Consider the following 56254-nt stretch of genomic DNA (forward strand, 5'->3'; position numbering starts at 1 on the left):
CCGCACCTGGAACTGGACGTACAACGACGCCGGCCAGGTCCTCAGCGAAGCCGACCCTGCCGGCAGCGTGACGCGCTACGCCTACCATGCTGCGACGACGGGGGACGCCACCGAGGGCGACCTCATGAGCGTCACTGGCCCCAGTGGGCAGGTGACCCGCTATACGCGCTATGACCGCCATGGCAATGTCGTTGAACAGATCGATCCAACGGGGAGTGTCACCGTCTATGCGCGCGATGTGCGGCAGCGGGTGACCCGCATCACACAGGATGGCTTGGCCGTTGCCATGACCTACCAGCCCACGGGTTTGCTGCAGAGCGTCGCCCAGCCCTCGGGCTACGCGGTGTCCTATCAATACGACGACGCCCAGCGACTGACCGGCTGGTCTGACAACCGGGGCCATGCCGGCAGCTACACGCTGGACGGCATGGGCAACCGCATCAATGAGCAGGTTCAGGACAGCGCCGGCAACATCGTCCATACCCTCTCTCGCACCATCAACGCCGTCAACCGCGTGGCCTCTGAAACCGTGGGCGGCAACCAGAGCACCACCTACGGATACAACCCCTTTGGCGATCTCGTCAGCCACACCAATGGCCTGAACCAGGCGACCCGCTACACCTTCGACAACCTGCGGCGCCTGTCCACGCAAAGCAATCCATCGAACGCGCAGGCGAGCCTCACCTACAACGCCCAGGACGCCATCACCCAGGCCACGGACTTCAAGAGCGTGGCCACCAGCTACACGCGGGATGCCCTGGGCAATGCCAGCCAGGAAGCCAGCGCCGACAGCGGCACGCTCACCCGCACCTACGACAGCCTGGGGCTGCCGCAAAGCCTCACCGACGCGCTGGGGCGGGCCACCGCCATCACGCGCGATGCGCTGGGCCGGCCCACGCAGATCGTGAGCAGCCTGGGCGGCGCGAGCCGCACCACCGTGCTGCGCTACGACCTGCCCGGGCCCGAGTACAACGCCAGCGGCAGCCCGAGCGCCAGCGTGGGGTCGTTGAGCGAGATCCAGGACGCGGGCGTCACCACGCGCTACCAGCGCGACGCGCAAGGGCGCATCACCGCGCGCACGCAGGTCCTGGCCAACGGCAGCAGCAGCACCGTGGGCTACCAGTACGTGCCAGGCGGGACGGGCAGCGCAGGCAGCACGGGCAGCGCAGGCGCGGGGCAGATCGCCCGCATCACCTACCCCAGTGGGCGCCAACTGGTGCACCAGTACGACGCCACCGGCCAGCTCACCGGGCTGCAGTGGAACGGCCAGCCGCTGGTCAGCGGCATCACCTGGAGCCCGCTGGGCCAGGCCACCGGCTGGCAATGGCCCGGGTTCGTGCAGACCCCCGGCAACCCCGCGCCGCTGGCCGAGCAGCGCAGCTACACCAGCGCGGGCCAGCTGGCCGCCAGTGCCCTGCTGCAACTGACCTGGGACAGCGCCGGGCGCATCGCACAGATCACCCAGCAGCACATGCTGCCCACGCAAAGCAGCACAGTGGCGCAGCAGGTGGCGCTCACCAGCGCATACAGCTACGACACGGTGGGCCGGCTCACCGCCAGCGCGCACAGCGCGCCCAATACCCTCACGCTGCCCAGCGGAACGGCCTTGAGCGACACCATCGGGGCCAACGCCAGCGGCTACGCGTGGGATGCCAACGGCAACCGCAGCCAGAGCTACTACAGCAGCAGCACGGCAGGGGGCACCGCCACGCTGCAGCGCGACTACCAAATCGCCAGCAACAGCAACCGCCTGGGCGGCTACACACAGACCTTCACGCCCGCGGGCGGCAGCGCGCAGACGACCAACGTCAGCTACCAGCACGACGCCACCGGCTCGATCACCAGGAAGGGCGACAGCTACCTGCACTACGGCGTGGACGGCCGCATCGCCAAGGCGGGGCCGAACGCCGACCCGGCCAGCGCATTGGCGGTGAGCTACACCTACAACGCCCTGGGGCAGCGCGTGTTCAAGAGCGATGCGCGGCTGTCCGGGGCCAACAACCCGGCGATCACCCAGCAGACCGTCTATGCCGAAGACGGCATCGGCAGCACCGTGCTGGGGCAGTACGGCAGCAGAAGGAGCAGCGACAGCGCGGCAGCTGCGGGCGAGATGGACAGCACCGAGGTCATCTACCTGCCCACCGCGAACGGGCCGATGCCCATCGCCGCGCAGATCAACGGCAGGTTGTACGCCATCGATGCGGACCACCTGAACACGCCCCGGCGCCTCACCAACACGCAGGGCCAGGTGGCGTGGCAGTGGCTGATCACGGGGTTTGGGGAGGCGAACCCGACGACCGGGGCGACCAATTACTCACAAAGCGGGCAGGGCAGTGCAGCCTATGCGGAAGCCATCAAGTTCGACCTGCGGTATCCGGGGCAGGTGTTCGATGAGGAGACAGGGCTGAACTACAACCTGAACCGGTCCTATGACCTGGTTTCGGGGCGGTACTTCCAGGCCGACCCGATCGGGCTGGATGGCGGGTGGAATCGCTTTGGGTATGTTAGTGGGGATCCGCTGAACAATACTGATCCATTGGGTTTGTACGAAAGCTCTTCTTTACTGCGCGCTCTAGTGCCGGGGCAGGTGGCTTTTTACAAAGGAATGACTGCACTAGAAAACGGTAGTTATGGAGCTGCTGCGATTAGCTTCGGCACTATGCTGGGTGAACAGGTTGTCACCGCAGCTAGCTTTGGCTTAAACCGAGCCGTCAGACCGATAGGGCAATTTTGTGAGGCCTCAGCGCTTGCTGCGAATGAAACCACAGTTTTGACAGAAATTTCAATAGGAGCTAGAGCTACTCGAAACAGTGCTAATCAATTAAATGTTGGGCTGACACAGGCGCAAGCGATACAAAATTTGCTCGCAAGTGGCTATATTAAAACCGTCTCTAAAGACGGTGCCGTAATAATAATGACAAATGGCGCTAAAATTTATAGGTTTTATGCAAAATCCACTGGTGGAGGCATACTTGGGGCTGCAAGTGGAGTCCCTTCTGCATCTGTGTCGATAGGCGACAAGTTGATAACTAAGCTACGTTTTTTAGGGGAATAAAATGAGTGATGATATCAATTCGACGATAGATAATTTGTTGATTAATGGTGCTTCGCTTCCTGATAATATTTTTGTATCGAATTTTGAAAAATATCTTTTTTTTGATGCGGATATTGGATCTTCGGATTTTATCGATTCACTTCGGCAAGTGGTAGTTGCTTGCTTCGATGAAGTGGATAGTATGGATGTTTTCTCTAGTTCTACCTTGGGTTTTATTGATCGAATCAAATGCGATGATGAACTTAAGGATGAAATTTTTCGGATTAATAGAATAAATATTAACAATGATGATGGCGGATTGATTGTTAAAGATGCTAATGGTAGATGGATTGCTTATCAGAGATATCCTGCAGACATCGGAGTTTTTGCAATTAATTCTTCAAAAAATTTAAGTGACATTTCAGGATTGAGTGACAGTTTTTTCGACTGCTCAAAAATTTCCAACTGGCTTCAAGGTAAAAGTTCGCATGACGTAGATATCGTTAAGAATTTTGGTGCCAATTTCCTATCCATGCTTATAAAAAATTATCAATAATGGATTGTGTAATATTATCTATTGCAAAAATCATGTGCGTGTAGTGGAGGTTTAATCGATTTCTCAGCCCCTGAATGATTAATAATCATTGAGATGATCGAACTTTGGGTTCTATTGAGGGCCTCTCCAAAAACCCAGCAGTGCAGCAAATGCAGAGCGGTGAAAGCGCTGACGAGATGGGCGCACGGAAGTGAACTAACTAACCCAGCAGGGACAACGCCAGCGGCTACGCGTGGGATGCCAACGGCAACCGCAGCCAAAGCTACTACAGCAGCAGCACCGCAGGGGGCACCGCCACGCTGCAGAGAGCGCGACTATCAACTCGCCAGCACCAGCAACCGCCTGGGCGGCTACACGCAGACCTTCACGCCCGCGGCCGGCAGCGCGCAGACGACCAACGTCAGCTACAACTACGACGCCACCGGATCGATCACCAGGAAAGGAGACAGCTACCTGCACTACGGCGTGGACGGCCGCATCGCCAAGGCGGGGCCGAGGGCTTTCCCGAAATGCTATTAATGCATGCGGATGTAATAAATGAGAGGTTTGATGTGGAAACTGGTCTTTTGCGGTTGTTGTTTGGCTTTTTAATTGCTCCTGCTGTACCTGCGGTGCTTATGTTTGCAGTGCAAGCGTTCGTTATTGGATACAGCGATGCTGCAATGGGAGTGATTATATTTCTCATAATCGGCTATGCATCTGCTGTAATTTTGGGAATTCCAGCTTACCTCTTTCTTCGAAATAGGGGCTTGGTCGGATTGGAGTACTATTTATTACTGGGTGCTGTCATCGGTGTGGCATACTATGTCGTAGTATTTATTCCCACTTATTTGAAAGCTGATTCGAAATACGTTTTGGAATTGATAAGTAATACTGTGGGATTTGGGGTGATAGGGTTGGCGGGCGGCTTGATTGCCAGTTTGGTTTTTTGGTTTATTGTAATTCGCTCTCGCAGAAGGCCCATAATTGGTTGACCTAATGAGAGATTGTCAAAGTCCCGGCATTAATGCAACTGCGGAAGCGACGGCAACACTAGTAAGATGATGATCACCTGTGCCTAAAAATAAACCACTGATATTTATCAGTGTAGTCTCCCGGCTAAGTTAGAAGGCATGGCTAAATCTGAGGATTCAGCTTAGGCACGAGAGCAATAGGGGACAAGTGGTTTACTGAGTCTGCAACTGATGTTGCTGCTTGGGATAAAACGTTCTATGTATTTGATAAATAATCAGTTTTCACATTGCGTGTGGAGATGCCAAATGCTCTTGCGAATCAGAGATGAGCGCGCCAAAACTCGATAGGATTGGGTCTGCCCGATCAACTGATGGGCAGTTATTTCAGCAGATCAATTCTCAGATGAATATTAATGCGTTCACTGAAAATCTCTTGCCATGAAAAATCTTGAAAACACCCGTTGCTGTGTCGTCGCGGAATTGCATTGGTTAATTGATGAGCCGACAAATGGTCCTGCTGCTAGATTAAATTGCTACAGAGAGAAAAGAGGGCTTGATGACATATTTAGTGTTTTCATTAAATTCGAATCTCCTAAAAGATCAAATGGAGTGTGGCAAATGGCAAAAATATTTGCGCTAGTAACAGAGATGGAGCCAAGGCTTTTTTCTGGTGATGAGCAACTCATTCTTACCGCTGGAAATATTCAAGTGGCAGTTGCCAAAGTGATGTCGGAATGCAGCGAGCCAATTTAATGCAGAAAATAGTTGTGAATGAGCGGGACGGAGTTGCAATTTTTCGATCCATTAGGATTAAAGATGTATCTCGATGAATTGTAGGTCCTCTTCCTCGTGATTGCTATCGGAAAAGTCAGATGATTCAAACGCGCTGCGGACTGATTCCTCCCGCCCCACCAAGTATAGATATCATTCGTAATATGTCTTTGGCGAAGGATAGAGTAAATCCGATGTGGTTTAGAGATATGGTTAAAAATAAGTGGCCATGGGATTATAAGCAGCAGGGTGCAATCTATCAGGATTTCGGTAATTTCAATTACGGTGCAACTGGGGCAGCTTTTGGTTTTTATCGCTCTGTGCTTTTGCAAGAGGCTGGGCGGGCACAGCAGGCGGCAGGCACTTCTAGAGCAGAGTGGGTAACCCTGCAAAAAATAGGTGGGATATTTATGGCGGAACTCCACCGTACGGTGATGACCCCGATGATCAGGGCTTTATCGATGGTGGGATTGATTTTTGCAGATGCATGGGGCAGTGATGAAAAAATCGTCTATTTCATTTTTATTGTGCTTTTGAGCGGATGCTTTCAAATTTTTTCAGATGAAAATTGTAGAGATGAAAAAATGGGTGAAAAAATTTCGCCCGATGGTGCAATTGTTGCTCAGATATTAAAAAGAGATTGTGGCGCGACAGCCTCTTCTGCGGTTGGTGTTTATTTGAAGCACGCGGGTCGAATCAATAAGTCTGGAGAGAAAATTTATATTTTGAGAGGTGTTGATAATATTTCTATTGGATGGGAGGGGCCTGTGTTAAGAATAAATGCCCCTGGCTTTGGAGACAATGTTTTTCTGAAAAAAGAAGAATGGAATGGTACTAGAATAATTTATCAATGAAGATTTTTATTTAATTTTTGATCACAGTTCTGCTGTGAGTGGTCTGCAGATGAAATGTCTCTAAGCCAAATGAATGGACTAGAGTGAAGAAAATCCACCACTGGTCACTGGCATCGGCTGAATACTCGGTTTTTGATGCGTGCTTTGAAAAATAAATCTTTAGAAAATCAAAATCATCTCAACGGAAGGCTGTACGCCATCGATGCGAACTACCTGAGCACGCCGAGAAGGCTGACGAACATGCAGGACCAAGTAGCCTAGCAATGGTGATCACGGGGTTTGGGGAAGCGAGCCCGACGACCGGGGCGACTGGCTATGTGCAGAGCGGGCAGGGCAGTTCAACCTATGCGGAAGCCATCAAGGTCGACCTGCGGTATCCGGGGCAGGTGTTCGATGAGGAGACCCAACTAAACTACAACCTGAACCGGTCCTATGACCCGCCCTCGGGGCGGTACTTCCAGGCTGATCCCATTGGACTGGATGAGGGGGATCGATTTGGGTATGTGGCAGGAAATCCGATTTCGTCGCTTGATCCGGATGGCTTGCAGTTTCTAGACTTGACCACTCTTGCTGGAGTCAGGCGAGAAACGACCTTGGACGATGCGGTGAGAGCCGGAGCTTGGACCCGGACGGTCACCATGCCTGCATCGGTAGCGGGATTTAGTCCTTCGGCAATAGGTCTGGCGGGATCTGCTGCTTCGCCATTGTTTTGTTCAACTACAACTACGGTGACTTCATGAGCAGAGGCAGGCGTTGTACCTGATCTGGCTGCCGGCAGGTGGGTAATGCAAGGTAGACCCAGTACTTGGAATTACATCAGAACTGGGGTGTGAGGACCTCGATTCACATTTGATAAAGGCCTTTCTTGGCCAATTTATCCAATCTCAAAATCTGTAACTGGTACCGCCACAGTCAGTTGGCCTGTTGGCATTGCCAACTTTTGGCGAGGAGTATTTGGTCAAAGGCAAATAATTCCATGAATATAGATAATTTTGAAAATATTCTACTCGTGGGCTTTTTTCAAAGCTTTTGTGGAATGTTATTTTCCCCTCAATGATGCAATGGATGCATAGATTGTGGATCTTGGGGAGGATAAATGAAAAGCCGCGAGAATTTCAAATGTTTACAGGCTTGGAGGTTTTGTTTTTGTTGATTTTTTCGACATTGAAGGGCTATAAGGAGGCTTCTCTGTTTTATGGCTTTATGGTTTTTTTCTTGGGCGTGTTGTTCATTGGCTTATCTTATCTTTTGTGTAGCGCTATTGCTAAATTAATCAGAGGAAAGTAGCGGGATGCGTGTGCGGACGCATCGCCAGAATAGGACCAGCGCAGACTCGGCCAACGCCAGATGGACAATTTCAAGTTGAGGATATCCTTACCCATCCCAGCGCAGTATTTAATCCACTGGGCCGAGGTGGGTTGGTGCGTGAACACCAGACGGAAGGGAAATTCGCTTCGATTCGAATGGAAGATTTGCTGGATTTATTGATTAAGGTGTATGCAATGACTGAAAAAATTTCGCCAGATTTTGAAGCCTTCTCATTCAGCGATCTCGATTATGAGGGCATGTCTGTTGAGATCAGATATCAGGGGGTTCCTGTTGCTCAAATTAATAAGGATAAAGGCCCTGAAAATTGTGAAATACAAATTCCTTCTAGGTTTTCACCTGGTGATGCAAATTTTGTTTTCCCCTTAGAGGATTTTGTTAATGCATTGAATTCGGCAAGGCATTTAATTGCTGACCTTGGATAATGGCCACACGTCTATGCGGAGGACGGAATCGGCAGCACCGTGCTGGGGTAGTACGGCAGCTTCGCGTGTCAGTTGGTGGATTTGCATGTGCGGGTCGCGCTGCTCAATCGTTCCACTCAACTGAGCACGCCTATCTCATCACCGTCGCGGTGGCCTGGGCGCGTCCGGGTTCAGGGGGTTGCTTCTGACGGGAGAGTTGCGCAAAAAAGTCCCGGCCATGCCGCGGCATGCGCAGTTCTGCGTTATTCCGTCAACGCCTTCGCAAGGCGCGCCATGGTGCACGCTGCTTGCCATAACGTGCGGACTGGAGTTGCGCGATCGTCGCTCCCTGCTCCACAAGCCTGATATGCCAAACCGAATTTCACCTTCTGGCTCGCCGATCCGCAGCGTTTTGCTGGATTCGAACACTCGCGTGGCACCCGATGCTGTTTCCGAGTTAGCCAGGCCGCTCACTGGCGAGCATGCATTGCAAGGGCTGGCACCTAGGTTGGAGCCGGCGTTCGGCAGGGCGGTTGGTGCCATACCCCCGCGTCAGGCCATTCTGCATTGGCCGAACGGGGACGTGTCTCTGGGTAGAGTGGATGGAAATCTCGACACAGGGTTGAGCTTTATGGCCTCGTCAACCGCAGGTCCGTTGGCCGAGCGGTGCCGCAAGCCCTCCATGACCCACCTGCGGCATTCTGGAGCCTCGGTGCGGCCCCTTGAGGTGACGCCGATTCTCGGCAGTGCGATGAGCGAACTGTTGGCAGTCCAGGCTCGGCTGAAAAAAATCGACGTACCCTTTGACGGCCAAACGCTGCCTCACTTGGCCCAAGTGGCGTCCGGCACCAGAACTGGGGCAACCGGGGTGGCAGATCGTTGTCATCGGTGACATGCTGATGTCCGTGCTTGACCAACTGGGGAAGGATCTCGACGACCCGTTCGCGGCCCGTTCCGCCATGGAGGCCATGGCCAAGGGGCGGCGATTTTTCTTTGAAGTGGAACTCGAAAGAAATGGCTCGTATTACACCAACCTTGTCGATGTGGATGAGGCTTCGATGGTCGGTGGGCGCGATGAGAGCGCATCCTCGGCTTCTGCAGATCAGGACCCTCTTTTCGATGTGCTTCGCCCGATGGCGGAAGGCGAGCATCTGTGCATTCCAGTGGGGCAGTGCGGTTCCAATGGAAACCACGCACTGTTGATTTCAGTCAGTCGCCTCGATGCCGATCAAGCGCGCGTCAGTGTTTTCAATTCAGAGGGTTGGCAGTGCCAAGGCGGCACCGACCGGTTGGACGATGCGCCCGCCGTTTCCAGATCCATGCCGATGGATCGGGTGTATGGACTTCTCAAAGCACTGGACGGAAGTGTTTTGAAGCCGCCGCCGGACGATTCGCTGATCCGCGCAGATTGGGAGGTGGCAGACGCCGGTGCACCTTTGCTCAGCTGGCTTCAAGACGGCGGGTCGGCCGCATCGGAGGTGAAGGTCGCGAGCCTGCGGCAGCCACGCCAAAAAGCGGTGGATTGTGCACTGGAATCCCGGTTTGCATGGCTTGCCACCGTGCTCCCCGAGGCCGACTACAAGCTCGTGAAGGCGCATGCGCTCAATGTCTTGGCCGAAAACGCATCCATTGAAGAGGATCGCGCCGAGGTCCTCGGAGTGCTCGGCCACCGAGTCACGGTCAGCCTGAGCGGTTACGCAATGTCCGCGAAGCCTTGATTTGGCATGACGATCACCTGAGCAACCAGCGCGACCGCCAACCCAACTACCCCCGCACCCGCCGCAGCACCATCGGCGCTCCATCCACCCCATCCCCCCGCCGCAACACCAGCACCTCGCCCGACGCCGGGTAGATCCCCGTCAACGCCGTGATGTTGACCTGGTGCGTCACCCACACCTCGACCTGACCCGCAGGCACTGCCGCCAGCGCTTTTCGCAGCGCCGCGGTCTGCGCGCCTTGCGTGTCGCCCCCTTCGAAGAACGAATTCAACGCCTCCCAAGGCTCCATCTGGCCGAAGGCCAGCATGGCGGTGTCCTGGCAGCGGCACCAGGCGCTGGAGCGCACCCGCTGGGGCGCCAGGCCTTGCTGCTTCAGCAGTGCCCCGATGCGCTGGGCCTGCGCGCGCCCTTCGGCGCTGAGGTTGCGTTGCGTGCTGCATTGGCCCAGGGCGAAGCCGGGTGGATCGCCCGTGCCGGGGTCGGTCTGCGCATGCCGCATCAGCAGCACGGTGCCGGGCTCGGTGGCGGCGTAGGAGGAGGAAGCGGCGGTGGAGAACAGGGCGCCAGCCAGGCTGGCGGCCGATCCCAGGCGCAGGAGTTGACGGCGTTGCATGCGGTCCATTGTGGCCCCCGAAGCGGGGAGCGCTCGCTTTTTTCCTCCGCCGGGTTTTGCTACCGCGCCGCGTTCACCTCGCGCCCCAGCTCGATCACGGCCATGGCGTAGTAGCTCGACCAGTTGTAGCGCGTGACGGCATAGAAGTTCTCGGTGCCCGCGTAGAAGACGGGCGATCCAACGCCGTTCTGCAGTTCCACCAGGGCCAGTGGGCCGCGGTGGGTGGCGCCGTCGCCTTGCACCAGGGCGCCCAGTTCGGCCATGCGGGCCACGGTGAAGGTGGGCAGGATGTCGGGGGCCAGCAGGTCTTCGAGGCGCAGCCGCGCGGGATCGAACTCGACCGCGTAGTGCGTGGGCATGCCGGTGGTCCAGCCGTGGCCCTTGAAGTAGTTGGCGACCGAGCCGATGGCGTCGGCGGGGCTGTTGAAGAGGTCGATGCGGCCGTCGCCGTCGAAGTCCACCGCATAGCGCGCCCAGCTGGAGGGCATGAACTGGCCCAGGCCCATGGCGCCGGCGTAGCTGCCGCGCGGCTCCAACGGGTCGGCGTTGGTGCGCTGCATGAGGCTCAGGAACTGCTCCAGCTCGCCCCGGAAGAACGCGACGCGCTCGGTCGCGCGCGGGTGGGCCATGGGAAAGTCGAACGACAGGGTGGCGAGCGCGTCGATGACGCGGAAGTTGCCCATCTGCTGGCCGTAGATGGTCTCCACGCCGATGATGCCGACGATCATTTCCGCCGGTACGCCGTATTCGCGCTCGGCGCGGGCCAGGGTGTCGGCGTTGTCGTGCCAGAAGCGCACGCCCGCGCGGATGCGCACGGGCTCGACGAAGCGGCTGCGGTACACGCGCCAGTTCTTGGGCGTGCCGGCCGGCGGCGGCAGCATGAGGCGCGGCACCTGGCTCAAAAAGCGCGCCTGGCCGATGGCCTGGCGCACCCATTCGCGGTCCAGGTCGCGGCGCGCGGCGATGTCGTCGGCGAACTGCATGGCGTCCGCGCGCTGGTCGTAGAAGATCGCCGGCTGCGGGGCCGCGGCCGGGGCCCGGGGCGGGTTTTTCTTGACGGGCTTTTGGGCGATGGCGCCCGGGGACAGGAGGGCGGCGGCGATCAGCAGCAGGGCGTGGCGAAGGAGGGCGAAGGAGGGCATGGGGCGGTCAAGGGGTCGGCGGCTGGCGCGCCGGCCAGGGCAGGCGGCGCAGGTCGCGCCGTAGGTCGGCCAGGGCGGTGGCCGGTTCGGGGGCGTAGCGGGTGTGTTCCAGGCGCAGCAGCCAGTCGGCGATGGGCGCGCTGGCGGCGTCGCCGAACCGCGCCCGGGCCCGCTCGGCCATGGCGCGCGGCGGCAGGGTGGCGGGCAGGGGCAGGCCGGCGCGGGCGAGCCGGTCGCGGGCATGGGCCAGCAGGCGCAGCCAGGGGTCGTGCTGGCTGCGTTCCCACAGCGTCCAGCCGGCGCCCACGAGCGCGGCCAGCGCGGCCAGCCCGCCCAGGGCCCGGGCCAGGTCTTCCCAGCTGGGCGATTCGATGCCCAGGGCTTTCAGCATGTCGAGCTGGCGGCCTTGGGTGTAGTTGAGCACCCACTGGTTCCAGCCGTTGTTGACGGCCTCCCACACGGTGCGCATCTGCTGCACCATGCCGGGGCTGATCATGGTGTCCATGGCGTTGCCGAACATGCCGCGCGGGGCCTGCAGGCGCTGGAATGCGCCGATGCGGCCGGGCGAGACGGCGCCGGTCGGGTCCACGCGCACCCAGCCGCGGCCTTCGAGCCAGACCTCGGCCCAGGCGTGTGCATCGCTCTGGCGCACGGTCCAGTAGCCATCGACCCCGTTGCGCTCGCCGCCCTGGTAGCCGGTGACGATGCGCGCGGGGATGTCCATCGCCCGCATCAGCACGACGAACGCCGAGGCGATGTGTTCGCAAAAGCCTTCCTTGATGTCGAACCAGAACGCGTCGGCGGTGTGCTGGCCGTACACGCCGGGCTCCAGCGTGTAGTTGTAGCCGCCGGTGCGCAGCCGGGCGAGGGCGGCGTCGATCAGGGCGGGCGGCCCGCCGGCGGCCAGGCGCGGGTCGGCGAGCATCTCCTGCGCCAGGGCGCGGGTGCGTGGGTCGAATCCGTCGGGCAGCTCCACGTAGGAGCGCATCTGCCCGGTGCGCTGCGCCGGGCCGTGGGTGAAGCGGGGATAGCTTTCGGCGCGGTAGCGCATGACCTCGTTGACCGGCCGGTTGACCACCCATTGCAGCTCCTGCGTCATGAAGGCCGACAGGCCCTCGGGCAGCTCGGGCCGGTCGCGGGCCACGTCCAGGGTAAGCAGCCAGGGGCGCCGCAGCGGCTCCAGCGTGACGGCGTAGCGCAGGGGCTCGCCCTCGGTCTGCAGCCGCGCGGGCGCGGGCGGCCGAAAGGCCGAGGACGGCGCGCCGGACTGCCCGAGGGCGAACCACTGCCGGCCGTTGAAGGCGGTGAGCACCGGGCCGCGAAAGTAAAGCTGGCTCTGCGGCGGCGCCTCGCCGCCCGGCGTGTCGAACTGCACGCGCATCGCCACGCTGTCGTCCAGCGCCAGCGAGGCGACGTTGCCGATCTCCATCTCGCCCGACAGCCCGCTGCGCCCCGAGGGGTTGTCGTTGGGCATGCCCCAAAGGGGCGCCATGCGCGGGAACAGCAGGAACAGCGCCAGCATGATGGGCGCGCCCAGCAGCGCCATCTTGCCGGCCGTGCGCATGGATTGCGCCAGCGGCGGGCGGCCGACGGGCATGTGGGCGTTGACCAGCGCGGTGAGCAGCCCCAGCAGCGCGACCAGCATGGCGGTGGCCGTGAGCAGCGACTGCGAGAAGAAGAAGTTGCTGAGCATCGTGAAGAAGCCCAGGAAGAAGATGACCATGGCGTCGCGCCGCGCGCGCAGCTCCAGCGTCTTGAGCGCCAGCAGCATCACGACGAGCGTGACGCCCGCATCGCGCCCCACGATCGTGCGGTGCGACGCCAGCGTGAGCGCCACCGACACCACCAGCAGCCCGCCGGTGGCCCAGCGGCCCGGCAGGGGCCGGCCTTCCAGCGCCAGCCAGCCGCGCCAGGCCAGCACCAGGGCGGCGAGCGCCGTGGTCCACACGGGCAGGTTGGCGGCCTGCGGCGCGATCACCCAGGCGATGACGACGATGAGGAACAGGGTGTCGCGGGTGTCGCGCGGCAGGGTGGCGAGCGTCTGGCGCAGGCTCATGGGCGGACGCTCCGCGCCACCGGCAGGCGGGCGGCCGGCTCCGACAATGCATTGCTACTATTTTTGTAGCATAATGCCCTAGTGTTGATTGCGCTGGATGGCATTTTGATCATGAAAGGTGGGGGTGCTCAGCACAGGGCCAGCGCCTCCAGGCAGCGGCGGCGGTGGGCGGCGCCGCTGTCCTGGGCGATCTCGCCGCCGGGCAGGCGCAGCCCGTATTCCACGCCCAGCCGGTCGGCCTGCAGCACCCAGGCGGCCAGGCGCGACAGGCGGGCTTCGGGGTCGCTCAGGCCGGTGACGGCGGGGTCCAGCCACAGCTCCTGCCGCTGGGCCTGCTGGGCGTCGCGGCTCACCAGGTCGTCGGTGCCGGTGGCCAGCGACTTGGCGGCCTTTTTCCAGACCACCAGCTTGAGCGGGTCGCCCCGGCGGTAGGCCCGCACGCCGTCGAACTCGCCGATGCCCTGCGTGGGCGTGTTGCCCGCGCCGCCCGAGCGCGGCTCGCCCGCGGGCAGCGGCGGGGGCGGCACCTCGGGTTGGGGATACACCAGCACCTGCGCCGCGGGCCGCCAGAGGGTCCAGACGCGGAAGGTGCCCAGCGGAAAACGCGTCTCGGCCGTGAGCGTGGGCGCGTCGTGCAGCCCGCGCCGCAGCGGCTGGTAGGCCACCTGCACGCTGGCCGAGCCTTCGGCGGGCACGTCGGTCCAGACCCATTTGGTGTCCGTGCCCGCGCCGTGCACTGCCACCGCGATACCGTGGCGCGCGGTGCGCCGCGTGTGGCTCAGCTGCACCTCCAGCGCGGTGCTGGTGCCCAGGAACTGCGGCTCCGGCGCCACCAGGTGCAGGGTGAGGCCGCGCAGCGTGCCGTGGCAGATGTGGATGCCCACCACCGCACTGCCGGCCAGCAGGAAGGTGAGCAGGTAGCCCAGGTTGAGCTGGAAGTTGATGGACGCCACCAGCAGCACCAGCAGCGTGAGCGCCAGCATCCAGCCCGCGCCCGTGGGCAGGATGTACACATTGCGCTGGGTGAGCGTGACGGTGTCGGTGCGCTTGATGCGCGACTGCCACCAGCGCTGCCAGCGCCGCTGCACGGCGGACAGCGGCCAGGGGGCCGGGCGCGGGGCGGGCTGCGGCAGCGGCGGGGTGAGCGGGGGCGGAGCGGCGGCCGGCATGGCGGGGCTGGGCGATGTGGTGTGGTGTGGGTCGGGGGAACAGCGAAAGGGGGATCGATGGGTGGGCCGGCGGCGGAGGGGGGGACTCAGGGCAGCGGCACGGCATCCACCATGGCCCGCACCTGCTCCACGGCGCCGCGCCCGGCATCGCCCACGGGTACCAGGCGGTGGGCAACGGTCTGGGGCAGCACGGCCTGCACGTCGTCTGGGGCCACGTAGTCGCGCCCCGAGATCAGCGCCTGCGCCTTGGCCGCGCGCACCAGCGCGATGCCGGCGCGGGGCGACAGCCCCTGCAGGAACCACCGGCCCGAGCGGGTGGCGGCCATCAGGTCCTGCACGTAGTTCAAGAGCGGGTCGGCCGTGTGCACGGCCAGCACCTGCTGCTGCAGTTGCTCCAATTCGTTGCCTGAGAGCAGGGGCAGCATGCTGTCCACCATGTCGCGCCGGTCGGCCCCGGCCAGCAGCAGGCGTTCGGCCGCGCGGTCGGGGTAGCCGATGGAGATGCGCATCAGGAAACGGTCCAGCTGCGATTCGGGCAGCGCGAAGGTGCCCAGCTGGTCGTGCGGGTTCTGCGTGGCGATCACGAAGAACGGGTGGGGCAGGGCGCGGGTTTCGCCCTCCACCGAGACCTGCTTTTCTTCCATGGCCTCGAGCAGGGCGCTCTGGGTCTTGGGACTGGCGCGGTTGATCTCGTCGGCCAGCAGCACCTGCGCGAACACGGGGCCGGGGTGGAACACGAACGATTCCTTGCCGCGCTCGTACACCGAGACGCCGGTGAGGTCGCTCGGCATCAGGTCGGCGGTGAACTGCACGCGCGAGAACTGCAGCCCGAAGGTGCGTGCCAGCGCGTGGGCCAGCGTGGTCTTGCCGACGCCGGGAACGTCCTCGATCAGCAGGTGGCCGCCGGCCAGAAGGCAGGCCACGCAGTCCTGGACCTGGGCGCTTTTGCCCACGATCACCGTGTTAAGCTGGTCCAGAAGCGACTTGATTTTGTGCTGTGCTTGCATGGTGCGACGTTATCCGAAAAAGAACGAGGCTACGGGAATGACTGTGGGCATGACAGGCTATTTCACCCATCGCGAATGCTGGAAGCACGAGATGGGCCCGGGGCATCCCGAATGCCCGGCGCGGCTGGATGCCATCGAGGACCGACTGCTCGCCACCGGCGTGGCCGACGCGCTGGAACGCATCCAGGCCCCCGAGGCGTCTCTGGCCGACATCGAGCTGGCGCACGACCGCCGCCATGTGGACGCCCTGCGCGGCATGTCCGAGCGGCTGGCCGAAGAGCTGCTGGCCGGCGGCCCGGCGCATGCGCAGATCGACCCCGACACCTCCATCAACACCCACACCTGGAACGCCGCGCTGCGCGCCGCCGGCGCGGCCCTGGCCGCCACCGATGCGGTGATGGCGGGCGAGCTGGAGAACGCCTTCTGCTGCGTGCGCCCGCCGGGCCACCACGCCACGCGCGACAAGGCCATGGGGTTTTGCTTCTTCAACAACGTGGCCATCGCCGCGCGGTATGCCTTGAAGCGCCACGGCCTGCGCCGCGTGGCGGTGGTGGATTTCGACGTGCACCACGGCAACGGCACCGAGGACATCCTGGCCGGCGACGACCGCGTGCTGATGGTGGGCATCTTCCAGCACCCGTTCTATCCCTACAGCGGCGACCGCGACCCGGCGCCCAACATGCTCAACGTGCCCGTGGCCGCCTACACGCGCGGCATGGACATCCGCGAGCTGATCGAGATGCTGTGGATTCCGCGGCTGGAGGCCTTCAAGCCCGAGATGATCTTCGTGAGCGCCGGCTTCGACGGCCACCGCGAGGACGACATGGGCCAGCTCGGCCTGACCGAGCAGGACTACACCTGGATCACCCAGCGCGTGAAGGACGTGGCCCGCCGCCATTCCAAGGGCCGCATCGTCTCGTGCCTGGAGGGCGGCTACATGATGGATGCCCTGGCGCGCAGCGTGGAAGCCCACGTGCGCGTGCTGGCCGACCTGTGACCTTCTGCCTTAGCCGCCCTATCGCATGACGACCCCTTCCGCCCCCCCAAACCCCCTGGCCGTTTCGCGCGATGCGCGGGGCGTCGTCACCCTCACGCTGGACGACACCGCGCGCTTCAACGCGCTGGGCGACGGCATGCTCGCCGCGCTGCAGCAGGCGCTGGCCGACGTGGCCCGCGACGACACCGCGCGGGTGGTGGTGCTGGCCGCCAGCGGCAAGGCCTTTTGCGCCGGCCACAACCTGAAGGACATGGCCGCCCACCTCGACAAGGCCTGGTACCAGAAGCTCTTCGCCCAGTGCAGCCGCATGATGCTCGCCATCCAGCAGCTGCCCGTGCCGGTGATCGCCCGCGTGCAGGGCATGGCCACGGCGGCCGGCTGCCAGCTGGTGGCGCAGTGCGACCTGGCGGTGGCGGCGGACGACGCCACGTTCGCCACCAGCGGCATCCACTACGGCCTGTTCTGCGCCACGCCCAGCGTGCCGCTGGTGCGCAACGTGCCGTTCAAGCGCGCCATGGAAATGCTGCTGACGGGCGACTTCATCGATGCGCGCACTGCGCAGGCCGAGGGGCTGGTGAACCGCGTGGTGCCGCAGGCGCAACTCGATGCCGAGGTCGAACGGCTCGTGCAGTCCATCCTGGAAAAGCCCCGCGCCGCGGTCGCCATGGGCAAGGCCCTGGTCTACCAGCAGCGCGAGCTGGGCGTGGAGGCGGCCTACCAGCTCGCGGGCCAGGCCATGGCCACCAACATGATGGACGCGGCGGCGCAGGAGGGCGCGCGCGCCTTCGCCGAAAAACGCACGCCGGCCTGGAAGCCGGCGCGCTGAGCCCGCTGGCCATGCCGCCGTCGCCGGTTCCCGATCCCTGCACCCCTTCCGGTCCTGGCGCCGCCGGGTGTGGCGCCTTCTTCTTCTTCTTCTTCTTCTTCTGCTGCTTCTTCTGACTGCCGATGGAAATCTTCGACACCCTGTCGCGCGACTTCAATAATTCCAGCACCTGGCTGGAGATCGCCGTGCTCGCGGCCTGCATCGCCCTGGCTTACCTGGCCAGCCGCGCGGTGGGGCGCCAGCAGCCGGCCGATTCGGTGTGGTTCGGGCGGCGCACCGTCGATGGGCTGATGTTCCCGCTGCTCTCGCTGGCGCTGGTGTATGCGGCACGCGTGGGCGTGGAGCATTACCAGCCGGTGTTCCTGCTGCGCGTGGCGGTGCCGGTGCTGACCTCGCTGGTGCTGATCCGCTTCTTCGCGCGGGTGCTGACGGCGGCTTTCCCGCGCTCGGCGGCCATGCGGCTGGTCGAGCGCATCGTCTCGTGGGTGGCCTGGGGCGTGGCCGTGCTGTGGAGCGTGGGGCTGCTGCCGCTGGTGCGCCAGGAGCTGGCCGACATCACCATCAGCTTCGGCAAGTCGCAGGTCAGCCTGCTCATGCTGCTGCAGGGCGTGTTGTCGGCGGGGCTGGTGATGGTGCTGGCGCTGTGGGTGTCGTCCACGTTCGAGCGCCGCGTGCTGAGCAATGCCGTCAACGACCTGTCCATGCGCAAGGTGGCGGTGAACGCCACGCGCGCGGTGCTGCTGATGATCGGCATGCTGTTCGCCCTGTCGGCCGTGGGCGTGGACCTGACCGCGCTGTCGGTGCTGGGCGGCGCGGTGGGCGTGGGCCTGGGATTCGGGCTGCAAAAGCTCGCCTCCAACTATGTGAGCGGCTTCGTCATCCTGCTGGAGCGCTCGCTGCGCATCGGCGACAACGTGCGCGTTGACGGCTTCGAGGGCCGCATCACCGACATCAAGACACGCTACACCCTCATCCGCGCGGGCAACGGCCGCGAGTCCATCGTGCCGAACGAGACCCTCATCACCCAGCGCGTGGAGAACCTCTCCGACGCCGACCGCAAGTTCAACGTCACCACCAACATCGTCGTGGGCTACGACAGCGACGTGGCCCAGGTGCAGCAGATCCTGTGCGAGGCCGCCGCCGCGCAGGCCCGTGTGCTCAAGGAACCGCAGCCCGTGGCCTACCTGGTCAACTTCGCGCCCGACGGGCTGGAGTTCAGCCTGAACTTCTGGATCAGCGATCCCTCCGCCGGCTCGGTCAACCTGCGCTCGGCCATCAACATCGCCATTCTGGAGGGCCTGCGCGGGGCGGGCATCGACATTCCCTACCCGCAGCGGGTGGTGCAGATCCGGGGCGACGCCGTGCCCCCGGTACCGGCCGGCGCTGTCGCCGACGTGCCAGCACCCGCACCGCAGCGCCCGGAGGCCGGAGACACTGGCCTATAATTCTCAAAAAAGCACGATCGTTCTTTTTGTGGATGGGCGGCATCCCACTGCCTCGCGCAGGGGTATGCGCCAGGGGTGCGGAATAGAATGTTTCGGTTTACGTAAACGTCAATTAATCAACAACTCTAGGAGCCGCAGCAATGAAGGTTTTGGTCCCTGTCAAGCGCGTGGTGGACTACAACGTGAAGGTCCGAGTGAAGTCGGACAACACGGGTGTGGACATCGCGAACGTGAAGATGAGCATGAACCCCTTTGACGAGATCGCCGTCGAGGAGGCCGTGCGCCTGAAGGAAAAGGGCGTGGTGACCGAAGTCATCGCCGTCTCCTGCGGCGTGGCGCAGTGCCAGGAAACGCTGCGCACCGCGATGGCCATCGGTGCCGACCGTGCCATCCTGGTGGAGACCACCGAAGAGCTGCAGCCCCTGGCCGTGGCCAAGATCCTGAAGGCGCTGGTGGACAAGGAGCAGCCCCAGCTCATCATCCTGGGCAAGCAGGCCATCGACGACGATGCCAACCAGACCGGGCAGATGCTCGCAGCCCTGGCCGACCTGCCACAGGCCACCTTCGCCTCCAAGGTGGAAGTGAGCGGCGACAAGGTCAACGTCACGCGCGAAGTCGATGGCGGTCTGGAGACCATCTCCCTCACGCTGCCGGCCGTGGTCACCACCGACCTGCGCCTGAACGAGCCGCGCTACGTCACCTTGCCCAACATCATGAAGGCCAAGAAAAAGCAGCTCGACACCGTCAAGCCCGAAGACCTCGGTGTGGACGTGAAGCCGCGCCTGAAGACCCTGAAGGTCTCCGAACCGCCGAAGCGCGGCGCCGGCATCAAGGTGCCCGACGTGGCCGCCCTGGTGGACAAGCTCAAGAACGAAGCAAAGGTGATCTGAACATGACAGCCCTCGTAATTGCCGAACACGACAACGCCAGCATCAAGCCCTCCACCCTGAACACCGTGACGGCCGCCGTGGCCTGCGGTGGCGACGTGCACGTGCTGGTGGCGGGCAGCGGCGCCGATGCCGCCGCCCAGGCCGCCGCGCAGATCGCCGGCGTCAGCAAGGTCATCCTGGCCGATGGCGCGAGCCTCAAGGACGGCCTGGCCGAGAACGTCGCCGCGCAGGTGCTGGCCATCGCCGCCAACTACAGCCACATCCTGTTCCCCGCCACCGCGGGCGGCAAGAACGTGGCCCCCCGCGTGGCCGCCAAGCTCGATGTCGCGCAGATCTCGGACATCACCAAGGTCGACAGCCCCGACACCTTCGAGCGCCCCATCTACGCCGGCAACGCCATCGCCACCGTGCAGAGCAGCGATGCGACCAAGGTCATCACCGTGCGCACCACCGGCTTCGATGCCGCGGCCGCCACGGGGGGCTCGGCCGCTGTCGATAAGCAGGAGGCCGCCGCCGATTCGGGCAAGAGCAGCTTCGTGGGCCGGGAAGTGACCAAGAGCGACCGCCCCGAGCTCACCGCCGCCAAGATCATCGTCTCGGGCGGACGGGCGCTGGGCAGCAGCGAGAAGTTCAACGAAGTGATGACGCCCCTGGCGGACAAGCTGGGTGCGGCGATCGGCGCGAGCCGCGCGGCGGTGGATGCGGGCTACGCGCCCAACGACCTGCAGGTGGGGCAGACGGGCAAGATCGTGGCGCCGCAGCTGTACATCGCGGCGGGCATCTCGGGCGCGATCCAGCATCTGGCGGGCATGAAGGACTCCAAGGTGATCGTGGCGATCAACAAGGACCCGGAAGCGCCGATCTTCAGCGTGGCCGACTACGGCCTGGAGGCCGACCTGTTCACGGCCGTGCCGGAACTGGTCAAGGCGCTCTGAACGCACGGCCCCGTTCCCCGGAAGGCATCGCTTGCGATGCCTTTTTTTCCGACATTTTTCGCCCCCGGAGACTTCTTCCATGAGTTACACCGCCCCCGTCAAGGACATGCTGTTCGCGATCGAACACCTGGCGAACATCGAGCAGGTGGCCCAGCTTCCCGGCTTCGAGGATGCTGGCCTCGACACCGCCCAGGCGGTGCTGCAGGAATGCGCCCGCTTCAACGAGGGCGTGGTGGCGCCATTGAACGTCGTGGGGGACCGCAACCCGTCGTCTTGGAAGGACGGGGTGGTCACGACCACGCCGGGGTTCAAGGAAGCCTTTCGCCAGTACGCCGAGGGCGGCTGGCAGGGCCTGCAGCACCCGGCCGATTTCGGCGGCCAGGGGCTGCCCAAGACCATCGGCGCGGCCTGCATCGAAATGTGCAACAGCGCCAACCTGAGCTTCGCGCTGTGCCCGCTGCTGACCGACGGCGCCATCGAGGCGCTGCTCACGGCCGGCAGCGATGACCTCAAAGCCACCTACCTCGAAAAGCTGGTGACCGGCGAGTGGACCGGCACCATGAACCTCACCGAGCCGCAGGCCGGCTCGGACCTGGCGCTGGTGCGCACGCGCGCCGAGCCGCAGGGCGACGGCACCTACCAGGTGTTCGGCACCAAGATCTTCATCACCTACGGCGAGCACGACATGGCCGCCAACATCGTGCACCTCGTGCTGGCGCGCGTGCAGGGCGCGCCCGAGGGCGTGAAGGGCATCAGCCTGTTCGTGGTGCCGAAGTTCCTGGTCAACGCCGATGGCAGCCTGGGCGCGCGCAACGATGCGCACTGCGTTTCCATCGAGCACAAGCTGGGCATCAAGGCGTCGCCCACCGCGGTGCTGCAGTTCGGCGACCACGGCGGCGCCGTGGGCTACCTCGTGGGCGAGGAAAACCGCGGCCTCGAATACATGTTCATCATGATGAACGCGGCCCGCTACGCCGTGGGCGTGCAGGGCATCGCGGTGGCCGAGCGCGCCTACCAGCAGGCCGTGGGCTACGCGAAGGACCGCGTGCAGAGCCGGCCCGTGGACGGCAGCGTGAAGGCCAGCGCCACCATCATCCACCACCCCGACGTGCGCCGCATGCTCATGACCATGCGCGCCTACACCGAAGGCTGCCGCGCCATGGCCACCGTGGCCGCGGCCGCCTACGACGCCTCGCACCACCACCCCGATGCCGAGACGCGCCGGCAGAACACGGCGTTCTACGAATTCATGGTGCCGCTGGTCAAGGGCTACAGCACCGAGATGAGCCTGGAGGTCACCAGCCTGGGCGTGCAGGTGCACGGCGGCATGGGCTTCATCGAGGAGACCGGCGCCGCGCAGCACTACCGCGACGCGAAGATCCTCACCATCTACGAAGGCACCACCGCCATCCAGGCGAACGACCTCGTGGGCCGCAAGACGGCGCGCGACGGCGGCCAGACGGCCAAGGCCATCGCCGCGCAGATCGCGGCGACCGAGGGCGAACTCGACGCCAGCGGCACGCCCGCCGCCCGCGCCGTGGCCCGGCGCCTGTCCCAGGCCCGCGCGGCGTTCCTGGAGGTGGTGGATTTCATCGCTGCCAGCGCCAAGGCCCAGCCCAACGCCGCCTATGCAGGCAGCGTGCCGTACCTGATGCTGGCCGGCAACCTCGTGGCAGGCTGGCAGATGGGCCGCGCGCTGCTGGCCGCGCAGCGGCTGTTGCCGGAGGGACAGGACGAAGCCTTCCTGCACGCCAAGATCGCCACCGCGCAGTTCTACGCGGACCACATCCTGGTCAAGGCCGGCGGCCTGCGCGATGCCATCGTGGAAGGTGCCGACAGCGTGACCGCGCTGGCGCCCGAGGCGTTCTGACGCCCCTCTGGCTGCTTTGATTGCTATTGAATCGATAGCTGAATGCCCTAGAGAAATATGTGCTGGGGCCGTTTTTCATCATTAATACCAACCCCGGAGACCGTCCATGTCCCAGTTGCCACCGGCGCTTCAGAAACTCTCGCTGCCCGTCATCGGTTCGCCGCTGTTCATCATCAGCAACCCCCAGCTGGTGATCGCGCAGTGCAAGGCGGGCATCGTGGGCTCGATGCCCGCGCTCAACGCCCGCCCGGCTGAGCAGCTGGACGACTGGCTGGCCGAGATCACCGAGGCGCTGGCGGCGCATGACAAGGCGCACCCCGACCGGCCGTCGGCTCCGTTCGCCATCAACCAGATCGTGCACAAGAGCAACGACCGCCTGGAGCACGACATGCAGGTCTGCGCCAAGTACAAGGTGCCGATCGTCATCACCAGCCTGGGCGCGCGCGAGGACGTGAACCAGGCCGTGCACGGCTGGGGCGGCATCGTGCTGCACGACATCATCAACAACAAGTTCGCGCACAAGGCGATCGAGAAGGGCGCCGACGGCCTCATCGCCGTGGCCGCGGGCGCGGGCGGGCATGCGGGGGTCAAGAGCCCCTTCGCGCTGATCCAGGAGATCCGCCAGTGGTTCGACGGCCCCGTGGCGCTGTCCGGCGCGATCGCCTCGGGCGGCGCCGTGCTGGCCGCGCAGGCCATGGGGGCCGACTTCGCCTACATCGGCTCGGCCTTCATCGCCACGCACGAAGCGCGGGCGCAGGAGGCCTACAAGCAGGCCATCGTGGACGGCAACTCCGACGACATCGTCTACAGCAACCTGTTCACGGGCGTGCACGGCAACTACCTGGCGCCCTCGGTGCGCGCGGCCGGGCTCGACCCCGACCACCTGCCCGAGTCCGACCCGAGCAAGATGAATTTCGGCGGCGACGCCAAGAAGGCCTGGAAGGACATCTGGGGCTGCGGCCAGGGCATCGGCGCGATCACCGAGGTGACCGGCGCGGCCGACCTCGTGGCCCGCCTGCGCCGCGAGTACCAGGCCGCGCGGGGCCGCCTGGCCGTCATCTGAGCCGCGCCGCCGGGCCGGCTGCCTCGGCCCGGGACGCTATACTTTTCGACCCCCGCGCTCCCGGCGCTGCCGCATGGCAGTGCCGGGAGCGCTTTTTTGCGGGCCCGCGGGCACTTTGCCGCGCGGCCCGTTCCATGGTTCGTCCCTCGCCGGTTTCCGCATGTCCTCCGCCTCCCGCAGTTCCCTGATCGACACGGTCAAGGGCCTGGCCTGCGCGACCATCGTCGCGCACCACCTGGTTTTCTACGGCCCCATGTCCGATGTGGCCCTGCCGCTGATGCCGCAGGTGATGGCGTGGCTGTCCCAGCATGGGCGGATGGCCGTGCAGGTGTTTCTGGTCCTCGGCGGCTACCTGGCCGCGGCCAGCCTGGCGCCCACCGGCGCGGCGCGCTTCGACAGCGCCTCCGAGCAGATCGGCCGGCGGTTCGTGCGGCTGGCCGTGCCCTACGCCGTGGCCCTGGTGCTGGCGGTGCTGGCATCCGCCGCGGTGCGGCCCTTCCTGGACCACCCCTCGGTGCCGGGCGAGCCCAGCCCCGCCCAGCTGGTGGCGAACGCGCTGATGATCCAGGACATCGTGGGCGAGGAGGCGCTGTCCGCCGGGGTCTGGTACGTGGGCATCGACTTCCAGCTCTTCGCGCTGGCGGCGCTGCTGTTCTCGGCCGTGCGCCGCTGGCCGGGCGTGAGCCGGCCGCAGGCGGAGCGCCTGGGCAAGGCGCTGGTGCTGGCCGGCACGGCGCTGTCCCTGCTGTGGCTCAACCGCGAGCCGGGCCTGGACATGTGGGCCTGTTATTTCTTCGGCTCGTATGGCCTGGGCATGCTGGCGTGCTGGACCGTGCGCGCGCCCCGTGCGCGGGCGGGGCTGCTGGCCATCACCGCGCTGGGGGGGGTGGCGCTGGCGGTGGAGTTCCGCGAACGCATCGCGGTGGCCTGGGTGGCCGCGCTGGTGCTGGTGCTGTGGCTGCGCTGGGGGCAGCCCTGGCTGTCGGCGTGCTGGCCCGCCGGTGCGCCCAGTGCCGTGCCCCATCCCCTGGAGCGGCTGGGGCGCATGTCGTATTCGGTGTTCCTCGTGCACTTTCCCGTGTGCCTGCTGGTGAATGCCGCGTTCCAGCAGGGCTGGCCGGACTCCGCCGCGATGAACCTGCTGGGCATGGCCACCGCCTTCGGCCTGTCGCTGGCCGCGGGGCGCCTGCTGTACTGGCGGGTGGAGCGCCAGGTGCCGTCGTGGACGGTGGCGCTGCGCTGGCAGGCCGGGCTCGTGGGCACCGGCGTGGTGGTGGCGTTCGCGGCCGGGCGCTTCGGCTGATCAGGCCCGGCGGTGGGCCCGGATGCTGAGGCCCGGGGCCTCGCCATGCCAGGCCGGGATGACGCTCAGGCGGGATCTTTCGCCACTTCGCGCCCGCGGCGGCGCCAGTCGATGAACCAGGCCATGAACGGCAGGATGAGCATGGAGCCGGGCACCACCCACACCAGCAGGTAAGGGCTGACCGACGAGGCCGAGCGCATCACGCTGCGCAGCCGGTCGCGCTCCTCGGCCGTCCACAGCCCCTGGCGGCGCTGCTGCACCAGCCATGTCACCGACCCCTTCATGGTGGCCAGCTCCTTGAGAAAGCGGTTCTTCTCCCGGTTGCTGCCCGCCAGGAAGGCGCAGAACCACTCCGGTGCGCACTCGACGCGGCGCTGCAGGGCCGCGGCGGAGGCGGGATCGGACGCCTGCGTCAGGGCGGTGTCGGGCGGAAGCGGGGGCTCCGGATCGTGGGGAGAAGCGGTGTTCATGGGTTGGGGGGCGTTCACTGCGCAGTGCCGGGCGGGTTGCCTGCAGGCGTGCCCTCCGACTGTGCCACAGAGCGAAATCCATGGTGGGCCAGAGTATACTGAGTGTCTGTATTTAAATACAGTATGGGCGGCTTTCTTCGGTGCACGGGGCGCGCCGCTATCAGAGCGTCAGCAGCAAATCGTGCCCGCCGCCGTCGAGCGGCACGCGCACGCCGCTGTCTTCGCAGGGCACGGAGACACCGTCCAGCCAGGCCTGCGGCGGGCCGCCGGCATCCGGGGCACGGGTGATGCGGATCGCGCAGTGGCTGGTGCCGATGGTGACCGTCGCCTCGAACCCCGGCCAGTCCGCAGGAATGCAGGGCCGCACGCGCAGCGCCGTGCCTTCGCGGCGCAGCCCCAGGATGCCTTCGATGCCCGCGCGGTACATCCAGGCGGCCGAGCCGGTGTACCAGGTCCAGCCGCCGCGCCCGGCATGCGGGGGCACGGCATAGACGTCGGCCGCGACCACGTAGGGCTCGACCCGGTAGCGGGCGACCTGCTCCGGCGTGCTGGCGTGCAGGATGGGGTTCACCAGCCGGAACAGCGCGGCGGCCCGGTCGCCATCGCCCTGCTGCGCGAAGGCGAGGATGGACCACATGGCGGCGTGGCTGTACTGACCGCCGTTCTCGCGCAGGCCGGGCGGGTAGCCCTTGATGTACCCCGGGTCGCGCGGCATCTGGTCGAACGGGGGGGCCAGCAGCAGCGCGAGCCCGTCGTCCTGGCGGATCAGGTGCCGCTCCAGCGAATCCATGGCCTGGGCGGCCCGCGCCGGGTCGGCGGCCCCCGACAGCACGGCCCAGGCCTGGGCGATGGCGTCGATGCGGCACTCCCCGCTGTCCTGCGAGCCCAGCCAGGTGCCGTCGTCGAAGGTGGCGCGGCGGTACCAGGCGCCGTCCCACGCGACCGCCTCGATGGCGGCGCGCACCGATTCCGCATGCGCGCGCCAGAGCACCGCCCGGGCATCGCCCCGGCCCTCGGCCAGCGGCGCGAAGAGGGCGACGGTGCGGATCAGCAGCCAGCCCAGCCACACGCTCTCGCCTTGCCCTTCGGCGCCCACGCGGTTCATGCCGTCGTTCCAGTCGCCGGTGCCGATGAGCGGCAACCCCTGCCGGCCCGTGAGCGCCATGCACTGGTCCAGCGCGCGGGCGCAGTGCTCGAACAGCGAGGCCGACTGTCCGGACGGCATGGGCTGGAAGAACGCATCGTGTTCGCCAGGCTGCAGCGCCGGGCCTTCGAGGAAGGGCACGGCTTCGTCCAGCACGGCGCGATCGCCCGAGGTGGCGACGTACTCCGCCGCCGCATAGGCCAGCCAGGCGCGGTCGTCCGAGATGCGGGTGCGCACGCCCTGGCCGGAGTGCGGCAGCCACCAGTGCTGCACGTCGCCTTCCGGGAACTGGCGGCCGGCGGCGCGCAGCAGGTGCGCGCGGGTCTGCTCCGGGTGGGTGAAGCGCAGCGCCATCCCGTCCTGCAACTGGTCGCGGAACCCGTAGGCGCCGCTGGCCTGGTAGAAGGCCGCCCGGGCCCAGAGCCGGCAGGCGATGGTTTGGTAGAGCAGCCAACCGTTGAGCAGGATGTCCATGGCCCGGTCGGGCGTGCGCACCTGCACCGCACCCAGCGTCTGCCGCCAGCCTGCGGTCACCTGCGCCAGCACGGCATCGAGATCGCAGGTGCGGTAGCGGGCGATGAGCGCCTGCGTGGCCTGCAGCGAGTCGCCTTGCCCCAGCAGGGACACGACCTCCACCGAGGCCCCCGGGGCCAGTTCGACCACGCACTGCAGCGCCGCGCACGGGTCGAGCCCGGCGCCCATGCGGCCCGACAGCGGCACATGGCCTGTGAGCGCGGCAGGCGCCCCGGGCCCGCCGTGGCGGCCCAGGAACTCCGTGCGGTCGCCCGTCCACGCCGTCTGCTGCCCGCGCAGGTCCGCGAAGGCCACCCGCCCGGGAAAGGCCATGTCCCAGGGCTTGTGGGCGAGCAGGGCGCCGCTGCCGGAATCCACCGCGGTCACGATGAACGGCGCCGACGCGCCGCGCGAGGTGCCCAGCACCCATTCGGCATAGGCCGTGACCGTCAGGCGCCGGGCCTTGCCCGAGGTGTTGCGCAGCGTGAGGCGCGAGATCTTGACGGGGTCCTCGCCGGGCACGTACTGCAACAGCTCCAGCCCCAGGCCGCGCGCTGCGTGCGCGAACCGGCTGTAGCCGTGGCCGTGGCGCGCTTCGTACACGCCATCGTCGCCCAGGGGCTGCGCCGTGGCGGTCCACACCTCGCCCGTGGCTTCGTCGTGCACGTAGATTGCTTCTCCGGACGGATCGCTCACCGGGTCGTTGGACCACGGGGTCAACTGGTTCTCGCGGCTGTTGGTGCACCAGGTGCAGGTGCTGCCGCGCTCGGACACCTGGAACCCGAACCCCGGGTTGGCGATGACGTTGATCCAGGGCGCCGGGGTGGCCTGGCCCGGGCCCAGCCGCACCACATACTCCCGCCCGTCCAGGGCGAATCCGCCCAGGCCGTTGAAGAACTCCAAGTCGTCGGATGCCGCTGGGGCGGGTGCCGCACCAGGCGCCAGCGGGGAGGGCGGCGGCGCCCAGGCCGGCCGGGCGGGGGGCTGTGCCACGCCCGGGGCGGGGGGCGCGATGCGGGCGAGCCGGTCGGCGACCGGACCCTGGCGCGCGACGAGCTCCAAGCGCGCCGCCGACTGCAGCAGCGCGCGCCCCTGGACCCCGAGCAGGTCGGCCCGCAGCACATGGACCGCGCCCTGCGCCAGGCCCGACGCCATGGCCGGGCGCGCCTGGCTGCTGCGCACCGCGGTCTCGATGGCCACCTGCAGGTCCTGCACGTAGGAAGACGCGCGTTCGTTGAGGATGACCAGGTCCACGCTCAGCTGCTTCATGCGCCAGTATTCGTGGGCCGTGAGCAACTGCCGCACCTGCGGCATGTCCTCGATGTCGTCGATGCGCAGCACCACGATGGGCAGGTCGCCGGAGACCGCGTGCGGCCACAGCCCCGACTGCGGCCCGGCGCCCTGCAGCAGGGTCTCGGGATGGGCGCGGAACCGGCGGTCGGCATACAGCAGCGGGGCGGCCAGGCGCTGGAAGTCGGCGGCTTCCTCGCCGTCCACTCCCAGGTGGCGCAGCTGCACCTGGGCCTGCGTCCACGACAGCGTGGCGGCGCGGTCGAAGGCACTGCGCTCGTGGTGCTGATCGATCAGGTCCAGCAGCCCCGCGCGGGTCGATGCCACCACCGTCCAGAAGGCGATGCGCGCCAGCCCGCCCGGTGCCACGCGCACCCGCTGGCGCAGGGCGAACACCGGGTCGAGCACCGTGCCCACGGCGCCCGACAGCGGCAGGTCCTGCAGCACGGCGGCGGCGGTGGCGGGGTCGCGCCCCCGGCCCAGGAAGCCCGCGCGGTCGGAGCCGTACTGGGGCGCCGCGGTGATCTCGCCTTCCAGCACCGCGAAATGCCCGGCCCATGCCTGCGGCTCGTGCGGCGTGCGCGGCCGGCGCGTGGCGATCAGCGCGCCGAATTCCGGCAGGTACTCGGTCAGAACGAACAGCTTGGAGAACGCGGGATGCGCGTCGTCGGCGGCCTGCGGTGCCAGCACCACCTCGGCGTAGGAGGTCACATCGACCTCGCGCGCCCGGCGCCCGCTGTTGGCCAGCGAGATGCGGCGCACCTCGCCGTCGGTCTCGCCGGACACCAGCACGTCCAGCGTGGTGAGCAGGCCCTTGTCGTGGTGCGAGAACGTGGCGTGGTCCTCTCCGAACAGCACGTCGCCGTGGTGGTGGCTGGCGCCCAGGGGCTGGGTGGTGGGGGACCAGAGCTGGGCGCTTTGCACATCGCGCAGGTAGATGAAGCTGCCGTGCGAATCCCGCGTGGCGTCCTCGCGCCAGCGGGTCACCGCCACCCCGCGCCAGCGGCTGTAGCCCGCACCGGCGGCCGTGAGCATGACCGTGTAGCTGCCGTTGGACAGCAGGTGCGTGACCGGCCCCGGCGCTCCGGCCGCCAGGCGGCGCACGGTGGGTGGCTGGCCCACGCCGCCGTCCAGCGAGGCCTTGACTTCTTCGGCGCGCGGCCGGTCCACCGCCACGTTGCGCGGCGTGCGCTCCTGCAGCAGCAGCTCGCTGGACTGGACCATGGGCTCGCGGTGAAAGCGCTCGCGCATGCGGCCGTCCTTCAGCACGTTGAGCAGGGCCACGATGGTCATGCCCTGGTGGTGGGCCATGTAGTTGCGCACGATGGCCACCGGCTGCCCCTCGGGCAGGCGGGTGGGCGTGAAATCCAGCGCTTCGTAGAAGCCATGGTGGCCCAGCGCCCCCAGGGCGGCCAGGCGCTCGTAGTTCAGCAGCGCCGCGCGCGGCTCCACCATGGCGGCCAGGCCGGTGGCGTACGGCGCGATGACGCGGTTGTCGCCGAGCCCGCGCTTGAGGCCCAGGCCCGGTACGCCGAAGTTGGAGTACTGGTAGGTGAACTCCCGATCGCGCGCGTTGTAGGCGGACTCCGAGATGCCCCACGGAATGCCGAGCGCCTGCCCGTACGCGATCTGCCGCTGCACCACCAGGCGGTTCGTCTGCTCCAGCAGGCTGCCCGCGGGCGCCCGCATGACCAGCGAGGGCATCAGGTATTCGAACATCGAGCCGGACCAGGAGATCAGCGCCGAACTGCCCGCAAGCGGCGTGGCAGCACGCCCCAGGCGGAACCAGTGGCGGGTGGGTGCATCGCCCTTGGCGATGGCGAAGAGGCTCGCCAGCCGCGCCTCGGACCCGAGCAGGTCGTAGCAGTTCTCGTCCAGGCGCTGCTCCGCCAGGGCGTAGCCGATGGACAGCAGCTTGCGCTCCGGGTCCATCAGGAACGCGAAATCCATGGCCAGGGCCATCTCACGCGCCGTGCCGGCCAGTGCCTGCAGCCGCTGGGCCAGTGCCGGCGCCGAGGTGGGCGCCAGGGCATCGTCGGCGTGCGCCGCGGCCACGCGGGCGATCTCGCGGGTCCAGAACAGCATTTCGTCCACGCCCGGATCGCCGTCCACCGAGCCCGCCTCCTTCGCCGCGCCGGCTGCCTTGTCGGCCAGGCGGCCCAGCGCGGGCGCCAGTTCCTGCAGCGGCAGGGGGCCATCGATCAGGGCGGCCATGCCGTCCAGCAGCTCGCCCATGCGCTGCGCCAGGGGCACGCCGCGCGCGCTGGCCAGGCCCGGCAGGCCCGCACGCGCCAGCTGCAGCGCGTCGCCGATGCCCGTGCGCACTTCCGCGCAGGGGCCGCCCTGGGCCCGCCACTCGTCGCAGGTGTTGGCCAGGGCGATCAGGTGGCCGGCAAGGTTGCCGCTGTCCACCGATGACACGTAGGGCGGATCGAGCGCGCGCAGGTCCGCCGTGCCATACCAGTTGAAGAAGTGGCCCCGAAAGCGCTGCAGCTGCTGCAGCGTGGCGAACGTCGCCTCCAGGCGCGCCACCGTCTCCAGCGTGCCGGCCCAGCCGAAATCGCGCGCCGCGGCCGTCGCCAGCAGGTACAGGCCGATGTTGGTCGGCGAGGTACGGCGCGCCACCACGGGCCGGGGCGTTTCCTGGAAGTTGTCGGGCGGCAGCATGTGGTCCGCCGGCGTCACGAAGGTCTCGAAGTAGCGCCAGGTGCGTCGCGCGATCCGTCGCAGCGCCAGGGCCTGCGCCGGTTGCAGTGCCAGCAGCGGGGCTGTGCCCGGCGGTCGGCTGGCCCAGGCGGCGAGGGCGGGCGCCGCCAGCCACAGCGACAGCATCGGCAGCAGGAGCGCCAGCGTGGCGGCCCAGTGCGATGGCGCGAGCGCGATGGCGGCCCCCGCCACGGCCAGGCCCAGCGCCATGCCCGGGGCCATCTGGCGGTAAAAGCCCCGCACGCCCGGCCGGGGCCGCTGGCCGGACTGCGCCGCAGTCGTCCATTCCAGCAGGTGGCGGCGGGTGGCGAACATTCTGGCCAGCGTGCGCACCAGGGCATCGCCCATGCGCCAGGCCTGATCCGCCAGCAGGCTCCAGGCCAGGACGGTCTGGGCGCAGGCCATCCGCGCATCGGCGGCCAGCACCCGCCATTGGCCGCGCAGCCGCACGCCCGGCCGGTGCGACCAGGCGCTGGAGAGCAACGGCAGGCAGGAAGGAATGGCCAGCAACAGCAGCACCAGCAGCATGGCGACGGCGGCGGGTGCCGTGGGCATCGCCCAGGCCATGGCCAGCGCCAGCAGCGCCGATGGCGCCAGCAGCGAGCGGCGCAGGTTGTCGATCATCTTCCAGCGCCCCACGGCGGACACGGCCTGGGGCCCGGTCCAGTGGCCGGCGATCCAGGGCAGCAGCTGCCAGTCGCCCCGGGTCCAGCGGTGCTGGCGCCGCGCGGCCACGTCGTAGCGGGCCGGGGCTTCCTCGATCAGTTCGATGTCGGAGGCCAGGCCGGCGCGCGCGAAAGTGCCTTCGAAGAGATCGTGGCTCAGCAGGGCGTTGTCCGGCACCCGGCCCTGCAGCGATGCCTCGAAGGCATCCACGTCGTAGATGCCCTTGCCGGTGTACGAGCCTTCGCCGAAGAGGTCCTGGTAGACGTCCGAGATGGCCATTGCATACGGGTCCATGCCGCCCGGGCTGGAGGAGATCCGCTGGTAGAACGAACCCTGGCTGCCGGTGGGCAGCGACGGCGTGATGCGCGGCTGCAAGATCGCGTAGCCGCCCACGACGCGTTGCGACACCGGGTCGAACCGGGGGCGGTTGAGCGGATGGGCCATTTTGCCCACCAGGCGCAGCGCCGCGTCGCGCGGCAGTCGCGTGTCCGCGTCCAGCGTGATCACGTAGCGCACGCCCTGCGGCACGGCCGGCGTGGGCACGAAGCTGGTGTCCGCCGCGCCGCGCAGCAGCTGGTTCAGTTCATGGAGCTTGCCCCGCTTGCGCTCCCACCCCATCCAGGTGTTCTCCGCCGCATTGAACAGGCGGCGGCGGTGCAGCAGCAGGAATCGCGGCCCCTGCGGCGCGGCGCCGTGGCGCAGGTTCAGCGCCGCGATGGCCTGCTCGGCCAGTGTGACGAGGGGGGCGTCGGAGGGCAGGTCCTGCGTGGGCGCGTCCACGCCATCGGCCACCAGCGCGAAGGCGATGTCGCCCTCGCCGCCCGCCAGGTAGTGCACCTCCAGCCGCTCGATCTGCTCCAGCAGGTCCGCCGGGCTGGTGAACAGCGTGGGCATGGCCACCAGGGTGCGCATCGAGGCCGGAATGCCCCCGGCCAGCTCCAGCCCGGGCAGGGGCGCCGCGCCCAGGCGCCAGGCCACCAGCCGGTGCACCAGGCTGGTGGCGACCTCGGAGGCGGGCAGCAGCAGGCCCAGCAGCCACAGTGCGGTCAGCCACGCGCCCGCGCCCACGGGCAGCACGAACCAGCCCGCGGCGCACAGCGCACCCGTGGTCAGCGCGATGGCGCCCACGTAGCCGCGCAGGCTGTGCTCGCCCCGCAGGCGCGCCAGGCGCCAGTGCAGCGGCGCATGGAAGCCGATGGCCTGCTCGAGCGCCCTGCGGCCTGCGGAAATGAGGTGGTAGCCGGGGTCGTCGGCGCCGTCGCCGCGCTCTGCACCTGAGGCGCTGGCAGCGGCCTTCGCGGCGGCCAGTGCGTGTTCGGCGATATCCAGCTCCGAATGGCGGGAGCGGCGCGCCAATTGCTCGATGGCGTCGCGGTAGAGGTTGCGCGTGGGAAAGTCCATCGCGGCGAAGTGGCTGCCTTCGCGCAGCCGCTCGTCCACCAGGCTCACGCTTTCGAACAGGTCGGCCCAGTCGATGTCGGACATGAGCCGCAGGCTGGTGATCACGTTGCGCACGGTGACGTTGGAGGCGCCCTGGCGCTGCTGGGCATGCGACACCACTTCGTCGATGGTGGTGCCCTGCTGCTGCAGGCGCTCCTGCAGCCAGCCCAGTGCCGGCATGGTCCGCGGGTCGTGGTCGCGCAGCCGCTTGGCGAGCTGGGCGGCGAACAGTTCGGACAGCGCCAGGGGTGACCGCGCGGCGATGTCCTCGTCCAGCGCCGAGCGGGCGGAGCCCAGGGCCATCAGGTGCGTTGCGAGCCGGTCGGCGTCGGCCCGCGCGGCGCGCCCCACGGTCATCTGGTCCACCAGCCGGCGCAGGTTTTCGATCAGCACGATGCGCAGCGTGATCGCCACCGCCCACAACTCGCCGATGGTCAGCGGCTGCACACGCTGGTAGGCCTGCAGGAAGGCCCGCAACGTGCCCGCATCCACATGGCTGTCGGTGTGGGCCACGAAAGCCCAGGTCAGGCCCAGCACCCGGGGATAGCCAGCGAAGGGGCCCGATGCGAGCTTGGGCAACTGCCGGTAGTAGTCGGCCGGCAGGTCGCCCCGGATGTCGCGCACCTGCTTTTCGACGAGGTGGTAGTTGTCCAGCAGCCACTCGGCGGCGGGCACGACCCGCCGGCCCGCCTCCAGCTCGGCCGCGCTGGCACGGTAGGCGGCCAGCAGCACCCGGGCGTTGTCGTCCAGGCGCCGGCGCAGCGGGGCGACGGCCGGGGGCCTGGCGCTGACGGCTTGCGCGGCGGCCAGGCTCTGGGCGTGCTGCTCCAGGCGCTCCAGCCCGAACAGTTCGCCGCGCACCGGCGCCGAGCCGGACCACAGCGAGGCATCGTTGCCGCGAAAAAAGAGGCGTTGGAGGAAGGGGGGCATGGTGCCTTTCGGTGGGCAGTGGGCGGTGGTGCGCCCAGGCGACTGAACGGCGGATCGGGCAACGGAAGGCGGGGCGAAGGGGGCGCGGGTGCGCGGCCGGCCGCTCTAGGGCGCGCGCAGGTCGAACTCGCGCAGCATCACGGGCTCGATGGCGCCCTGGTCCACCCGGCGGCGCACCGCGGCCTCGATCTCGGGGGCGTGGCTGCGGTAGGTGTCCATCGGGTCCTCGTCCGCGGTGCCGGGGCTGTAGCGGTAGTGCAGGGCATCCTTGCCGACACTGGCACCGATCCATTGCGACTGGACCTCGACCCAGAAGCGCACCGTTCCCGAGGCTTCGTGGAAAAAGGGAGGCTGTGACATGGGGAACTCCGAAAAGGTGGGGGGTGATCGCATGCCGCCGCGGTGGGTGCACCGGCGCGGGCATGAGGTGGAGCGCGCAAAGAAGCCAACGAGAGCGGCCAAAGAGGCCGGCGAAAGACTTGGCGCCGCTTGGCCTGCGAGGCTATGGCCGGATCGCCCGCCTGTCTGTGCGCTGGCACACACAGGCCGCGCCCGGGCCGCGCCCTATACTGAACCGGGCGAATCGTTGCCGGTGGCTGTTCCATCGCTGATGCATCCGGCTTTCTGGAGAATGCGATGCCCCACCGTGAAGAACCCCGGCGCAACCGCCTGCTCGCCGCACTGGGCGACGCCGAATGGCAGCGCCTGCACCCCGACCTCGAATCCGTGAGCCTCGGCGTGGGCCTGGTGCTCGGCGAGCCGGGCGAGCGCGTGGGCCATGCGGTGTTTCCCACCACCGCCATCGTCTCGCTGCTGCACCGCCTGGAAGACGGCGGTTGCGCGGGGGTCGCCGTGGTCGGCTTCGAGGGCATGGTCGGCGCGTGCATCGTGCTGGGTGGCGAATCGATGCCCCACCGCGCCGTGGTGCAGTGCGCAGGCCGCGGCTGGCGCGTGCCGGCCCATGCGCTGCTGGACGTGCTGCAGCGGTCCGCCGCGTGGCAGCGGCAGCTGCTGCGCTACGCACAGGCGCTCCTGGCGCAGATCGCGCAGACGGCCGTGTGCAATCGCCACCACTCGCTGGACCAGCAACTGTGCCGCTGGCTGCTGACCAGCCTCGATCGCCTGGAGGGCCCGGACGTCGTGGTGACCCAGGAACTCATCGCCCACATGCTGGGCGTTCGCCGCGAAGGGGTGACGGAAGCGGCGGGGAATCTGCAGCAGGCGGGATTGATCCGCTACCGCCGTGGCCGCATCACCGTGCTGGACATCGATGGACTGCTGCGCCGCAGCTGCGAATGCCACCGGCTCGTGCAGCGCGAGTACGAGCGGCTTTTGCCGTGAGCGCGTCGCTGCGCCAGGGCGGTTGCGGGAACGGGTGTACCATGGGTCGCGTAGACATGTGCAAGACCGTCACTCCCTAGGTCGCTCCCCAGTTGCCCGCCGGCGCCCTGCCGGTGGATGTTGTCGAATATCCCATCGATGATTTTCTTGGCGTCTCTGCGCCGCAGGCACGTTCGCGCCGCGGCAACTTGAAAAGGAATCGATATGACGACACAAACCGGCACCGTGAAATGGTTCAACGATGGCAAGGGCTTCGGCTTCATCGCCCCCGATGACGGCAGCAAGGACCTGTTTGCCCACTTCCGTGAAATCCAGGGTGGCAGCGGCTTCAAGACCCTGGCGGAAAGCCAGCGCGTGCAGTTCGAAGTGACGCAAGGCGAAAAGGGACCGCAGGCGTCCAACATCCGCGCCGTCGAATAAGGCGCCAGGCCCGGGCGGTGTCCGCCCCGGCCGCACCCTCTCCCGAAACGCGGCCCCGGCCGCGTTTTCTTTTTTTGGAAGGCGCATCCCCATGAAAAACCTGCAAGACGTCACCGAGCGCATCTGCGAACTCAAGGGCAGCCTCATCGCCATCGACGCGCTGCTGCCGGCCCTGCTCGATGCCCTGCCGTCCGGGGCGCACGACACCCTGGCGCGGTCGTTCGATGCGCACGTCGAAGCGGCCCGGACCGTGATGCTCCACGCCCCCATCTCCGACCATGTGCTGTCCACCTTCGAGCGCGACGCCGCCCGCATGCACGGCGTGATCGCCGCGCTGCCTGGCACGCCGGCGCCGCTGGCCGAGTCCGAGTCCGAGTCCGGACCCGTGGCGCAGTCCCAGGCCCCGGCCACCGAATCCGTGCTGCTCACCAGCACGCGCATCAGCACGTTCGACGGGCCGCGCTCGCTGACGGGCGCGAGCGGCTTCTTCTTCCGGCGCGACGGGCGGCTTTTCCTGGTGACGAGCCGGCACGTGCTGGCCGACGCGCCCAGCGCCCATTTTCCGGACCGCATCGAAATCGACCTGCACCTGCACCCGCAGGACCTCACGCGCGTCGCCGTGTTCTCGCTGCCGCTGTACCGCGACGGACTGGGCCTGTGGCGCCAGGCGGTGGACAGCGGGGGCGAGGTGGACGTGTCCGCGATCGAGATCGACACCGCCCGCCTGCCCGAGGGCTGCGTCTTCGAGGCGTTCGACGCCAGTCACCTGCAGGCCGCGGGCGATCCGCCCCAGGTCGGCGATGCGCTGGTCGTGATCGGGTTTCCGCTGGGGTTTCACGACACGGTGCACCGCCTGCCCGTGGTGCGCGCGGCCTCGGTGGCCTCGGCCTACGGCGTGCGGTTCCAGCAGCAGGGTTATTTCCTGACCGATGCCCGCACCCACCGCGGCAGCAGCGGCGCCCCGGTGCTGCGCCGGCGCGTGGACGCAGGGCCGGTGCCGCTGCCGTGGCAGCTGCTGGGCGTGCACTCGACCCGCATGGACATGAGCACCCGCGACTTGGTGCAGGACGAATCGCTGGGCCTGAACTGCGCCTGGTATGCCGACGTGCTGATGGCGCTCACCGGCCCGGGGCCGGCGGCCGCCCCACCCGTGGCGGCCGACTGAGCCACGGCGCGCCGAACGGCGCATCGGCACGACGCCGGGGGTGGCGGGCCCGCAACGCAGGGGCCACGGGATGGGCGCAGCGGGAGGCCACCGGGTGCGGCTGTTTTTCATTTTGCTATTAAATTAATAGCGACATGCCCTGGTGTTGATTGTGCTGGAGGCCAAAAACACCGAAACCATTGCCGAGGGCAGCACCGTGACCTCCTGTCCGGCCGTGCTTGTGCTGCACCGCGTTGTGGCCTACCGTGTGCCTTCCCTGAGGGCGGCAGCCTTGGCGCCACGGATTCGATCCCCGAGTTCCGGCCGGTGCGCGCGCCAGCCCTGTGAAGAAAGTGCGCATATGAACGTTGTGTTCCTGGGCAAGGTGGCGGAACAGCCCCTGCCGTTCACCACCTCCGACCCCGAGGAAATCCAGCATTTCGAGCTGCTGCGCGCCGCTGGCCTGCTGACGGGCACCATCGCCGTGGAGGAGGAAGGCGGCCCGGTCTGCGCCCGGATCACGGGCTTCACCGAGGAAGGCCGCGCGCTGCAGGCGCTGGATGTGCAACTGCAGCGCATGCACCTGCGCGGCCTCCTGCGCCGCCTCTCCCTGGCCGCCTGACCGCAGGCGGTAGCCCGGGCCAGTGCAGGCCCACGGCATCGGGGCGAACTGCGCCCGGCGAAGGGGCGGGAGACATCCCCAGCGAACGGCGCTAATATCTGTGTTTATATACAGTCTTTGGCTGGCCGCAGGCAGGCGTCGAACCGGCGCCGCCCCTGGCCCAGCCCGCAGCCGAGGCGCCGTCCATGTCCGAATTCCAGATCCCACTGCACGCCATCAAGGGGCGGGGCGCCGCGACGCGGATCCCGCACCGTTTCCTGCGCGATGCGCGCGACGCCTTCGACGATGGTTGGGCCGAGCCCGGCGAACCGCCGGACACCGCCGCCCCCCAGGCCACGCACGTGGTGCTGGAGACCGCGCACAGCGCCATCTGCGCCAACGACTCGCCGGACATCTTCTTCGAGCACTCGGTCAACCCCTACCGCGGGTGCGAGCACGGCTGCATCTACTGCTACGCGCGGCCCACGCACAGCTACCTGAACCTGTCGCCGGGGCTGGACTTCGAGACGCAGATCATCGCCAAGCACAACATCGCCGAGGTGCTGCGCGGCGAACTGGCCCGGCCCGGGCATGTGCCGCAGCTGCTCAACATCGGATCCGCCACCGACTGCTACCAGCCCGTGGAGCGCGAGCTGCGCCTGACGCGCGGGCTGATCGAAGTGCTGGGCGAGGCCCGCTACCCGTTTTCGGTCATCACCAAGTCGAGCGGGGTGGAGCGCGACCTCGACCTGCTCGCCCCCCTGGCCCGCGACCGCCTGGCCGCCGCCTACGTGACCATCACCACGCTGGACGCCGCGCTCGCCCGCCGCCTGGAGCCGCGCGCCGCCGCGCCGCACCGGCGCCTGCGCACCATCCGCGCGCTGGCCGAGGCCGGCGTGCCCGTGGGCGTGAGCGTGGCGCCGCAGATCCCGTTCATCACCGAAGACATGGAACAGGTGCTGGAAGCCGCGCGCGATGCCGGCGCCACGACCGCCTTCTACACCGTGGTGCGCCTGCCCTGGGAGGTGGCGCCGCTCATGCGCGAGTGGCTGGCGCTGCACTACCCGCAGCGCGCGGCGCGCGTGATGGCCCGCATCCAGGACCTGCACGGCCTGAGCGCCGAGGCCCGCGCGGCGGGCAAGAGCTACCAGAGCGACTTCGCCACGCGCATGAAGGGCACGGGGCTGTGGGCCGACCTGGTGCGCCAGCGGTTCGCCACCGCGTGCCGGCGCCTGGGCCTGAACCGCCAGCGCGTGGAGCTGGACCTGTCGCAGTACCGGCCGGCATTGGCACGGGGGCAGGGCGTTCTTTTTTAAAGTTGCCTCACCGCACGCTGAAGGAAATGGATGCGGGCGGTTGCCTGGCGAGCCCGAGCCTCAAGGCTTTGCCGCTTCGAGCAGACGGTCGCGCAGCTCCAGCCTGTCGGGCATGTCGATGTCGGAGAGCGCAGACAGCCAGATGCCGTCCGTCGCGAACCTGACCAGTGCGAATCGGGTGTCTCGATCCGTGGCGTCGTGCCGGTCCAGTCGTGCGTTGAACCAGTTGGCCCAGGCGTGCCTGAGCTGGGGTTCGGTCAGCATGAAGATCGACAGCGCTGCCTTGGGGTTGTCGCTGCTCTCCCCGTCCGTTTCCAGCACGACCTTCACATAGGCGCGAGTGAAGACGCCGGCGGCTTCAGTGTCGTTGGCCATGTAGCGGTCCAGCTCGCTGTCGATGGAGTCGAGCAGGTCTTTGAACACGGCGTCGATCAATGCAAGCTTGGTCGGGAAGTGGTGGAGGAATCCGCCCTTGGAAACCCCTGCCGCTGCGGCAACCGCCTGCACGGTGACGGCTGAAAGGCCGCCCGAGACGATCAGTTTGACAGCCTCGTCCAGCAGTGCCCTGCGCACCACCTGGGGTTGTTTGGCCCGCTTGTACGGATTGCCGCCCTCGCTGGTTGTATCTGGTACTTCGATATCCATAGGGGTGAAGTGGATCACAGCGCGAGATGTGTTCTACACAAACTTCTTTGAGTTGCACACACATACAGGCGCATTGCAACGCAGGCGGCGAGCGTGCCAAGGGGTATTGCGGACTGGAGCAGGATCTGAAATAAGATACCGTCCGGTTGGTATGTTTTGGTGCCGCGGATTCCGTTTATTCGCGCAGTGCCTCAGCGCCACCCAGTCTCTCTTCGCAATGCAGCAACTCCGAGGTGATATGTCCCCAAGCCCCCTTCTCGTCATCGGCGCCACCGGCAAGACCGGTCGCCGTGTCACCGCCCAGCTGCAGCAGCGCGGGCTGGCTGTCCGCGCCGTCTCGAGAAAATCAGAAGTGCCCTTCGACTGGGACGATGCCACCACCTGGCGCCGTGCGGTGGAGGGTGTGAGAGCGGTTTATGTCGTGCACGCGGGCCTGGGCACCACCGAAGCGTCGGACCAGGTGGGCGAGTTTGCGAAGGTGGCCGCTGCCGCCGGTGTGACCAAGTCCGTGCTGGCTTCCACGCCCGACGATGGCAGCGCCTTCTCCCAATCCATGCGTGCCGCAGAACGCCATATCCTCGACGCCGGCTTGGGCTTGACCAGCCTGCGCCTGCGCTGGTTCTTCCAGAACTTCAGCGAAGACTTTCTGCTGCCGTCCGTGCTGTCGGGTGAACTGCGCCTGCCTGCAGGCGACGGCAAGGAGGCCTTCGTCGATGCGCAAGACATTGCCGAGGTGGCGGCTGCAGCGTTGACGGACGACCGCCACAACGGCAAGTCCTACGACCTGACCGGCCCGCGCACCTTGTCCTTTGCCGAGGTGGCCCGGGAGATCAGCCGGGGTGCCGGGCATCCGGTCAGCTACGTGGCCGTCGAGCCGGACGTCTTCGTGGCGGAGCAGATCGCCATGGGCGTGCCGGCGCAGTGGGCTGACACATTCAGCCACTTGTACCAGGACATCGCGCAAGAAAAGCTGGACCTTGTCTCTGACGACATTGAGGCGGTTCTGGGCAAGCCGCCCCGGGATTTCGCCGACTTTGTGGCCTCGGTGGCCCAGGACGGCACATGGAGCGCACACAGCGCTCACTGATCTGGCACTGGCCCCGGGCCTGAAGCGGCGCCGCACACGCCGTCGGCTCAAGCCTGCGCAGCGCTGGCCAGCAGCGCGGCCACCAGCACCTGCATGCCGCGCATCAGCGGCTTGTCCTGCCGCATGATGATTCCCAGCTCGCGCGACAGCGCGGGCCGCAGCGGGCGCACCTGCAGGGCCGTGCGGTCCGCATCGCGCAGGGCCATGGCGGGCAGGATGCTGCATCCCAACCCGGCGGCCACCATCTGCTTGATCGCTTCGATGCTGCCCAATTCCATGGTGGGCCGGGCGCGTACGCCGCCGGCCAAGAGCCAAGCTTCGGTCCGCTGGCGCGTGTTGGTGCCAGGCTCGAACAGGATGAGCGGCTTGTCTGCCAGGTTTTTGGGCGTGACGGTTCTGGGCAGTGCCGGTGCCTGCACGGCGCTGACGGCCACGAACGCGTCTGTCAGCGCGGTGGATACCGTGAGCGCACGGCTGGCGACCGGCAGGGTCACCAGCCCGAGATCGAGCGCATTCAGCTCCACGCGGCGAACGATGTCGTCGGTGTTTCCCGTGGTGACGACGACGTGCAGGGCCGGGTGCGACGAGCGGATCTGCCGCAGCAGCGCAGGCAGCAGATGCAGGCAGGCCGTCGCGCCGGTGCCCATCCGCACCGTGCCCTGAACGCCGTCGGCATGGCTGGACACCGCGGCGGCGGCCTGCATGCCGGCGTCCAGCAGCCCACGCGCGTGCCCGGCCAGTGTCGTGCCGGCGGCAGTGGGGGCAACCGTTCTGCCCACCCGCTCGATCAGGCGCAGGCCGGCCTTGCGCTCGAGTTCGCGCACCTGTGCACTCACGGCGGGCTGGGTCACGCCGAGCTGCTCGGCCGCGACCGAGAAGCTGCCGGTGTCCAGCACCAGAATGAACGCCTGCAGCTGATCGAAGGTGAAGGGTAGGGCCATAATTTTTATTATGCAGTGAAGAGCGTGTAACAACTTCTCTTATTGTGTCAGAGGCTCCACCATGCATGCCATGAATGCCATCCACATCCCACCCGTCATGCCTTGCGCACCCACCACCACCGTCATCGTCGAGGCCGCTTCGTCCCATGTCCCAGCGCTGCGCGACATCTACGGCCACTATGTGCAGACCGCCATCTGCACCATGGAAGAACAGGTTCCCACGCTGGCCGAGATGCACCGCCGCCACGATGCGCTGCGCCGCGAAGGGCTGCCGTGGCTGGTGTCGCTCAGAGGCGGCGAAGTGATCGGCTATGCGTATGCGAGCCGGTATCGCCCGCGCCTTGGATACAGCCGCACGGTAGAGACCTCCATCTACGTGCGCAGCGGATGCCACGGCCAGGGGGTGGGGCAGGCCCTGATCGATGCGCTCGTGCGAGCCTGCGAATCCTTGGGATTGCGCCAGATGGTGGCGGTGATCGTGGACGACGGTGAAACCGCCGGCTCCATCCGTCTGCATGAGCGTTCCGGATTCCGGCGCGTCGGCGTGTTCGAGCAAGTCGGCCGCAAGTTCGGGCGCAATGTGGACACGATCCTGATGCAACGCAGCCTGATGCCGGCCACCACGGCCCGCGCCGCCTGCGGATGAGTGCGGGTGCGTGCACCAGCGCTGCGCGCTCGCCGAAAACTGCGCGCCCGCGCAGCCAGAACGCCATTCGCTGCCGTGCAGCGGCATGCGTTCAGTGGCACGCCGAACGCCACCCTCCTGAGCCGGCGGTCGATGGCGCCGCCCTGGAGCCAAGCCGATGAATGCCGCTGCCTGGGCCTGAACCGCCAGCGCATGGAGCCGGACCTCTCCCAAACCCGGCCCGGCCTGGCGGGGGGCTGAGCAGCCTGTTCTGGGCCCGCGGAGGATCGCGCGGCCGGGGGGGCTGCAAACAATCTTTCGCAATGCGCCGGACAACGCAACTTGCTGCTGTCGCCGGCCCCCGCTTCAGTGCCACGCGGGGCGGCCACGGTTCTAAGCTCGGCCGTGAATGTTCTGTGGCCGCTGCCGTTTCCTGCGGTGGCCGGCTTTCCGCCATTTCCTGCTGTCTGGAGTGCGACCCATGGCCTTGCGTGATTTCAAAGTGCTGACCTTCGACGTGGTCGGCACCCTCATCGATTTCGAGGGCGGCATGCTCGCCTATCTGCGCCGGGCCGTGCCCGGCAGCGCGGTGACCGACGAGGCGTTCCTCGCGGCCTACCGCGCCGCGCGCAAGAGCGGCGACACCTGGGCCTATCCCGACGACCTGGAGCGCTGCTGGCATGCGATCGCGCCGTCGCTGGGCCTGCCCGACAGCGAGGCGCTGGCGCGCGGCTTGCGCGACTCGGTGGCCGACTGGCCGGCGTTCCCCGACTCGGTGCAGGCGCTGCAGCGCCTGCGCGGGCATTTCAAGCTCGTGACCATGACGAACGCCCAGACCTGGGCGCTGGAGCACTTACAGAAAGCGCTGGGCTCGCCCTTCGACCTGCTGCTGAGCTGCGACGACGCCTTGTGCGAGAAGCCCGATGCGCGCTACTTCGCCTATGCCCGCGGCCGCTACGAGGGCGCCTGGGGCTACCGGCAGGCCGACAACCTGCACGTGGCGCAGAGCCAGTACCACGACATCGGCATCTCCAAGCGGCTGGGCATCGCCACCTGCTGGATCGAACGGCGGCACGGCATGAAGGACTCGGGCGGCACCATCGAATCCGAGCACACCGTGCCGGACTACCACTTCCACACGCTGGCCCAGCTGGCCGACGCGGTGGAGGCGGGGCAATGAGCCTGGACGGCCACGAGCGCTTGCCGGCGCTGGAGGGCCTGGAGCGCATCGCCCGGCCGGTGGCCGACCTGCTGCCCGAGCTCGTCACGCTGCGGCGCGACCTGCATGCGCACCCCGAGCTGGCCTTTCAGGAGCGGCGCACGGCCGGCATCGTGGCGCAGTCGCTGCGGCTGCTCGGCCTAGAGGTGCACGAAGGCATCGGCGGCACGGGCGTGGTCGGCACGCTGCGCTGCGGCAGCGGGCCCCGAAGCGTGGGCCTGCGCGCCGACATGGATGCGCTGCCCATGGTGGAACTGGGCACGGCGGCCCATGCCAGCCGCCACCCGGGCGCGCACCACGGCTGCGGTCACGACGGCCACACCAGCATGCTGATCGGCGCGGCGCGCCAACTGGCGCGCACGCGCGGGTTCGATGGCACCGTGCACTTCATCTTCCAGCCCGCCGAGGAGGGCAAGGGCGGCGCGCGCAAGATGATCGAGGACGGTCTGTTCGAGCGCTTTCCGTGCGACAGCGTCTACGCGCTGCACAACTGGCCCGACCTGCCGCTGGGCCACGCCCAGACCCGGCCCGGGCCCATCATGGCCGCGGCCGACCGCTTCGATATCGCCGTGCGCGGGCGCGGCGGCCATGCCGCGCAGCCGCACCACACGCCCGATGCCATCCTGGCCGCGAGCCAGCTGGTGGCGCAGCTCAACACCATCGTGGCGCGCCGCATCGACCCCGGCGAGTCGGCCGTGCTGTCGGTCACGCGCATCGAGGGCGGGCACAGCCACAACGTGCTGCCGGCCGAGGTGCAGATCACCGGCACGGTGCGCAGCTTCGACGCCGCATCGCAAGACCGCATCGAGGCCGCGCTGCGCGCCACGGCCGAGGGCATCGCCCTGGCCAGCGGCACGCAGGTGGAGGTGACCTACCTGCGCTACTACCCTGCGACGGTGAACACCCCGGCCGAGGCGGATCTGGCACTGCAAGCCGCACGCGCCATCGGCCTGCAGGCCGGCGTGTCACCGCGCGCGGCCTTCACCTCGGAAGACTTCGCCTTCATGCTGCAGCGCCGCCCGGGCGCCTACCTGTGGCTCGGCCAGGGCCGCGCCGAGCCCGGACCCGACGGGGAGCGCGCGCTGCACCATCCGTGCTACGACTTCAACGACGACGCGCTGCCGCTGGGCGTGCGCTGGTTCTGCGAGGTGGCGGCGCGCGCCCTGGCGCCCACCTGATGCGGGCTTGAAGCCTGGCATCGCCCCGGCGCCGCACTTTGATTCCTTCCATCCACTTCATCGACCCAAGGGACCATCCCATGAGCATCACCGTGCTGCGCCAGTCCGCCACCCTCGGCGGCTTCGAACACCAGGGCACGCCCGCCCGTCCGCTGACCCTGCCGCCGTGCGAGTTCAGCGGCATCGACGTCGATCTGCAGGGCGCGGGCGAGAACCGCTCGGGCCTGTGGGAATGCACGCCCGGCCGCTTCGAGCGCCAGTTGGCCAATGCCGAGGTCATGCACATCCTGGCCGGGGCCTGCACCTTCACGCCCACGGGCGGCGAGCCGCAATCCATTCGAGCCGGAGACACGCTGTTCTTCCCATCGAACACGACGGGCGAGTGGCATGTGACGCAAACGCTGCGCAAGGTGTTCGTGGTGCTGGCGGCGTAAAGCCTCCATCGGGGCCTGCGTTCAGGGGCGTGCAGGTCCGTCGCCGCTCGGCGCGGGCAGCTTCGCGATCACCTTGATCTCGAACTGGAAGCCGTAGAGCCAGGTCACGCCCACGCCGGTCAGCGTGGGGTGGGGCGCGTTGCCCCAGTACTCCGGCACGATGGCCCACACGGTCTCGAACGTCGATTCGGGATCGACGAGGAAGACCGTGACATCGACCACGTCGTCGAAGGTGCAGCCGGCCGCTTGCAGGATGGCGTTCAGGTGGTCGAACGCCAGCCGCACCTGCGCCGGCAGGTCGGGCTCGGGCGATCCATCCTCGCGGCTGCCGACCTGGCCCGACACGAACAGAAAGCCGTTGGAGCGGACCGCTGGCGAATAGCGGTTGCGGTCGTAGAGCGCGCGGCGCCCGGCGGGGAAGACGACGTCGCGTTGGGGCGTGCTGGTGGAATGCATCAAAGGTTCATCGGGGCGAAGCCGCCCGGTGGTTGGCGATGCAGGCACTGTAGGCAGCGGCGTGCGGGGGATAAAGGGCCCAGTCCACCCAACACTGTTTGTAGACTCCAAACAATCCCTCCGCCACCGCCACCGAAAGCACAGCGCCCATGGACCGTTTCGATGCAATGCAGGCCTTCGCCCGCGTGGTGGAGGCCGGCAGCTTCACCAAGGCGGCCGAGACCCTGCACATGAGCAAGACCACCGTGACCCAGCTCGTCCAGCAGCTGGAGGCGCGGCTGCGCGTGAAGCTGTTGAACCGCACGACCCGCAAGGTCAACGTCACGGCCGACGGCGCGGCCTATTACGACCGCGTGGTGCGCCTGCTGGCCGACATGGACGATGCCGAGGGCAGCCTGTCCAGCGCTTCCGCGCTGCCCCGGGGCCGCCTGCGGGTGGACGTGCCCAGCCCGCTGGCCCGCGCCATCCTGGTGCCGGCGCTGCCGGCCTTCCACGCCCGGTACCCGGACATCCAGATCGACATGGGCGTGAGCGACCGCATCGTGGACCTGATCGGCGAGAACGTGGACTGCGTGGTGCGCGGGGGCGAGCCCACCGATCCGTCCCTGGTCGCGCGGCGTGTGGGCGATCTGCAGCTGGGCGTGTATGCCTCGCCCGGCTACCTTGAGCACGCTGGCACGCCGCTGCACCCGAACGAACTGGAGAACTCTCACCACCGCACGGTGGGCTTTCTGTGGGCGCGCACCGGCAAGGCTTTGCCGTACGCCATGCACCGCGAGGGCGAACGCCTGGCCGTGCGGGGCCGCCATGTGTTCTCGGTGGACGACGGCAACGCGTACCTGGCGGCCGGCGTGGCGGGCCTGGGCGTGCTGTGGCTGCCGGACTACCTGGCGCGCGAGCCCCTGGAGCGGGGCGAACTGGTGCGGCTGTTCCAGGACTGGCGCCTGGACCCGATGCCGCTGTACATCGCGTATGCGCCGCACCGGCACGTCAGCCCGCGGCTGCGCGTGTTCATCGAGTGGGTGGCCGGCCTCATGGAGCGGCATGCGCCCCTGGCCGGCCGGCCACGGGCATGACGGGGGCCTGTCAGGCCGCCTGCTGCACCGGCTGCGATGCCGCGAACCGGCCGATGAAGTAGGGCGCCAGCGGAATCGACGTCTGGCCCGTGGCGATCAGTTCGGCCATGGTCTCACCCACGCCGGGGCTGATGGCGAAGCCCTCGCCGTTGAAGCCGAAGGCGTAGTGCAGTCCCGCCACCTTGGCGCTCGGCCCCATCACTGGCTGCCAGTCGGGGGTGTAGCCCTCGATGCCGCTCCACACGCGGATCAGCTGCACGTGCTCGAATGCCGGCACGAAGCGGCGCAGCTCGCGCAGCTGGCGCAGCACGTTGTCGGGCTTCACGTAGGCGCGGATGCGGTCGGCATGCGCAGGCCCTTTCAGGCCGCCGCCGAAGACGATGTTGCCGCGCGCAATCTGCCGGAAGTACAGGCCCTCGGTCTCGATGGGGGACGACAGGCCGATGGACGGCCCGAGCGCGTAGGGCAGGGGCTCGGTCACGCCCATCTGCGGGCCGCGGGCCTCCATCGGCACGGGCTCGCCGAATTGCTCGGCCATGCGGTTGGACCACGCGCCGCAGGCCACCAGCATCTGCGGGGCGCGAAAGCGCCGGCCATCGGCCGTGTGGGCGACGAAGCCGTTGGCGTCGCGCTCCACCTGCATCACCTCGGCATGCTCGACGATGTTCGCGCCCGCACGCCGCGCCGCGCGGGCGAAGGCCGGGCCGGCCAGGCGGGGGTTGGCGTGGCCGTCCTGGGGCGAGTAGGAACCCGCCACCACGCCGGGCGCGAAGATGCCCCAGCGCTGGCGCAACTGCTCGGCGGTGAACAGCTGCAGATCCAGCCCCAGGGGCTTGACGTCTTGCGCGTGCTTTTCGAGCGCAGCAGCCTGCTTTTCGGTGTAGCACACGCGCAGGTGGCCGTAGGGCACGAACTCGGCGTCTTCGCCCAGCAGCGACCGGATGCGGCCCCACACGGCGCGCGCGCGGTTGGCCAGCGGCATCTGGTGCAGCTCGCGCCCCTGGCGGCGCACGTTGCCGAAATTGGTGCCGCTGGCCTGGCGGCCCACCAGCTCGCGCTCCAGCAGCGTGACGGACAGGCCGTGCTGGCGCAGGAAGAAGGCCGTGGTGGTGCCCATCAGGCCACCGCCCAGCACCAGCACATCGGTGTCGTGCGTCGTGGCGTTCTGGCTGCCGTGGTTCATGCCTGCACCTCGCGCGTGTTCATCATCAAAGGCTTGACCGGTGCCTGCGACCGCAGGCGGCCCACCTGTTCCACGGGGACGTGGCAGGCGCTCGCGACGATCTCCGCCGCGGCATGGCCGCAAAAGCGCCCCTGGCAGCGGCCCATGCCGACGCGGCTGAAGGCCTTGGCGCGGTTCACTTCCTGGCTGTCCATCTCGGTCACGCAGCGGCGCAGTTCGCCCGCGGTGACGGCCTCGCAGCGGCACACCACGGCCGCATCGGGCAGCGCCGCGGCCTGCGCATGCGGCCAGGGAAAGGCCCGCGCCAGCCCCTGGCGAAAGCGGTCCATCTGGCCCAGCGTGCGGCGCAGCGCGGGCGACTCCTGGCCGTAGCGGGCGCTGCCGGCGGCATGCTTCAGGTCGGCCAGCGCCGCGAGGGCGGCCAGGCGGCCTGCGGCCTCGGCCCCGTCGGCCCCCAGGATACGCACGCCGTCGCCCGCCAGGTACACGCCCGGCGTGCTGCTGCGGCCGTCCGCGTCGATGCTGGGCAGCCACTGGCGGCTCACGGGTTCGAAGGCGAACGCGCAGCGCGCCAGATCGGCCAGTTGCGTCTCGGCCCGCAGGTGCCAGCCCAGGCCCACGGCATCGCATTCGAAGCGTCGTTCCTGGCCCTGCGAATCCCGCACGGCCACGGCCTGCACACCCAGGCGGTCGTCGCCGTCGATGGACAGCGGCGCCACGCCCTGCAGCACCGGCACGCCCGCCGCCCGCAGGCCGCGGATCAGCCCCAGGCCGCGCAGCGCGAGCGTGGGCCGCGCCAGCAGGCCCGCGATGGCGGCCCAGGGCTTGGATGCGGGCGCGGTGTCGAGCACCGCCGCCACGCGCGCGCCGGCCTGCACGTACTGCGAGGCCACCAGGTACAGCAGCGGCCCGCTGCCCAGAAAGACGACCTGCGAACCGATGGCGCAGGCCTGCGCCTTCAGCGCGATCTGCGAGGCGCCCAGGCTGTAGCAGCCGGCGCGGTGCCAGCCGGGCACGGGCATGAGGCGGTCGGTGGCGCCGGAGCACACCAGCAGCGCGTCGAACGGCAGCGTCTGCGGCTCACCGGCATGCACCACGTGCAGTTCGCCGGCGGTCACGTTCCAGGCCAGGGTGTCGGGCCGGTAATCGACCGATGGGCGCAGGGCGTCGAAGTCGCGGTGCAGCGCCTGGGCCTTGCCGGCCTCGCTGCCGTAGAGCTTGGCGTAGGGCCGCTTGAAGCCTTCGGGCTGGCGGCGGTAGATCTGCCCGCCGTCGCGCCGGCTTTCATCCACCACGGTGGGGCGCAGGCCGGCCTGCACCAGCGCCTGGGCGGCGCGCACGCCGGCCGGGCCAGTGCCGACCACCACGATGCGGGGCGAGCCGGTGGGGGGAGAGATTGGGGTGGCGGTGGGGGCGCTCATGCCGCGTCCCCTTGCGCATGGCGCGCCAGCGATTCGCGCAGGTCCGGCGTCACCGGCCAGTGCGCTGCGGGCGGGTGGGTGAGCACCTCCATGCCGGCTTCGGCTGGGGTGGAGCAGGCGCGCAGCCGCCCGCCCGAAGGTGTCCACACCCAGCAGTCCTGGCAGGCACCCATGAGGCAAAAACCCGCGCGCGGGCCGTCGCCGAACTCGCTGTCGCGCACCCGCCGGCCGTGCTGCAGCAGTGCCACCAGCAGGGTGTCGCCAGCGAGCGCGGCGGCAGGCAGGCCATCGATCGTCAGGGCGATCGGGGGGCGATCGGTCTCGGCCAGCCGCACGAAGCGGGCCGGCGGGCGGTGGGCGGTATCGGGCATGGGCGTCTGGAGGGCGGTCAGCGCTGGTGGGGGAAAAGCCGCTCGATGGGACAGTGCGTCTTAATGAACGGCGTCTTGATGACGATGTAGCTGAAGTACTTGGAGATGCCGAGGTTGCGTTCGAGCAGGTCCTCGATCACCTCCTGGTAATGGTTCACGCCGCGCGTCAGAAAGCGCAGCAGGTAGTCGTAGCCGCCGCTCACCAGGTGGCATTCGAGCACCTCGTCCACCTCGCGGATCGCAGCCTCGAAGCGCGTGAAGTCCTCGCGGCGGTGGTCGGTGAGCGTGACCTCGGTGAACACGGTGAGCGTGTCGCCCAGCTTTTCCAGGCGCAGGTGCGCGCCGTAGCCGGCGATGTAGCCCGCCTGCTCCAGGCGCTTGACGCGGATCAGGCAGGGGCTGGGCGACAGGCCCACCGCGTCCGCCAGGTCCACGTTGGTCATGCGCCCGTTCTTCTGCAGCTGCGCGAGGATGCGCAGGTCCAGGCGGTCGATCTTGAAGGCTTCGTTCATCATGGCGGCATCGGGACGTGAAGGAGGCTTCGATTCTGCGGCGGCGCGCGATCGCTGTGTTGGCGTTGCTGGGGTGTTGCCGCCGGTTTCAGCCCTTGAGCGCGGCGCGCACGTCGGGCGCGTCCAGCACGTCGTCCAGCGTCTTTCGCAGGCGCTTGAACATTTCGGCGAACTCGTCCTCGGTGTAGGTGAGCGCGGGCGCAAAGCCCAGGATGTTGTCGCCGAAGGCGCGGAACACGATGCCGTTGCGGTACGCCGTGGCCGCGATGCGCTCGGACAGACCCAGCGCCGGATCGAACCCGCGCCGGGTCGCCTTGTCGCTCACCAGCTCCAGCGCGCCCAGCAGGCCGCGGTGGCGCGAGTCGCCCACCAGCGGATGCGCCAGCAAGGCATCCAGCCCAGCCGCGAAAGGCGCGGCGCCGCGCTGGCCGTTGGCGAGGATGCCGCCTTCCTCGTACAGCCGCAGCACTTCCAGCGCCACCGCCGCGCTCACCGGGTGGGCGGAGTAGGTGGCGCCGTGGCCGATGGGCGCGCCCTCGGGTGCACCGTCGGCGATGCCGGCGTACAGCGCATCCGAGATCACCGTCGCCCCCATGGGCACGTAGCCGGCCGTCAGTCCCTTGGCCAGCGTGAGGATGTCGGGGGACACGCCTTCGGCTTCGCACGCGAACATCGGGCCGGTGCGGCCGAAGCCGGTGATGACCTCGTCCACCACCATCAGGATGCCCAGCTCGCGCGTGGCCTCCCGCATGGCCTTGAGCCAGCCCTGGGGCGGCACGATCACCCCGCCCGATCCCTGGATGGGCTCGCAGAAGAAGGCCGCCACGTTGTCCGCACCCAGCTCGGCCACCTTGGCCCGCAGCGCCGCCACCGAGGCCGCGATGATGGCCGGGCCGTCCGACGGGTCCGCGGCGCGGTAGGGGTTGGGCGAGGGAATGTAGTGCTGCGTCGGCAGCGGCAGGTCGAACCCGCGGTGGAAGGCGGGCAGGGCGGTGAGCCCGGCGCCCGTGGACGACGAGCCGTGGTAGCCGCGCTCCAGCGCGATGAAGTGCTTCTTGGCCGGTTGGCCGATGGCATTGTGGTACTGCACGATGAAGCGCACGGCGGCGTCCACCGCTTCGGAGCCGCCCAGCGTGAAGTACACGTGGTTCAGCGATTTCGGCGTGATCTGCACCAGCTTTTCGGCCAGAAGAATGGCCGGCTCGCTGCTGAAGTGGAAGTAGCCCGTGGCGTAGGGCAGGCGGCGCATCTGCTCGGCGGCGGCCTGGACCACGCTCTCCTGGCCGTAGCCCACGTTCACGCACCACAGGCCGGCGAAAGCGTCCAGCAGCTCGTTGCCCTTGGCATCGGTAAGCCATGCCCCCCGGCCCGAGGACAGCACGGTCGGGCCGCGGCGCTCGTGCGCTCGCCAGGGCGAGACGGGGTGGATCAAATGCGCCCGGTCGATGGCATCGAGCGAGGCGAGCTGGGGCAGGTCGGTGAGTTGGGTCATGGCGGGGTCCGGTCGCGGGCCAGGGGTTCGGTGGCGGTGGTGAGGCGTCTGTCGATGGCCCCAAGGTTAGGCCAGGGGCCGCTGCGCGTGGTGCTGCTTTGGCGGGGTTTGGCGCAGCACGCTGCGGTTGTTGGCGCGGTGGCAGCAGATCGTGCGGTGCCCCCGGGGCGCTGGCTGCCGACCGCCATGCGTCAGTAGCCGCGCGAGCGGTCCACCAGCCCCACCATGGGCTCGCCGGCCTCGAACCGGCGCAGATTGTCGACCACCACGTTGGCGGCGCTCAGGGGCTGGGTCATGCTCGCGATGTGCGGGGTGAGCTGCACGCGCGGGTGCCGCCAGAAGGCGTGCGACGGCGGCAGGGGCTCGGGGTCGGTCACGTCGAGCACCGCCTCGCCGATCTGCCCCACGGCCAGCGCGGCCAGCAGGTCGGTGTCGATCAATTGCGGCCCGCGCCCCACGTGCACCAGCCCGGCACCGGCTGGCAGTTGCGCGAACAGGTCCTTGTTCAGAAAGCCCCGCGTGGCATCGGTCAGCGGCAGCAGGCACACCAGGATGTCGGTGCGCGCCAGGAAGGCCGGCAGTTCGTGTCGGTCCGCGTAGCAGTGCACGCCGGCGAACTGGTGGCGCGAGCGGCTCCAGCCCGCGCAGTCGAAGCCCAGGCCCCGCAACTGGGCCAGCACCGCCTGCCCGAGCGAGCCCAGGCCCAGCACGCCCACCCGGCGTTCGCTGGCCGGGCGCACCGGCAGCACGCGCCATTCGCCCTGCTGCTGCTGGCGGCGGTACTGGGGCATGTCGCGGTGCAGGCCCAGCACGGCGTGCGTCACGTACTCCACCATGCCCTGCACGATGCCCGGCTCCACCATGCGCACCACGGGCAACTCCGGCGGCAGCGCCGCAAAGTCGAACTGGTCCACGCCCGCGCCCGATGAAAACAGCACCTGCAGCTGCGGAAAGCGCGTGGCCAGGTCCTGCGGCGGCTCCCAGGCCGCGAGAAAGCGCACCTGGGCCGGGTCGCCGATGTCGGGCCAGATGCGAAAGTCGATCTCGGGCGCGCGGTCGCGGAATACGCCGGCCCACTGGCGACCGCGCACGGGGTCGGATTTGTAGAGGAAGGTGGTGGAGGTCACGGCAAGGCCCGGCAGGGTGGATCGTCGAAGGGGTGGGCTCAGCCCAGCGCCTGGGTGGCCAGGGCGAACAGCCGCGGGGCGCCGTGCGGGGCGTCCGATGCCGAGGGCAGGGTGCCGCCGCGCACCATGGTGGTGGGCGCGTCCACGCGCAGCAGGCCGATGCTTTCCAGCCACTCGGCCAAGCCGCTGTCGAAATCGATGTCGATGCGCGTGAAGTGGCCGGCGTTCATGCCGGCCAGGTGGGCGATCAGCGCCTTGGCGCTTTCCGCATCCGGGGCCACCACGGGGCCGATGGCATGCCCGCGGCCGAAGCGCCGCAGCAGCGCGAAGCCGCGCTGCTCGCCGTCGTGGTCCAGCACCACGCAGGCATCGCTGCGGGCCAGCAGGTCGTCGATGAGCGCATCGCGCGGCATGCCGCGCGCCTGGGCGTCGAGCCGGTGCAATGCGGCCGCCTCGTTCAGGCCGGAGGGGCGCAGGCGCCAGCCGGGGGGCAGGGCGATCAGCGGCGTCGGCCGGGCCACGCCCTGGTGCTGGCGCACCTCGCCCGTGCGCACGAAGCCCAGGCGCTCGTACAGGCCGCGCCCCTCGGCGGTGGCGTGCAGCAGCACCGTGTGGCCGTCCAGCCCGTCGAGCAGCGTGGTCATCAGGCGGTGGCCGATGCGCCGGCCCTGGCAGGCCGGGGTGACGAGCACCAGCCCGATGGTGGCGTGCCGATCGCCCCATTTCCAGCGCTGGGCGGTGGCGATGGTCTGCCCGTCGCGCTCGGCCACGAGGCCCTCGGAATGCGCGAACACCTGCTCCCAGTCGGCCAGCCGGTGCGGCCAGCGCAGTTCGGCCGACAGCGCCTGCGCCTGCGGCAGGTCGTCGGGCGTCATGGGGCGCAGCAGCACGCCGTCCTCGGCGGTGGCAGGGGTGGCGGGCAGGGCGGTGGAGAGCATGGGCGGCGTCCTCGTTGCGAAGGGATTGGGCGTCTATCTTGGACGACATCGGCAGGCCGCACCACCCCGAATTCGGGTTTGCCCGCAACTTGCAAGCTTCGTCTGCCGGGCGCGTGCGTTTTGCAATTCGCTGCGGTGCCACGGGGCGTTACGGGCACAAATGCTGGACCTTCCTGCCTAGCATCGAAGCACCTTTTTCCAACTGCGCGCAGCCCCTTGCGCGTCCCCGTTCCATGCTGCTTTTCGATCCCCGGTCCATCGCCGTTCCCGCCGGCCATTTCATCGGCGGGCGCTTCGTGCCCGATGCCGGCCGCATCGCCGTGCTGCGCCCCTCCGACGGCCAATGGCATGCCGACCTGCCGCTGGCCGATGCCGCCACCGTGGACGCCGCAGTGCAGGATGCGTGGCAGGCCTGGTGCACCACCGACTGGGCGCGGCGCGCCCCGCGGGAGCGCGCCCGCGTGCTGCGCCGCTGGGCCGACATGATCGAGGCCGACGGCCCGCAGCTGGCGCCGCTGGAGGCCGTGTGCTCCACGCGCCCGGCGCGCGATGCCGCTGCGTGGGACGTGCCCTTCACCGCCGAAGGGTTGCGCTTTTTCGCCGAGTACGCCGACAAGCTCGGCGGCGAGGTGGCCGCTACGCGGCACGACCACCTGGGCATGGTGGTGGCCGAGCCCTACGGCGTGGTGGGCGCCATCACGCCGTGGAATTTCCCGCTGGTGATGATGTCGTGGAAGGTGGGCGCCGCATTGGCCGCAGGCAACGCGGTGGTGCTCAAGCCGTCCGAGATGACGCCGTTTTCCGCCGTGCGGCTGGCCCAGCTGGCGGTGGAGGCGGGCGTGCCGCCCGGGCTCTTCAACGTGGTGCAGGGCGATGGCCGCACCACCGGCGATGCCCTCACGCGGCACCCCCGGATCGCCAAGATGACCTTCACCGGATCCACGCGCACGGGCGCCGCCATCATGGCCACCTGTGCGCTGCAGGGCCCCAAGCCCGTCACGCTGGAGCTGGGCGGAAAGAGCCCGCAGCTCGTCTTCGACGACGCGCCCGATATCGACCGGCTGGCCGGCCTCATCGCCGGTGCCATCACCGGCAACGCGGGCCAGGTGTGCGTGGCGGGGTCGCGGCTCATCGTGCAGCGCGGCATCGCGCCGGAACTGGTGGAGCGCATCGGCGCGCGGTTCGCCGCGCTGCGGCCCGGCGCCACCTGGGACGGCACCGCCACGCTGCCGCCCATCATCTCGGCGCCGCAGGCCGCGCGCATCCTGGACATCGTGGAGCGCGCGCGCGACGCGGGCGCGCAGCTGCGCTGCGGCGGGGGGCTGTTCGACGACGTGGCCGGCGGCGTGGCGGCCGGTGCGGCGGGCGGAGCGTACTTCCAGCCCACGCTGCTCGAAGGCGTGGCGGCCGACAGCCCCGCCGTGCAGGAAGAGATCTTCGGCCCCGTGCTCACGGTGCAGACCTTCGACACCGAGGAAGAGGGCCTGGCCCTGGCCGCGCACGCGCACTACGGCCTGGCGGCCGGCGTGCACACCGCCGACATCGGCCGCGCGCTGCGCGCCATGCGCGGCATCAGCGCGGGCACCGTCTGGATCAACCGCTACGGGCGCAGCGCGGACTTCGTCATCCCCACCGGCGGCTACCACCAGTCGGGCATCGGCAAGGACCTGGGCCGCCAGGCCGTGGAGGCCAACCTGCGCTTCAAAAGCGTGCTCATCGACTTTGCTGCGGCGCACTAACGGTGCACGGTTGCACGCCGGCGGTGCAGACCGCACGGCATGCCGCAAGGCCCCCGGCAAACCGCAGCTTTCGCGCGCCGCACCCCTGCATTTCCCTATGACACCCGCGAAACCGCGTGCTTCAATCACTTCGTAATGACACTGTCGCAAATGCCAGATAAGGCGCTGCGAACCGCCCCGGTCGGTGACCGGCCCAACCCGAGGATTCCGAGACCATGACCTTCCGTCCCAAGTACGTGACCTTCGACTGCTACGGCACGCTCACCCGCTTTCGCATGGGCGAGATGACGCGTGAACTCTTTGCCGACCGCATTCCGGCCGAGCGCATGGAGCAGTTCATCGCCGACTTCAGCGCCTACCGCTTCGACGAAGTGCTGGGCGACTGGAAGCCCTACGAAGTGGTGCTCAAGAACGCCGTGCGCCGCCTGTGCAAGCAGTGGAAGATCCAGTACCTGGACGCCGACGGCCAGAAGTTCTACGACGCCGTGCCCACCTGGGACCCGCATGCCGACGTGCCCGCGGGCCTGGCCAAGGTCGCCAAGGAGATCCCGCTGGTGATCCTGTCCAACGCCTCCGACGACCAGATCCAGAAGAACGTCGCCATGCTCGGCGCGCCGTTCCACCGCGTGTACACCGCGCAGCAGGCCCAGGCCTACAAGCCGCGCCTGAAGGCGTTCGAATACATGCTCGACTCGCTGGGCTGCGGCCCGCAGGACGTGCTGCACGTGTCCTCCAGCCTGCGCTACGACCTGATGTCGGCCGACGACATCGGCATCAAGAACAAGGTGTTCGTGAACCGCGGCCACGGCCCGGGCAACCCGGCCTACCACTACGTGCAGATCGAAGACATCGGCGGCCTGCCGGGCGTCGTCGGCCTCTGAGCGGTTTTTACCTTCC

The 56254-nt window shown here is 67.7% G+C and carries 48 protein-coding genes (1 of these 48 running past the window's edge); 30 read left to right on the forward strand and 18 right to left on the reverse strand.

What is annotated here, in order from left to right; genetic code table 11:
- The 9 genes from AVTE2539_RS15190 to AVTE2539_RS15230 all read left to right on the forward strand — a co-directional run.
- Window positions 1-3055, forward strand: the 3' portion of a protein-coding gene (locus tag AVTE2539_RS15190) for an RHS repeat-associated core domain-containing protein (RefSeq protein WP_284411806.1). 1922 nt of this gene lie to the left of the window's left edge; the window shows 3055 of its 4977 coding nt (coding positions 1923-4977); its start codon lies beyond the left edge, outside the window; its stop codon occupies window positions 3053-3055.
- Window position 3056: 1 nt separating this feature from the next.
- Complete coding sequence (locus AVTE2539_RS15195) at window positions 3057-3590, forward strand: hypothetical protein (protein WP_284411808.1); 534 nt, start codon at window positions 3057-3059, stop codon at window positions 3588-3590.
- Window positions 3591-3827: 237 nt separating this feature from the next.
- Window positions 3828-4109 carry a hypothetical protein gene (locus AVTE2539_RS15200; protein WP_284411810.1) on the forward strand — a complete coding sequence of 94 codons (282 nt, stop codon included), beginning with the start codon at window positions 3828-3830 and terminating at the stop codon, window positions 4107-4109.
- 32 nt (window positions 4110-4141) lie between these two features.
- Entirely contained in the window at window positions 4142-4564 is a 423-nt protein-coding gene (locus AVTE2539_RS15205) for a hypothetical protein (protein ID WP_284411812.1), read from the forward strand.
- 417 nt (window positions 4565-4981) lie between these two features.
- Entirely contained in the window at window positions 4982-5296 is a 315-nt protein-coding gene (locus AVTE2539_RS15210) for a hypothetical protein (RefSeq protein WP_284411814.1), read from the forward strand.
- Window positions 5297-5415: 119 nt separating this feature from the next.
- Window positions 5416-6168, forward strand: a complete 753-nt coding sequence (locus tag AVTE2539_RS15215) for a polymorphic toxin type 44 domain-containing protein (protein WP_284411816.1) — start codon at window positions 5416-5418, stop codon at window positions 6166-6168.
- 263 nt (window positions 6169-6431) lie between these two features.
- Complete coding sequence (locus AVTE2539_RS15220) at window positions 6432-6908, forward strand: RHS repeat-associated core domain-containing protein (protein WP_284411818.1); 477 nt, start codon at window positions 6432-6434, stop codon at window positions 6906-6908.
- Window positions 6909-7463: 555 nt separating this feature from the next.
- The gene (locus AVTE2539_RS15225) at window positions 7464-7919 is read left to right on the forward strand and encodes a hypothetical protein (protein ID WP_284411820.1); all 456 of its coding nucleotides are present in this window, start codon (window positions 7464-7466) and stop codon (window positions 7917-7919) included.
- A gap of 872 nt (window positions 7920-8791) precedes the next feature.
- Window positions 8792-9616 carry a hypothetical protein gene (locus AVTE2539_RS15230; RefSeq protein WP_284411822.1) on the forward strand — a complete coding sequence of 275 codons (825 nt, stop codon included), beginning with the start codon at window positions 8792-8794 and terminating at the stop codon, window positions 9614-9616.
- A gap of 46 nt (window positions 9617-9662) precedes the next feature.
- On the opposite strand, the gene AVTE2539_RS15235 is transcribed toward AVTE2539_RS15230, so the two are convergent.
- The 5 genes from AVTE2539_RS15235 to AVTE2539_RS15255 form a co-directional block, all read right to left on the reverse strand.
- Window positions 9663-10229 (reverse strand): histidine phosphatase family protein, encoded by a 567-nt coding sequence (locus AVTE2539_RS15235; RefSeq protein WP_284411824.1) that lies wholly within the window; start codon window positions 10227-10229, stop codon window positions 9663-9665.
- Window positions 10230-10288: 59 nt separating this feature from the next.
- Window positions 10289-11371 (reverse strand): lytic murein transglycosylase B, encoded by a 1083-nt coding sequence (gene mltB / locus AVTE2539_RS15240; RefSeq protein WP_284411826.1) that lies wholly within the window; start codon window positions 11369-11371, stop codon window positions 10289-10291.
- Between the two features lie 7 nt (window positions 11372-11378).
- Window positions 11379-13427, reverse strand: a complete 2049-nt coding sequence (locus AVTE2539_RS15245) for a transglutaminase TgpA family protein (protein WP_284411828.1) — start codon at window positions 13425-13427, stop codon at window positions 11379-11381.
- 128 nt (window positions 13428-13555) lie between these two features.
- Entirely contained in the window at window positions 13556-14596 is a 1041-nt protein-coding gene (locus AVTE2539_RS15250) for a DUF58 domain-containing protein (protein ID WP_284411830.1), read from the reverse strand.
- An 86-nt stretch (window positions 14597-14682) separates the two neighbouring features.
- Window positions 14683-15603 (reverse strand): AAA family ATPase, encoded by a 921-nt coding sequence (locus tag AVTE2539_RS15255; protein WP_284411832.1) that lies wholly within the window; start codon window positions 15601-15603, stop codon window positions 14683-14685.
- 37 nt (window positions 15604-15640) lie between these two features.
- Here AVTE2539_RS15255 and AVTE2539_RS15260 point away from each other — a divergent pair, with 37 nt between their 5' ends.
- From AVTE2539_RS15260 to AVTE2539_RS15295, 8 genes are all read left to right on the forward strand, one after another.
- Window positions 15641-16600 carry a histone deacetylase family protein gene (locus AVTE2539_RS15260; protein WP_272552001.1) on the forward strand — a complete coding sequence of 320 codons (960 nt, stop codon included), beginning with the start codon at window positions 15641-15643 and terminating at the stop codon, window positions 16598-16600.
- Window positions 16601-16625: 25 nt separating this feature from the next.
- Window positions 16626-17426: an enoyl-CoA hydratase gene (locus AVTE2539_RS15265; RefSeq protein ID WP_284411834.1), complete on the forward strand. Its 801-nt coding sequence runs from the start codon at window positions 16626-16628 to the stop codon at window positions 17424-17426.
- Between the two features lie 122 nt (window positions 17427-17548).
- The gene (locus AVTE2539_RS15270) at window positions 17549-18871 is read left to right on the forward strand and encodes a mechanosensitive ion channel family protein (protein WP_284411836.1); all 1323 of its coding nucleotides are present in this window, start codon (window positions 17549-17551) and stop codon (window positions 18869-18871) included.
- A gap of 140 nt (window positions 18872-19011) precedes the next feature.
- Entirely contained in the window at window positions 19012-19761 is a 750-nt protein-coding gene (locus tag AVTE2539_RS15275; protein WP_272568347.1) for an electron transfer flavoprotein subunit beta/FixA family protein, read from the forward strand.
- A gap of 2 nt (window positions 19762-19763) precedes the next feature.
- Window positions 19764-20696: an electron transfer flavoprotein subunit alpha/FixB family protein gene (locus AVTE2539_RS15280; protein WP_284411838.1), complete on the forward strand. Its 933-nt coding sequence runs from the start codon at window positions 19764-19766 to the stop codon at window positions 20694-20696.
- A gap of 79 nt (window positions 20697-20775) precedes the next feature.
- Entirely contained in the window at window positions 20776-22566 is a 1791-nt protein-coding gene (locus AVTE2539_RS15285) for an acyl-CoA dehydrogenase (RefSeq protein WP_284411840.1), read from the forward strand.
- Window positions 22567-22672: 106 nt separating this feature from the next.
- The gene (locus AVTE2539_RS15290; protein WP_284411842.1) at window positions 22673-23629 is read left to right on the forward strand and encodes an NAD(P)H-dependent flavin oxidoreductase; all 957 of its coding nucleotides are present in this window, start codon (window positions 22673-22675) and stop codon (window positions 23627-23629) included.
- Window positions 23630-23789: 160 nt separating this feature from the next.
- A complete protein-coding gene (locus tag AVTE2539_RS15295) occupies window positions 23790-24932 on the forward strand; it encodes an acyltransferase family protein (protein ID WP_284411844.1) in 1143 nt (380 codons plus the stop codon).
- A gap of 65 nt (window positions 24933-24997) precedes the next feature.
- On the opposite strand, the gene AVTE2539_RS15300 is transcribed toward AVTE2539_RS15295, so the two are convergent.
- The 3 genes from AVTE2539_RS15300 to AVTE2539_RS15310 form a co-directional block, all read right to left on the reverse strand.
- The gene (locus tag AVTE2539_RS15300) at window positions 24998-25402 is read right to left on the reverse strand and encodes a hypothetical protein (RefSeq protein ID WP_272568355.1); all 405 of its coding nucleotides are present in this window, start codon (window positions 25400-25402) and stop codon (window positions 24998-25000) included.
- A 160-nt stretch (window positions 25403-25562) separates the two neighbouring features.
- Window positions 25563-34091, reverse strand: coding sequence for a glycoside hydrolase family 94 protein (locus tag AVTE2539_RS15305; RefSeq protein ID WP_284411846.1), 8529 nt, complete (start codon window positions 34089-34091; stop codon window positions 25563-25565).
- 105 nt (window positions 34092-34196) lie between these two features.
- Window positions 34197-34451, reverse strand: a complete 255-nt coding sequence (locus AVTE2539_RS15310; RefSeq protein WP_272568357.1) for a DUF1488 family protein — start codon at window positions 34449-34451, stop codon at window positions 34197-34199.
- A gap of 276 nt (window positions 34452-34727) precedes the next feature.
- Here AVTE2539_RS15310 and AVTE2539_RS15315 point away from each other — a divergent pair, with 276 nt between their 5' ends.
- The 5 genes from AVTE2539_RS15315 (at window position 34728) to AVTE2539_RS15335 (ending at window position 38913) form a co-directional block, all read left to right on the forward strand.
- Window positions 34728-35432, forward strand: a complete 705-nt coding sequence (locus AVTE2539_RS15315; protein WP_284411849.1) for a Crp/Fnr family transcriptional regulator — start codon at window positions 34728-34730, stop codon at window positions 35430-35432.
- A 204-nt stretch (window positions 35433-35636) separates the two neighbouring features.
- Window positions 35637-35852 (forward strand): transcription antiterminator/RNA stability regulator CspE, encoded by a 216-nt coding sequence (gene cspE / locus AVTE2539_RS15320; RefSeq protein WP_272552015.1) that lies wholly within the window; start codon window positions 35637-35639, stop codon window positions 35850-35852.
- A gap of 91 nt (window positions 35853-35943) precedes the next feature.
- Window positions 35944-37017: a S1 family peptidase gene (locus tag AVTE2539_RS15325; RefSeq protein ID WP_284411851.1), complete on the forward strand. Its 1074-nt coding sequence runs from the start codon at window positions 35944-35946 to the stop codon at window positions 37015-37017.
- Window positions 37018-37357: 340 nt separating this feature from the next.
- Entirely contained in the window at window positions 37358-37618 is a 261-nt protein-coding gene (locus tag AVTE2539_RS15330) for a hypothetical protein (RefSeq protein ID WP_284411853.1), read from the forward strand.
- Between the two features lie 185 nt (window positions 37619-37803).
- Window positions 37804-38913, forward strand: coding sequence for a PA0069 family radical SAM protein (locus AVTE2539_RS15335; RefSeq protein WP_284411855.1), 1110 nt, complete (start codon window positions 37804-37806; stop codon window positions 38911-38913).
- Window positions 38914-38973: 60 nt separating this feature from the next.
- Here the strand turns inward: AVTE2539_RS15335 and AVTE2539_RS15340 are convergent, their stop codons facing one another.
- A complete protein-coding gene (locus tag AVTE2539_RS15340) occupies window positions 38974-39576 on the reverse strand; it encodes a TetR/AcrR family transcriptional regulator (RefSeq protein WP_284411857.1) in 603 nt (200 codons plus the stop codon).
- 220 nt (window positions 39577-39796) lie between these two features.
- On the opposite strand from AVTE2539_RS15340, the gene AVTE2539_RS15345 reads away from it, so the two are divergent.
- Window positions 39797-40645 carry an NmrA family NAD(P)-binding protein gene (locus tag AVTE2539_RS15345; protein ID WP_284411860.1) on the forward strand — a complete coding sequence of 283 codons (849 nt, stop codon included), beginning with the start codon at window positions 39797-39799 and terminating at the stop codon, window positions 40643-40645.
- Window positions 40646-40692: 47 nt separating this feature from the next.
- Here the strand turns inward: AVTE2539_RS15345 and AVTE2539_RS15350 are convergent, their stop codons facing one another.
- On the reverse strand, window positions 40693-41586 hold the full coding sequence (locus AVTE2539_RS15350; RefSeq protein ID WP_284411862.1) for a LysR family transcriptional regulator: 894 nt from the start codon (window positions 41584-41586) through the stop codon (window positions 40693-40695).
- Between the two features lie 61 nt (window positions 41587-41647).
- Between AVTE2539_RS15350 and AVTE2539_RS15355 the strand changes: the two genes are divergently transcribed.
- The 4 genes from AVTE2539_RS15355 to AVTE2539_RS15370 all read left to right on the forward strand — a co-directional run bounded on the left by AVTE2539_RS15355 (window position 41648) and on the right by AVTE2539_RS15370 (window position 45042).
- Window positions 41648-42232 (forward strand): GNAT family N-acetyltransferase, encoded by a 585-nt coding sequence (locus AVTE2539_RS15355; protein WP_284411864.1) that lies wholly within the window; start codon window positions 41648-41650, stop codon window positions 42230-42232.
- A gap of 460 nt (window positions 42233-42692) precedes the next feature.
- Window positions 42693-43391 (forward strand): HAD-IA family hydrolase, encoded by a 699-nt coding sequence (locus AVTE2539_RS15360; protein ID WP_284411867.1) that lies wholly within the window; start codon window positions 42693-42695, stop codon window positions 43389-43391.
- Window positions 43388-44608, forward strand: a complete 1221-nt coding sequence (locus AVTE2539_RS15365; protein WP_284411870.1) for a M20 aminoacylase family protein — start codon at window positions 43388-43390, stop codon at window positions 44606-44608. Before AVTE2539_RS15360 ends, AVTE2539_RS15365 begins: the two co-directional genes overlap by 4 nt.
- Before the next feature lie 80 nt (window positions 44609-44688).
- Window positions 44689-45042: a cupin domain-containing protein gene (locus AVTE2539_RS15370; RefSeq protein ID WP_284411872.1), complete on the forward strand. Its 354-nt coding sequence runs from the start codon at window positions 44689-44691 to the stop codon at window positions 45040-45042.
- A 21-nt stretch (window positions 45043-45063) separates the two neighbouring features.
- Here the strand turns inward: AVTE2539_RS15370 and AVTE2539_RS15375 are convergent, their stop codons facing one another.
- Window positions 45064-45498, reverse strand: coding sequence for a RidA family protein (locus AVTE2539_RS15375; RefSeq protein ID WP_284411874.1), 435 nt, complete (start codon window positions 45496-45498; stop codon window positions 45064-45066).
- A gap of 149 nt (window positions 45499-45647) precedes the next feature.
- On the opposite strand from AVTE2539_RS15375, the gene AVTE2539_RS15380 reads away from it, so the two are divergent.
- Window positions 45648-46574 carry a LysR family transcriptional regulator gene (locus AVTE2539_RS15380; RefSeq protein WP_284411876.1) on the forward strand — a complete coding sequence of 309 codons (927 nt, stop codon included), beginning with the start codon at window positions 45648-45650 and terminating at the stop codon, window positions 46572-46574.
- A gap of 10 nt (window positions 46575-46584) precedes the next feature.
- Here the strand turns inward: AVTE2539_RS15380 and AVTE2539_RS15385 are convergent, their stop codons facing one another.
- The 7 genes from AVTE2539_RS15385 to AVTE2539_RS15415 all read right to left on the reverse strand — a co-directional run bounded on the left by AVTE2539_RS15385 (window position 46585) and on the right by AVTE2539_RS15415 (window position 53618).
- Window positions 46585-47757: an NAD(P)/FAD-dependent oxidoreductase gene (locus AVTE2539_RS15385; RefSeq protein ID WP_284411878.1), complete on the reverse strand. Its 1173-nt coding sequence runs from the start codon at window positions 47755-47757 to the stop codon at window positions 46585-46587.
- Window positions 47754-49178 (reverse strand): FAD/NAD(P)-dependent oxidoreductase, encoded by a 1425-nt coding sequence (locus AVTE2539_RS15390; protein ID WP_284411880.1) that lies wholly within the window; start codon window positions 49176-49178, stop codon window positions 47754-47756. Before AVTE2539_RS15390 ends, AVTE2539_RS15385 begins: the two co-directional genes overlap by 4 nt.
- A complete protein-coding gene (locus AVTE2539_RS15395; RefSeq protein ID WP_284411883.1) occupies window positions 49175-49549 on the reverse strand; it encodes a (2Fe-2S)-binding protein in 375 nt (124 codons plus the stop codon). The genes AVTE2539_RS15390 and AVTE2539_RS15395 overlap by 4 nt, the downstream gene beginning before the upstream one ends.
- Window positions 49550-49566: 17 nt before the next feature.
- A complete protein-coding gene (locus AVTE2539_RS15400; RefSeq protein ID WP_272553201.1) occupies window positions 49567-50061 on the reverse strand; it encodes an Lrp/AsnC family transcriptional regulator in 495 nt (164 codons plus the stop codon).
- 88 nt (window positions 50062-50149) lie between these two features.
- Window positions 50150-51553, reverse strand: coding sequence for an aspartate aminotransferase family protein (locus AVTE2539_RS15405; protein ID WP_284411885.1), 1404 nt, complete (start codon window positions 51551-51553; stop codon window positions 50150-50152).
- A 191-nt stretch (window positions 51554-51744) separates the two neighbouring features.
- A complete protein-coding gene (locus AVTE2539_RS15410) occupies window positions 51745-52680 on the reverse strand; it encodes a 2-hydroxyacid dehydrogenase (RefSeq protein WP_284411887.1) in 936 nt (311 codons plus the stop codon).
- Window positions 52681-52718: 38 nt separating this feature from the next.
- Window positions 52719-53618 (reverse strand): GNAT family N-acetyltransferase, encoded by a 900-nt coding sequence (locus tag AVTE2539_RS15415; RefSeq protein ID WP_284411889.1) that lies wholly within the window; start codon window positions 53616-53618, stop codon window positions 52719-52721.
- Window positions 53619-53851: 233 nt separating this feature from the next.
- Between AVTE2539_RS15415 and AVTE2539_RS15420 the strand changes: the two genes are divergently transcribed.
- On the forward strand, window positions 53852-55357 hold the full coding sequence (locus AVTE2539_RS15420; protein ID WP_284411891.1) for an aldehyde dehydrogenase family protein: 1506 nt from the start codon (window positions 53852-53854) through the stop codon (window positions 55355-55357).
- A gap of 215 nt (window positions 55358-55572) precedes the next feature.
- Complete coding sequence (locus tag AVTE2539_RS15425) at window positions 55573-56238, forward strand: haloacid dehalogenase type II (RefSeq protein ID WP_272568388.1); 666 nt, start codon at window positions 55573-55575, stop codon at window positions 56236-56238.
- Window positions 56239-56254 lie beyond the last annotated feature (16 nt).

The organism is Acidovorax sp. SUPP2539 (assembly GCF_030158975.1).
GTDB lineage: Bacteria > Pseudomonadota > Gammaproteobacteria > Burkholderiales > Burkholderiaceae_C > Paracidovorax.

What these genes read in the sequence shown, in the direction of transcription:
- AVTE2539_RS15195 (WP_284411808.1), top strand. Translation starts at nt 3,057, where the DNA reads ATGAGTGATGATATCAATTCGACGATAGATAATTTGTTGATTAATGGT.
- AVTE2539_RS15200 (WP_284411810.1), top strand. Translation starts at nt 3,828, where the DNA reads ATGCCAACGGCAACCGCAGCCAAAGCTACTACAGCAGCAGCACCGCAG.
- AVTE2539_RS15210 (WP_284411814.1), top strand. Translation starts at nt 4,982, where the DNA reads ATGAAAAATCTTGAAAACACCCGTTGCTGTGTCGTCGCGGAATTGCAT.
- AVTE2539_RS15215 (WP_284411816.1), top strand. Translation starts at nt 5,416, where the DNA reads ATGATTCAAACGCGCTGCGGACTGATTCCTCCCGCCCCACCAAGTATA.
- AVTE2539_RS15220 (WP_284411818.1), top strand. Translation starts at nt 6,432, where the DNA reads ATGGTGATCACGGGGTTTGGGGAAGCGAGCCCGACGACCGGGGCGACT.
- AVTE2539_RS15230 (WP_284411822.1), top strand. Translation starts at nt 8,792, where the DNA reads ATGCTGATGTCCGTGCTTGACCAACTGGGGAAGGATCTCGACGACCCG.
- AVTE2539_RS15235 (WP_284411824.1), bottom strand. Translation starts at nt 10,229, where the DNA reads ATGCAACGCCGTCAACTCCTGCGCCTGGGATCGGCCGCCAGCCTGGCT.
- mltB (WP_284411826.1), bottom strand. Translation starts at nt 11,371, where the DNA reads ATGCCCTCCTTCGCCCTCCTTCGCCACGCCCTGCTGCTGATCGCCGCC.
- AVTE2539_RS15245 (WP_284411828.1), bottom strand. Translation starts at nt 13,427, where the DNA reads ATGAGCCTGCGCCAGACGCTCGCCACCCTGCCGCGCGACACCCGCGAC.
- AVTE2539_RS15250 (WP_284411830.1), bottom strand. Translation starts at nt 14,596, where the DNA reads ATGCCGGCCGCCGCTCCGCCCCCGCTCACCCCGCCGCTGCCGCAGCCC.
- AVTE2539_RS15255 (WP_284411832.1), bottom strand. Translation starts at nt 15,603, where the DNA reads ATGCAAGCACAGCACAAAATCAAGTCGCTTCTGGACCAGCTTAACACG.
- AVTE2539_RS15260 (WP_272552001.1), top strand. Translation starts at nt 15,641, where the DNA reads ATGACTGTGGGCATGACAGGCTATTTCACCCATCGCGAATGCTGGAAG.
- AVTE2539_RS15265 (WP_284411834.1), top strand. Translation starts at nt 16,626, where the DNA reads ATGACGACCCCTTCCGCCCCCCCAAACCCCCTGGCCGTTTCGCGCGAT.
- AVTE2539_RS15270 (WP_284411836.1), top strand. Translation starts at nt 17,549, where the DNA reads ATGGAAATCTTCGACACCCTGTCGCGCGACTTCAATAATTCCAGCACC.
- AVTE2539_RS15275 (WP_272568347.1), top strand. Translation starts at nt 19,012, where the DNA reads ATGAAGGTTTTGGTCCCTGTCAAGCGCGTGGTGGACTACAACGTGAAG.
- AVTE2539_RS15280 (WP_284411838.1), top strand. Translation starts at nt 19,764, where the DNA reads ATGACAGCCCTCGTAATTGCCGAACACGACAACGCCAGCATCAAGCCC.
- AVTE2539_RS15285 (WP_284411840.1), top strand. Translation starts at nt 20,776, where the DNA reads ATGAGTTACACCGCCCCCGTCAAGGACATGCTGTTCGCGATCGAACAC.
- AVTE2539_RS15290 (WP_284411842.1), top strand. Translation starts at nt 22,673, where the DNA reads ATGTCCCAGTTGCCACCGGCGCTTCAGAAACTCTCGCTGCCCGTCATC.
- AVTE2539_RS15295 (WP_284411844.1), top strand. Translation starts at nt 23,790, where the DNA reads ATGTCCTCCGCCTCCCGCAGTTCCCTGATCGACACGGTCAAGGGCCTG.
- AVTE2539_RS15300 (WP_272568355.1), bottom strand. Translation starts at nt 25,402, where the DNA reads ATGAACACCGCTTCTCCCCACGATCCGGAGCCCCCGCTTCCGCCCGAC.
- AVTE2539_RS15305 (WP_284411846.1), bottom strand. Translation starts at nt 34,091, where the DNA reads ATGCCCCCCTTCCTCCAACGCCTCTTTTTTCGCGGCAACGATGCCTCG.
- AVTE2539_RS15310 (WP_272568357.1), bottom strand. Translation starts at nt 34,451, where the DNA reads ATGTCACAGCCTCCCTTTTTCCACGAAGCCTCGGGAACGGTGCGCTTC.
- AVTE2539_RS15315 (WP_284411849.1), top strand. Translation starts at nt 34,728, where the DNA reads ATGCCCCACCGTGAAGAACCCCGGCGCAACCGCCTGCTCGCCGCACTG.
- cspE (WP_272552015.1), top strand. Translation starts at nt 35,637, where the DNA reads ATGACGACACAAACCGGCACCGTGAAATGGTTCAACGATGGCAAGGGC.
- AVTE2539_RS15325 (WP_284411851.1), top strand. Translation starts at nt 35,944, where the DNA reads ATGAAAAACCTGCAAGACGTCACCGAGCGCATCTGCGAACTCAAGGGC.
- AVTE2539_RS15330 (WP_284411853.1), top strand. Translation starts at nt 37,358, where the DNA reads ATGAACGTTGTGTTCCTGGGCAAGGTGGCGGAACAGCCCCTGCCGTTC.
- AVTE2539_RS15335 (WP_284411855.1), top strand. Translation starts at nt 37,804, where the DNA reads ATGTCCGAATTCCAGATCCCACTGCACGCCATCAAGGGGCGGGGCGCC.
- AVTE2539_RS15345 (WP_284411860.1), top strand. Translation starts at nt 39,797, where the DNA reads ATGTCCCCAAGCCCCCTTCTCGTCATCGGCGCCACCGGCAAGACCGGT.
- AVTE2539_RS15350 (WP_284411862.1), bottom strand. Translation starts at nt 41,586, where the DNA reads ATGGCCCTACCCTTCACCTTCGATCAGCTGCAGGCGTTCATTCTGGTG.
- AVTE2539_RS15355 (WP_284411864.1), top strand. Translation starts at nt 41,648, where the DNA reads ATGCATGCCATGAATGCCATCCACATCCCACCCGTCATGCCTTGCGCA.
- AVTE2539_RS15360 (WP_284411867.1), top strand. Translation starts at nt 42,693, where the DNA reads ATGGCCTTGCGTGATTTCAAAGTGCTGACCTTCGACGTGGTCGGCACC.
- AVTE2539_RS15365 (WP_284411870.1), top strand. Translation starts at nt 43,388, where the DNA reads ATGAGCCTGGACGGCCACGAGCGCTTGCCGGCGCTGGAGGGCCTGGAG.
- AVTE2539_RS15370 (WP_284411872.1), top strand. Translation starts at nt 44,689, where the DNA reads ATGAGCATCACCGTGCTGCGCCAGTCCGCCACCCTCGGCGGCTTCGAA.
- AVTE2539_RS15375 (WP_284411874.1), bottom strand. Translation starts at nt 45,498, where the DNA reads ATGCATTCCACCAGCACGCCCCAACGCGACGTCGTCTTCCCCGCCGGG.
- AVTE2539_RS15380 (WP_284411876.1), top strand. Translation starts at nt 45,648, where the DNA reads ATGGACCGTTTCGATGCAATGCAGGCCTTCGCCCGCGTGGTGGAGGCC.
- AVTE2539_RS15385 (WP_284411878.1), bottom strand. Translation starts at nt 47,757, where the DNA reads ATGAACCACGGCAGCCAGAACGCCACGACGCACGACACCGATGTGCTG.
- AVTE2539_RS15390 (WP_284411880.1), bottom strand. Translation starts at nt 49,178, where the DNA reads ATGAGCGCCCCCACCGCCACCCCAATCTCTCCCCCCACCGGCTCGCCC.
- AVTE2539_RS15395 (WP_284411883.1), bottom strand. Translation starts at nt 49,549, where the DNA reads ATGCCCGATACCGCCCACCGCCCGCCGGCCCGCTTCGTGCGGCTGGCC.
- AVTE2539_RS15400 (WP_272553201.1), bottom strand. Translation starts at nt 50,061, where the DNA reads ATGAACGAAGCCTTCAAGATCGACCGCCTGGACCTGCGCATCCTCGCG.
- AVTE2539_RS15405 (WP_284411885.1), bottom strand. Translation starts at nt 51,553, where the DNA reads ATGACCCAACTCACCGACCTGCCCCAGCTCGCCTCGCTCGATGCCATC.
- AVTE2539_RS15415 (WP_284411889.1), bottom strand. Translation starts at nt 53,618, where the DNA reads ATGCTCTCCACCGCCCTGCCCGCCACCCCTGCCACCGCCGAGGACGGC.
- AVTE2539_RS15420 (WP_284411891.1), top strand. Translation starts at nt 53,852, where the DNA reads ATGCTGCTTTTCGATCCCCGGTCCATCGCCGTTCCCGCCGGCCATTTC.
- AVTE2539_RS15425 (WP_272568388.1), top strand. Translation starts at nt 55,573, where the DNA reads ATGACCTTCCGTCCCAAGTACGTGACCTTCGACTGCTACGGCACGCTC.